This window comes from Actinoplanes sp. NPDC026619 (assembly GCF_040638295.1).
Lineage (GTDB): Bacteria > Actinomycetota > Actinomycetes > Mycobacteriales > Micromonosporaceae > Actinoplanes.
Genome location: NZ_JBEZYA010000024.1, coordinates 55,983 through 109,206, shown reverse-complemented (window position 1 = coordinate 109,206; position 53,224 = coordinate 55,983). Strand labels below are relative to the sequence as shown.

General features: G+C 71.3%; 62 protein-coding genes and 1 tRNA gene (2 of these 63 only partly in view). 32 read left to right on the top strand and 31 right to left on the bottom strand.

The window, feature by feature from the left end:
* Window positions 1-1,401 carry the 3' portion of a glycosyl hydrolase gene (locus AB0E90_RS39220; RefSeq protein WP_360417188.1) on the top strand. 66 nt of this gene lie to the left of the window's left edge, so only the last 1,401 of its 1,467 coding nucleotides appear in the window; its start codon lies beyond the left edge, outside the window; the stop codon is at window positions 1,399-1,401.
* A gap of 32 nt (window positions 1,402-1,433) precedes the next feature.
* Here the strand turns inward: AB0E90_RS39220 and AB0E90_RS39215 are convergent, their stop codons facing one another.
* On the bottom strand, window positions 1,434-1,970 hold the full coding sequence (locus AB0E90_RS39215) for a DUF3558 family protein (RefSeq protein WP_360417186.1): 537 nt from the start codon (window positions 1,968-1,970) through the stop codon (window positions 1,434-1,436).
* A gap of 185 nt (window positions 1,971-2,155) precedes the next feature.
* Between AB0E90_RS39215 and AB0E90_RS39210 the strand changes: the two genes are divergently transcribed.
* The 4 genes from AB0E90_RS39210 to AB0E90_RS39195 all read left to right on the top strand — a co-directional run bounded on the left by AB0E90_RS39210 (window position 2,156) and on the right by AB0E90_RS39195 (window position 4,655).
* Window positions 2,156-2,614 (top strand): SRPBCC family protein, encoded by a 459-nt coding sequence (locus AB0E90_RS39210; protein ID WP_360417184.1) that lies wholly within the window; start codon window positions 2,156-2,158, stop codon window positions 2,612-2,614.
* The gene (locus AB0E90_RS39205) at window positions 2,601-3,227 is read left to right on the top strand and encodes a TetR/AcrR family transcriptional regulator C-terminal domain-containing protein (protein ID WP_360417182.1); all 627 of its coding nucleotides are present in this window, start codon (window positions 2,601-2,603) and stop codon (window positions 3,225-3,227) included. The genes AB0E90_RS39210 and AB0E90_RS39205 overlap by 14 nt, the downstream gene beginning before the upstream one ends.
* 30 nt (window positions 3,228-3,257) lie before the next feature.
* Window positions 3,258-3,551 carry a DUF899 family protein gene (locus AB0E90_RS39200; protein ID WP_360417180.1) on the top strand — a complete coding sequence of 98 codons (294 nt, stop codon included), beginning with the start codon at window positions 3,258-3,260 and terminating at the stop codon, window positions 3,549-3,551.
* A gap of 75 nt (window positions 3,552-3,626) precedes the next feature.
* Window positions 3,627-4,655 (top strand): aldo/keto reductase family protein, encoded by a 1,029-nt coding sequence (locus AB0E90_RS39195; RefSeq protein ID WP_360417178.1) that lies wholly within the window; start codon window positions 3,627-3,629, stop codon window positions 4,653-4,655.
* 71 nt (window positions 4,656-4,726) lie between these two features.
* Here AB0E90_RS39195 and AB0E90_RS39190 read toward each other — a convergent pair whose 3' ends face one another.
* From AB0E90_RS39190 to AB0E90_RS39180, 3 genes are read right to left on the bottom strand one after another with little or no spacing between them, the layout of a single operon-like run.
* On the bottom strand, window positions 4,727-5,524 hold the full coding sequence (locus tag AB0E90_RS39190) for an endonuclease/exonuclease/phosphatase family protein (protein WP_360417176.1): 798 nt from the start codon (window positions 5,522-5,524) through the stop codon (window positions 4,727-4,729).
* A 55-nt stretch (window positions 5,525-5,579) separates the two neighbouring features.
* A complete protein-coding gene (locus AB0E90_RS39185) occupies window positions 5,580-5,756 on the bottom strand; it encodes a hypothetical protein (RefSeq protein WP_360417174.1) in 177 nt (58 codons plus the stop codon).
* Between the two features lie 56 nt (window positions 5,757-5,812).
* Complete coding sequence (locus tag AB0E90_RS39180) at window positions 5,813-6,535, bottom strand: SDR family oxidoreductase (RefSeq protein ID WP_360417173.1); 723 nt, start codon at window positions 6,533-6,535, stop codon at window positions 5,813-5,815.
* An 80-nt stretch (window positions 6,536-6,615) separates the two neighbouring features.
* Between AB0E90_RS39180 and AB0E90_RS39175 the strand changes: the two genes are divergently transcribed.
* Window positions 6,616-7,449 (top strand): LysR family transcriptional regulator, encoded by an 834-nt coding sequence (locus AB0E90_RS39175; RefSeq protein ID WP_360417172.1) that lies wholly within the window; start codon window positions 6,616-6,618, stop codon window positions 7,447-7,449.
* Here the strand turns inward: AB0E90_RS39175 and AB0E90_RS39170 are convergent.
* Window positions 7,446-8,450, bottom strand: a complete 1,005-nt coding sequence (locus AB0E90_RS39170; protein WP_360417170.1) for a LacI family DNA-binding transcriptional regulator — start codon at window positions 8,448-8,450, stop codon at window positions 7,446-7,448. The two genes, AB0E90_RS39175 and AB0E90_RS39170, sit on opposite strands and share 4 nt — an antisense overlap.
* Before the next feature lie 80 nt (window positions 8,451-8,530).
* Here AB0E90_RS39170 and AB0E90_RS39165 point away from each other — a divergent pair, with 80 nt between their 5' ends.
* From AB0E90_RS39165 to AB0E90_RS39155, 3 genes are all read left to right on the top strand, one after another.
* Complete coding sequence (locus AB0E90_RS39165) at window positions 8,531-9,517, top strand: Gfo/Idh/MocA family oxidoreductase (protein ID WP_360417168.1); 987 nt, start codon at window positions 8,531-8,533, stop codon at window positions 9,515-9,517.
* Window positions 9,514-10,101, top strand: a complete 588-nt coding sequence (locus tag AB0E90_RS39160; RefSeq protein WP_360417166.1) for a TIM barrel protein — start codon at window positions 9,514-9,516, stop codon at window positions 10,099-10,101. The genes AB0E90_RS39165 and AB0E90_RS39160 overlap by 4 nt, the downstream gene beginning before the upstream one ends.
* A gap of 66 nt (window positions 10,102-10,167) precedes the next feature.
* A complete protein-coding gene (locus tag AB0E90_RS39155; protein WP_360417164.1) occupies window positions 10,168-11,352 on the top strand; it encodes a zinc-dependent alcohol dehydrogenase in 1,185 nt (394 codons plus the stop codon).
* Window positions 11,353-11,401: 49 nt separating this feature from the next.
* Here the strand turns inward: AB0E90_RS39155 and AB0E90_RS39150 are convergent, their stop codons facing one another.
* Entirely contained in the window at window positions 11,402-12,481 is a 1,080-nt protein-coding gene (locus tag AB0E90_RS39150) for an NAD-dependent epimerase/dehydratase family protein (protein ID WP_360417162.1), read from the bottom strand.
* Between the two features lie 89 nt (window positions 12,482-12,570).
* On the opposite strand from AB0E90_RS39150, the gene AB0E90_RS39145 reads away from it, so the two are divergent.
* The 4 genes from AB0E90_RS39145 to AB0E90_RS39130 are packed head-to-tail and all read left to right on the top strand — an operon-like array spanning window position 12,571 to window position 15,462.
* Window positions 12,571-13,467: an acyl-CoA dehydrogenase gene (locus tag AB0E90_RS39145; protein WP_360417160.1), complete on the top strand. Its 897-nt coding sequence runs from the start codon at window positions 12,571-12,573 to the stop codon at window positions 13,465-13,467.
* Entirely contained in the window at window positions 13,461-14,180 is a 720-nt protein-coding gene (locus tag AB0E90_RS39140) for a PIG-L family deacetylase (RefSeq protein WP_360417158.1), read from the top strand. The genes AB0E90_RS39145 and AB0E90_RS39140 overlap by 7 nt, the downstream gene beginning before the upstream one ends.
* Window positions 14,177-14,776: a methyltransferase domain-containing protein gene (locus tag AB0E90_RS39135; protein WP_360417156.1), complete on the top strand. Its 600-nt coding sequence runs from the start codon at window positions 14,177-14,179 to the stop codon at window positions 14,774-14,776. Before AB0E90_RS39140 ends, AB0E90_RS39135 begins: the two co-directional genes overlap by 4 nt.
* A 5-nt stretch (window positions 14,777-14,781) precedes the next feature.
* Complete coding sequence (locus tag AB0E90_RS39130; protein ID WP_360417154.1) at window positions 14,782-15,462, top strand: glycosyltransferase; 681 nt, start codon at window positions 14,782-14,784, stop codon at window positions 15,460-15,462.
* A gap of 96 nt (window positions 15,463-15,558) precedes the next feature.
* Here the strand turns inward: AB0E90_RS39130 and AB0E90_RS39125 are convergent, their stop codons facing one another.
* The 3 genes from AB0E90_RS39125 to AB0E90_RS39115 all read right to left on the bottom strand — a co-directional run bounded on the left by AB0E90_RS39125 (window position 15,559) and on the right by AB0E90_RS39115 (window position 17,209).
* Complete coding sequence (locus AB0E90_RS39125) at window positions 15,559-15,732, bottom strand: CsbD family protein (RefSeq protein ID WP_360417152.1); 174 nt, start codon at window positions 15,730-15,732, stop codon at window positions 15,559-15,561.
* Window positions 15,733-15,860: 128 nt separating this feature from the next.
* On the bottom strand, window positions 15,861-16,886 hold the full coding sequence (locus AB0E90_RS39120) for a hypothetical protein (RefSeq protein ID WP_360417150.1): 1,026 nt from the start codon (window positions 16,884-16,886) through the stop codon (window positions 15,861-15,863).
* Complete coding sequence (locus tag AB0E90_RS39115) at window positions 16,883-17,209, bottom strand: helix-turn-helix transcriptional regulator (RefSeq protein ID WP_360417148.1); 327 nt, start codon at window positions 17,207-17,209, stop codon at window positions 16,883-16,885. Before AB0E90_RS39115 ends, AB0E90_RS39120 begins: the two co-directional genes overlap by 4 nt.
* Before the next feature lie 96 nt (window positions 17,210-17,305).
* On the opposite strand from AB0E90_RS39115, the gene AB0E90_RS39110 reads away from it, so the two are divergent.
* Window positions 17,306-17,821: a sigma-70 family RNA polymerase sigma factor gene (locus AB0E90_RS39110; RefSeq protein WP_360417146.1), complete on the top strand. Its 516-nt coding sequence runs from the start codon at window positions 17,306-17,308 to the stop codon at window positions 17,819-17,821.
* On the top strand, window positions 17,818-18,789 hold the full coding sequence (locus AB0E90_RS39105) for a CU044_5270 family protein (RefSeq protein ID WP_360417144.1): 972 nt from the start codon (window positions 17,818-17,820) through the stop codon (window positions 18,787-18,789). The genes AB0E90_RS39110 and AB0E90_RS39105 overlap by 4 nt, the downstream gene beginning before the upstream one ends.
* On the opposite strand, the gene AB0E90_RS39100 is transcribed toward AB0E90_RS39105, so the two are convergent.
* Window positions 18,773-19,393, bottom strand: coding sequence for a TetR/AcrR family transcriptional regulator (locus AB0E90_RS39100; protein WP_360417142.1), 621 nt, complete (start codon window positions 19,391-19,393; stop codon window positions 18,773-18,775). The genes AB0E90_RS39105 and AB0E90_RS39100 overlap by 17 nt on opposite strands.
* Before the next feature lie 37 nt (window positions 19,394-19,430).
* On the opposite strand from AB0E90_RS39100, the gene AB0E90_RS39095 reads away from it, so the two are divergent.
* Window positions 19,431-21,371, top strand: a complete 1,941-nt coding sequence (locus tag AB0E90_RS39095) for an acyl-CoA dehydrogenase (protein WP_360417140.1) — start codon at window positions 19,431-19,433, stop codon at window positions 21,369-21,371.
* On the opposite strand, the gene AB0E90_RS39090 is transcribed toward AB0E90_RS39095, so the two are convergent.
* Window positions 21,358-22,377 (bottom strand): M48 family metallopeptidase, encoded by a 1,020-nt coding sequence (locus tag AB0E90_RS39090; protein WP_360417138.1) that lies wholly within the window; start codon window positions 22,375-22,377, stop codon window positions 21,358-21,360. The genes AB0E90_RS39095 and AB0E90_RS39090 overlap by 14 nt on opposite strands.
* Window positions 22,378-22,570: 193 nt before the next feature.
* Here AB0E90_RS39090 and AB0E90_RS39085 point away from each other — a divergent pair, with 193 nt between their 5' ends.
* Window positions 22,571-24,082: a lysyl oxidase family protein gene (locus AB0E90_RS39085; protein WP_360417136.1), complete on the top strand. Its 1,512-nt coding sequence runs from the start codon at window positions 22,571-22,573 to the stop codon at window positions 24,080-24,082.
* 27 nt (window positions 24,083-24,109) lie between these two features.
* Here AB0E90_RS39085 and AB0E90_RS39080 read toward each other — a convergent pair whose 3' ends face one another.
* Window positions 24,110-24,778 carry an endonuclease V gene (locus AB0E90_RS39080; protein WP_360417289.1) on the bottom strand — a complete coding sequence of 223 codons (669 nt, stop codon included), beginning with the start codon at window positions 24,776-24,778 and terminating at the stop codon, window positions 24,110-24,112.
* A 138-nt stretch (window positions 24,779-24,916) separates the two neighbouring features.
* On the opposite strand from AB0E90_RS39080, the gene AB0E90_RS39075 reads away from it, so the two are divergent.
* Window positions 24,917-26,167 (top strand): cytochrome P450, encoded by a 1,251-nt coding sequence (locus AB0E90_RS39075; RefSeq protein ID WP_360417134.1) that lies wholly within the window; start codon window positions 24,917-24,919, stop codon window positions 26,165-26,167.
* Window positions 26,168-26,196: 29 nt separating this feature from the next.
* On the opposite strand, the gene AB0E90_RS39070 is transcribed toward AB0E90_RS39075, so the two are convergent.
* Window positions 26,197-27,255, bottom strand: a complete 1,059-nt coding sequence (locus AB0E90_RS39070) for a glycosyl hydrolase (RefSeq protein ID WP_360417132.1) — start codon at window positions 27,253-27,255, stop codon at window positions 26,197-26,199.
* Window positions 27,256-27,401: 146 nt separating this feature from the next.
* Window positions 27,402-27,725: a hypothetical protein gene (locus AB0E90_RS39065; protein ID WP_360417130.1), complete on the bottom strand. Its 324-nt coding sequence runs from the start codon at window positions 27,723-27,725 to the stop codon at window positions 27,402-27,404.
* Between AB0E90_RS39065 and AB0E90_RS39060 the strand changes: the two genes are divergently transcribed.
* Entirely contained in the window at window positions 27,702-28,211 is a 510-nt protein-coding gene (locus AB0E90_RS39060; protein ID WP_360417128.1) for a hypothetical protein, read from the top strand. The two genes, AB0E90_RS39065 and AB0E90_RS39060, sit on opposite strands and share 24 nt — an antisense overlap.
* Before the next feature lies 1 nt (window position 28,212).
* Here the strand turns inward: AB0E90_RS39060 and AB0E90_RS39055 are convergent, their stop codons facing one another.
* Both AB0E90_RS39055 and AB0E90_RS39050 read right to left on the bottom strand, forming a co-directional pair.
* Window positions 28,213-28,533, bottom strand: coding sequence for an STAS domain-containing protein (locus AB0E90_RS39055; RefSeq protein ID WP_360417126.1), 321 nt, complete (start codon window positions 28,531-28,533; stop codon window positions 28,213-28,215).
* Between the two features lie 9 nt (window positions 28,534-28,542).
* Window positions 28,543-30,222, bottom strand: a complete 1,680-nt coding sequence (locus AB0E90_RS39050; protein WP_360417124.1) for an FAD-dependent oxidoreductase — start codon at window positions 30,220-30,222, stop codon at window positions 28,543-28,545.
* A gap of 62 nt (window positions 30,223-30,284) precedes the next feature.
* On the opposite strand from AB0E90_RS39050, the gene AB0E90_RS39045 reads away from it, so the two are divergent.
* The 3 genes from AB0E90_RS39045 to AB0E90_RS39035 all read left to right on the top strand — a co-directional run bounded on the left by AB0E90_RS39045 (window position 30,285) and on the right by AB0E90_RS39035 (window position 32,701).
* A tRNA-Gly gene (locus tag AB0E90_RS39045) sits at window positions 30,285-30,357 on the top strand.
* Between the two features lie 22 nt (window positions 30,358-30,379).
* Window positions 30,380-31,885: an acetyl-CoA acetyltransferase gene (locus tag AB0E90_RS39040; protein WP_360417122.1), complete on the top strand. Its 1,506-nt coding sequence runs from the start codon at window positions 30,380-30,382 to the stop codon at window positions 31,883-31,885.
* Window positions 31,886-31,915: 30 nt separating this feature from the next.
* Window positions 31,916-32,701, top strand: coding sequence for a hypothetical protein (locus AB0E90_RS39035; protein WP_360417120.1), 786 nt, complete (start codon window positions 31,916-31,918; stop codon window positions 32,699-32,701).
* Window positions 32,702-33,078: 377 nt separating this feature from the next.
* On the opposite strand, the gene AB0E90_RS39030 is transcribed toward AB0E90_RS39035, so the two are convergent.
* The 4 genes from AB0E90_RS39030 to AB0E90_RS39015 are packed head-to-tail and all read right to left on the bottom strand — an operon-like array spanning window position 33,079 to window position 36,587.
* Entirely contained in the window at window positions 33,079-34,251 is a 1,173-nt protein-coding gene (locus tag AB0E90_RS39030) for an ABC transporter permease (RefSeq protein WP_360417118.1), read from the bottom strand.
* Window positions 34,248-35,021, bottom strand: a complete 774-nt coding sequence (locus AB0E90_RS39025) for an ABC transporter ATP-binding protein (RefSeq protein ID WP_360417287.1) — start codon at window positions 35,019-35,021, stop codon at window positions 34,248-34,250. Before AB0E90_RS39025 ends, AB0E90_RS39030 begins: the two co-directional genes overlap by 4 nt.
* A gap of 2 nt (window positions 35,022-35,023) precedes the next feature.
* Window positions 35,024-36,061 (bottom strand): efflux RND transporter periplasmic adaptor subunit, encoded by a 1,038-nt coding sequence (locus AB0E90_RS39020; RefSeq protein WP_360417116.1) that lies wholly within the window; start codon window positions 36,059-36,061, stop codon window positions 35,024-35,026.
* Window positions 36,048-36,587 carry a hypothetical protein gene (locus tag AB0E90_RS39015; RefSeq protein WP_360417114.1) on the bottom strand — a complete coding sequence of 180 codons (540 nt, stop codon included), beginning with the start codon at window positions 36,585-36,587 and terminating at the stop codon, window positions 36,048-36,050. The genes AB0E90_RS39020 and AB0E90_RS39015 overlap by 14 nt, the downstream gene beginning before the upstream one ends.
* Window positions 36,588-36,667: 80 nt before the next feature.
* Between AB0E90_RS39015 and AB0E90_RS39010 the strand changes: the two genes are divergently transcribed.
* Complete coding sequence (locus AB0E90_RS39010) at window positions 36,668-37,354, top strand: response regulator transcription factor (protein ID WP_360417112.1); 687 nt, start codon at window positions 36,668-36,670, stop codon at window positions 37,352-37,354.
* A complete protein-coding gene (locus tag AB0E90_RS39005; protein ID WP_360417110.1) occupies window positions 37,355-39,145 on the top strand; it encodes a HAMP domain-containing sensor histidine kinase in 1,791 nt (596 codons plus the stop codon). It abuts the gene before it with no gap.
* Between the two features lie 11 nt (window positions 39,146-39,156).
* Here the strand turns inward: AB0E90_RS39005 and AB0E90_RS39000 are convergent, their stop codons facing one another.
* The 3 genes from AB0E90_RS39000 to AB0E90_RS38990 all read right to left on the bottom strand — a co-directional run bounded on the left by AB0E90_RS39000 (window position 39,157) and on the right by AB0E90_RS38990 (window position 41,321).
* Window positions 39,157-40,407 carry a sigma-70 family RNA polymerase sigma factor gene (locus AB0E90_RS39000; protein WP_360417107.1) on the bottom strand — a complete coding sequence of 417 codons (1,251 nt, stop codon included), beginning with the start codon at window positions 40,405-40,407 and terminating at the stop codon, window positions 39,157-39,159.
* On the bottom strand, window positions 40,404-40,781 hold the full coding sequence (locus AB0E90_RS38995; RefSeq protein ID WP_360417105.1) for a YciI family protein: 378 nt from the start codon (window positions 40,779-40,781) through the stop codon (window positions 40,404-40,406). The genes AB0E90_RS39000 and AB0E90_RS38995 overlap by 4 nt, the downstream gene beginning before the upstream one ends.
* Window positions 40,782-40,907: 126 nt before the next feature.
* The gene (locus AB0E90_RS38990) at window positions 40,908-41,321 is read right to left on the bottom strand and encodes a heme-binding protein (protein ID WP_360417103.1); all 414 of its coding nucleotides are present in this window, start codon (window positions 41,319-41,321) and stop codon (window positions 40,908-40,910) included.
* Window positions 41,322-41,415: 94 nt separating this feature from the next.
* Here AB0E90_RS38990 and AB0E90_RS38985 point away from each other — a divergent pair, with 94 nt between their 5' ends.
* Genes AB0E90_RS38985 through AB0E90_RS38970 form a run of 4 tightly spaced genes read left to right on the top strand, consistent with a single transcriptional unit; the run spans window position 41,416 to window position 44,125 of the window.
* The gene (locus AB0E90_RS38985; protein ID WP_360417101.1) at window positions 41,416-42,051 is read left to right on the top strand and encodes a TetR/AcrR family transcriptional regulator; all 636 of its coding nucleotides are present in this window, start codon (window positions 41,416-41,418) and stop codon (window positions 42,049-42,051) included.
* Window positions 42,048-42,566 (top strand): hypothetical protein, encoded by a 519-nt coding sequence (locus tag AB0E90_RS38980; RefSeq protein ID WP_360417099.1) that lies wholly within the window; start codon window positions 42,048-42,050, stop codon window positions 42,564-42,566. The genes AB0E90_RS38985 and AB0E90_RS38980 overlap by 4 nt, the downstream gene beginning before the upstream one ends.
* A gap of 45 nt (window positions 42,567-42,611) precedes the next feature.
* Window positions 42,612-43,172, top strand: a complete 561-nt coding sequence (locus AB0E90_RS38975) for an N-acetyltransferase (RefSeq protein ID WP_360417097.1) — start codon at window positions 42,612-42,614, stop codon at window positions 43,170-43,172.
* The gene (locus AB0E90_RS38970; protein ID WP_360417095.1) at window positions 43,169-44,125 is read left to right on the top strand and encodes a TIGR03885 family FMN-dependent LLM class oxidoreductase; all 957 of its coding nucleotides are present in this window, start codon (window positions 43,169-43,171) and stop codon (window positions 44,123-44,125) included. The genes AB0E90_RS38975 and AB0E90_RS38970 overlap by 4 nt, the downstream gene beginning before the upstream one ends.
* Window positions 44,126-44,131: 6 nt before the next feature.
* Here the strand turns inward: AB0E90_RS38970 and AB0E90_RS38965 are convergent, their stop codons facing one another.
* Complete coding sequence (locus AB0E90_RS38965; RefSeq protein ID WP_360417093.1) at window positions 44,132-44,683, bottom strand: GNAT family N-acetyltransferase; 552 nt, start codon at window positions 44,681-44,683, stop codon at window positions 44,132-44,134.
* A 4-nt stretch (window positions 44,684-44,687) separates the two neighbouring features.
* A complete protein-coding gene (locus tag AB0E90_RS38960) occupies window positions 44,688-45,047 on the bottom strand; it encodes a hypothetical protein (RefSeq protein ID WP_360417091.1) in 360 nt (119 codons plus the stop codon).
* A gap of 213 nt (window positions 45,048-45,260) precedes the next feature.
* Between AB0E90_RS38960 and AB0E90_RS38955 the strand changes: the two genes are divergently transcribed.
* Complete coding sequence (locus tag AB0E90_RS38955; protein WP_360417088.1) at window positions 45,261-46,145, top strand: DUF2199 domain-containing protein; 885 nt, start codon at window positions 45,261-45,263, stop codon at window positions 46,143-46,145.
* A 21-nt stretch (window positions 46,146-46,166) separates the two neighbouring features.
* Window positions 46,167-46,559: a VOC family protein gene (locus AB0E90_RS38950; RefSeq protein WP_360417086.1), complete on the top strand. Its 393-nt coding sequence runs from the start codon at window positions 46,167-46,169 to the stop codon at window positions 46,557-46,559.
* Here AB0E90_RS38950 and AB0E90_RS38945 read toward each other — a convergent pair.
* Both AB0E90_RS38945 and AB0E90_RS38940 read right to left on the bottom strand, forming a co-directional pair.
* Entirely contained in the window at window positions 46,540-47,085 is a 546-nt protein-coding gene (locus tag AB0E90_RS38945) for a hypothetical protein (protein ID WP_360417084.1), read from the bottom strand. The genes AB0E90_RS38950 and AB0E90_RS38945 overlap by 20 nt on opposite strands.
* 130 nt (window positions 47,086-47,215) lie before the next feature.
* A complete protein-coding gene (locus tag AB0E90_RS38940; protein WP_360417082.1) occupies window positions 47,216-47,836 on the bottom strand; it encodes a DUF998 domain-containing protein in 621 nt (206 codons plus the stop codon).
* Window positions 47,837-47,898: 62 nt separating this feature from the next.
* Between AB0E90_RS38940 and AB0E90_RS38935 the strand changes: the two genes are divergently transcribed.
* Window positions 47,899-48,735, top strand: coding sequence for an SDR family NAD(P)-dependent oxidoreductase (locus AB0E90_RS38935; protein ID WP_360417080.1), 837 nt, complete (start codon window positions 47,899-47,901; stop codon window positions 48,733-48,735).
* A 71-nt stretch (window positions 48,736-48,806) separates the two neighbouring features.
* On the opposite strand, the gene AB0E90_RS38930 is transcribed toward AB0E90_RS38935, so the two are convergent.
* Genes AB0E90_RS38930 through AB0E90_RS38920 form a run of 3 tightly spaced genes read right to left on the bottom strand, consistent with a single transcriptional unit; the run spans window position 48,807 to window position 51,489 of the window.
* Entirely contained in the window at window positions 48,807-49,562 is a 756-nt protein-coding gene (locus AB0E90_RS38930) for a hypothetical protein (protein WP_360417078.1), read from the bottom strand.
* A 29-nt stretch (window positions 49,563-49,591) separates the two neighbouring features.
* Window positions 49,592-50,239, bottom strand: coding sequence for a response regulator transcription factor (locus AB0E90_RS38925; RefSeq protein ID WP_360417076.1), 648 nt, complete (start codon window positions 50,237-50,239; stop codon window positions 49,592-49,594).
* Window positions 50,227-51,489, bottom strand: coding sequence for a histidine kinase (locus AB0E90_RS38920; protein ID WP_360417074.1), 1,263 nt, complete (start codon window positions 51,487-51,489; stop codon window positions 50,227-50,229). The genes AB0E90_RS38925 and AB0E90_RS38920 overlap by 13 nt, the downstream gene beginning before the upstream one ends.
* Window positions 51,490-51,613: 124 nt before the next feature.
* Here AB0E90_RS38920 and AB0E90_RS38915 point away from each other — a divergent pair, with 124 nt between their 5' ends.
* A complete protein-coding gene (locus tag AB0E90_RS38915) occupies window positions 51,614-52,975 on the top strand; it encodes a hypothetical protein (RefSeq protein ID WP_360417072.1) in 1,362 nt (453 codons plus the stop codon).
* A 103-nt stretch (window positions 52,976-53,078) separates the two neighbouring features.
* On the opposite strand, the gene AB0E90_RS38910 is transcribed toward AB0E90_RS38915, so the two are convergent.
* On the bottom strand, window positions 53,079-53,224 hold the 3' portion of the coding sequence (locus AB0E90_RS38910; protein WP_360417070.1) for a hypothetical protein. 112 nt of this gene lie beyond the right edge of the window; only the last 146 of its 258 coding nucleotides appear in the window; its start codon lies beyond the right edge, outside the window; the stop codon is at window positions 53,079-53,081.

Genomic DNA, 53,224 nt, shown 5'->3' with positions numbered 1-53,224 from the left:
GCCCCCGCCGCCCACGCCGCGACCACCGCTGCCGTGCCCACGCTGGCCGGCCGGATGGCCGCCGTCGGAACCGCGAAGACGATCAACTACTACCCGTCGAATGCGGGCTGGACGAACATGTGGACGAACTTCGACCCGGTCCGGATCGACACCGACCTGGCCAAGGCAGCCACACTCGGTGCGACCACCGTGCGGGTCATCGTCTTCCCGCAGACGTTCGGCTACCCGACGCCGACCGCCGCCTACACCGCAAAACTCAGCCAGTTCATCGGCATCGCCGCGACCCGTGGCCTCACCGTCAAGCTGACGCTGTTCGACTGGTGGGACGGCTATTCCGACGTGAACAACAGCGTCATCTGGGCCCTGAGCCTGCTGTTGCCCTACGTGGACGATCCGCGGGTGATCGCCGTCGAGCTGAAGAACGAGATCTCGCCGAGCGACGCTGCCGCGATGGCCTGGGCCCGCCAGCTGATTCCGGCGATCCGCGCCACCGCGCCGACCATGCCGCTGACCCTCACGGTGGACGGCGTCAGCGGTGTTACGGGCATGGCCAGCCTCAAGGCCCAGCTCGCCACCACTCCGCTGGACTACTACGACTTCCACTTCTACGGCGCGTCCGAGCGGTCACTCGCCGAGATCCGCCGGGTCCAGGCCGCGTTGGCCCCCGACCCGGTGGTCGTCGGCGAGACCGGGCTCAGCACCCTGTCGTTCACCGAGGGCGAGCAGGGCGCCTACCTGGCCCGGGTTTTCCGGGCCGCCCAGGAGGCGGGCGTCGGCTCGGTGGCGCCGTGGACTCTCAACGACTTCGCCGCCGGCGCCATCCCGGCGAACTCCGCGGTCTCCACCCAGCCGGCTCAATACAAGTACGGCCTCTACCGCACCGACGGGACCGCGAAGTTCAGCGCCTCCGTGGTCGGCTCCGCGTGGACGACCGGGGCCACCCCGAACAGCATTCTCAACCTGGGCTTCGAGGCCACCGCGGTCAACTCGCCGTGGCGGCAGTACCTGCCCCAGGCCGGCGCCGCCTCGATCACCACCGACCTGCCCCGCACCGGCACCCAGTCGGCCCGCTTCTCCGGCACCACTCGCAGCGGGAACAACCTGCCGTCATTGCTCACCTCACCGATAACGCCGGTCCAGCCCGGGGCCGCATGGCACGCCGAGGCGTACGCCCGGGGCACCGCCGCCACGGGCATCACCGAGATCGCGCTGAGCTGGTTCGACATCAACGGCACGTGGATCAGCCAGAACACCTCCAACCGCCTGCCGGCCGGCAACACCACCTGGACCCAGCTGGTAGTGGACACCGTCGCCCCAGCCGGCGCCGCCGGCGTCCAACTTCACCTGAAGTCCGGCGACAACACCGGCACGGTGTGGTTCGACGACGTCGCGATTTCTTGAACCGGCGATCCGATAGTCGATGACCTCCGACCTCAGATTTTGGGCATGACGACGGTTGCCACCCCTCTTTCCTTGGCGAGGTTCTCGGCGTCGTCGTCGCCGTAGGAGTAGACGTCGATCTGCACGGTGCCGTCAAGGACGTAGAGGTGGCCGGCAAGCAGGAAAGCGTCGTCGCCCACGCCGTCGACCGGTTCGGCGTCCGGCCCGATCTGACTGGTGAAACCGGACCTGGTGGTGCGGCTGAGGAAGAGGGCGAGCTGCCCGCCGTCCTGCTGCCACTGGCAATAACGGGTCGACTCGCCGGGTTTGGCGCCGTCCTCGTCGACCTGGGTGATCCGGCGGCCGGTCAGTTCGACGACCTCGTGCCGGCTGAGCAGCGTGCACGGGTCGGGCAGGCGGCCTCGGTACTTCGCCGAAGCCACGCCACTGGTCGCTTCGGCGGACGCGGCCGACCGGCCGGCCGCAGCGGCCGGCGTGCCGGCCGTTATGGAGGTGAGTGGGCCGAAGCCGGAGAGGGAAGTCGCGGCGACGGCCGCGACCAGGAACGGGACGGAACGGCGAGGGTTCATGATGATCAGGTTCGCGGGTCGCCGAACCAGGCCAACATCATCGCACCGCAGATGACTCTCCGGGATGAGCAAGTTCAGCCATTAGGAGTCCGCAGGTGGCCGACCGTGGCAACGGCACGCGGGTCCCACCGTTGACATGGACCGCCGCGTGCTTGTAATTTCCACACCGTGGAAACGGGGGCCGTATGCGCATCAACGTGACTTTCCAGGTGGCCCGATGCCCCGACGATGTGTGGGCGTTCTCGGTTGACCCGATGGCGCAGAAGAAGTGGGACCGCAGCGTCGCCGACGTCGAGATCACCTCGCCGCCACCATTCGGCCTGGGCAGTTCCTTCAGCACCATCGGCCCCGCCCGCAGGGGACGCGGGGGCATCGTCACGTCCTATCAGGTCACCGAGTTCGAGCCCACCACGCACGCGACTGTCGCGGTCATCGACTCGCCGACGCTACGGCGGGCGGTGTGGGACTTCACGTTCACCCCGGACGGGCACGGCACACACGTCGAGTGGAACATCGAACTCGTCCCTCGGCCCCGGTACTTCCCGCTCGGACTGGTGCTTCGGCTCAACCGAGCCCAACTGGTACGCGATACGCGCTGGTTTCGACAGGCGTTGGACGAGGAGTGCTCCGGTGCCGACGGATAGCCTCTCGCGTCAGACGATCATCGTCGCCGCCCTGGCGATCATCGACAGCGACGGCGTGGATGGCCTGTCCATGCGCAGGCTCGGCAAACACCTTGGCGTCGACCCGAAAGCGGTCTACTACTACATCCCGAACAAGGCAGCGTTGTTCGACCTCGTCATTGAGGCACTGTACGACGAGATGGCATTGGACCAATTCGAGTTCACCGGCTCGTGGCGGGCCGACCTGGCCGCCTTCGCGACCCGACTCCGGGATGTCCTGCGCCGGCACCCTCGTACGCTGCTGGTCTTCGCCACCCGCCCGGGTGCCGCCACGGCGTACGCCGCAGGCGCCGAGGAAGCTCTGAAACAGCTTCGGGAGGCGGGGTTCACCCCACGGCAGGCACTGACAATGATCTCCTGCGTTCGCAGCCTCACCGTTGGCCTACTGATCGCCGAACTGGTCGAGCCCGTGGGCGCGACCTCGGACGGCACCATCGACCTCAGGACGGACTACCCGGAGCTGACATCCGCCATCTCCGGCGGCTTCGACGCCGACGAACAATTCCGAGTCGGCCTCTCCGCACTTCTCGATGGCTTCGCGGCACCCGACCGAAGCGCCATTCGCTGCCAATAGGACAACTCCTCGTCTACCAGCACATGTGGCATGACAGCGCGCCGCACCAGGGGGCAGTGCGAGGGCTGCACGGTGTCCGCCTGGCACATGCGGGACGCTACCTACCTCAACGCGCGCGGGGTTTCATTCGCCGTGCTCACCCCTGGCCGGTGGGACGAGGTGGCTCCGTCCGTCGAGTTCATGGGCTACACACAGCCGTGGTATTCGGTGCGCGACGCGGCGGAGCCGATCGGCGACGACATGGGCTATTTCAGTTTCTTCCTGCGCGACGGCGAGCGCGTTTTCCTCACCTACCGCACCACTGACCCCGGACAGGTCCACTGACGAGACCGTCGTGCTCGCATCCTCCAGCGTCGCCAGGGCGGTGGCCGCCCAGCAGCAAGGCTAAGGTCGCTGTCCATGGATCATCGACGCCTGGGACGCAGCGGCCTCCACATCAGTGAGATCACTTATGGGAACTGGCTGACGCATGGGGAACTCGTGGGCCGCGAATCGGCGCTGGCCTGCATTCGCGCCGCGTTGGACGCCGGTATCTCGACGTTCGACACGGCCGACGTCTACGCTCACGGCGCCGCTGAGGAAGTCCTCGGTGAAGCACTGCGGCCGGTACGCCGTTCATCGGTGGAGATCGCGACAAAGGTGTGCCTGCCGACCGGCGAGGGCCCGAACGATCGGGGTCTGTCGCGCAAGCACATCCTGGAGTCGTGCCACGCCTCGCTGCGCCGGCTCGGCACCGACTACGTCGATCTCTACCAGGCCCACCGCTTCGACGAACGCACTCCGCTGGACGAAACGCTGGTCGCCTTCGACGATCTCGTTCGCCAGGGCAAGGTTCTCTACTTGGGCGTCTCCGAATGGACCGCGCCGCAGATCCGGGCCGCTCTTGACCTCGCAGAGGAAATGGGACTGCGCAGCCGTATCGTCGCCAACCAACCGCAGTACAACATGCTCTGGCGGGTCATCGAACCGGAGGTGCTGCCGCTGTGCCGCAGCGCAGGTGTGGGGCAGCTGGTGTTCCAACCGCTCGCTCAGGGCGTGCTGACCGGAAAGTACCTGCCCGGCCGGCCGCCGCCGGAAGGAACGCGCGCTTCGAGCGCCGGTCGCGCGCCGCGATTCATTCGTCGGGTTCTCGGCGACGAACTCCTCGAACGTATTCAGCAGTTACGCCCGCTCGCCGACGAAGCGGGGTTGTCCATGGCACAGCTCGCCATTGCCTGGACACTGCACCAGGACGGCGTCAACTCCGCGATCATCGGCGCGACTCGTCCGGAACAGGTCACCGAGAACGCAGCGGCGGCCGGCGTTCGTCTCTCCGGTGACCTGATCGTCAAGATCGACGCCGTACTCGGCGACCTGGTAGACCGAGACCCCACCAAGACCGCCCGGATGATGGCCGTGAAGGCGGCTTGGAGTCGCGAGGAGGCATAGCCTCGGAACTCACTGCCAGGAGCAAGTGACCGCCAACTCCGCCGCCATGATGGACGCCGCTCATGGGCAGCCTAAATGTCGAGAATTAACGCGCGGTGGTCCGAGACTTCTGGCTTGGTGAGGATTTCGAATCGTTTGACGGCGGCAACATCGGAAATGAGCATGTAGCCGGCATGCCTTACCGTTTTGCGGTAGTGGGATGTCCGGGTGTCTGCGGTGCCGACCAAATCGGTGAGACCGATATCGGCGAATACGCCGAACGTCTCGCTGTCCGGCAGCACGTTGAAGTCGCCGCACACCACGACCAGGTCACGAGGGCCGCGGACCCGGCACACGAGATCCGCGAGGCGTTCGGCCTGGCCGCGCCGCGCCGGATTATCGGCCTTGCCAAGCGGGTCGCGCAGCCCATGCACCTGCACGACCCACACCGCCCGATCGGCGGCGCGGTCCGCCGCCCGCACAGCCAGGGCGATACGAGGACGGTCGCCGGCCGGCCACTCGACATGGTCGGTGAATTGCCCGTGCACGAAGGCGGAGTCGACACCGACGATCGGTAGATCCGCACCGACCAGGGTCGCCAGGCCGAAGTCCTGTCGGTACCTGCGGCCCACGTCGTCGTGCACCGGGCCGGAATCGCTGGTCACGAAGATCGCTTGATGCTGCGGCAGCGCGCTGCGGACGTCATCAAAGAGGGCCGCCCGCTGGGGCAGACTCTTTTCGCCGTCGGTAAAACGCGTCCAGCCGGCCAGGCCAGGAGTGCGAGTCACTTCTTGCAAGCAGACAATGTGCGCCCCGCAACCGGGCAGCCAACCGAGAAGGTCGTCGGCCAACGCTCCACCCCAGGCATTGACACTCGCAATCCGCACCATGGCCCTCCATTTCCTCTTCCGTGCGCCCGGTCAGGTCCAGCACCGCCGTCAGACCTTATTCGCCAGCGCCCAGAAGCGTGACGGCGGCGTGGATTGCACCGGCCACGGCCAGCAGGATGCCGACAATGCGGAGAAATCGTCGCATGTTCTGACGGACGCCGTTCTCGGCGCGGTTGCCGACGTTCAACGCGAGTACCAATCCGCCTGCGAACACGAAGACAGCCAGGGCCAAGCTCCGTCTGAGATTCGAGAACGGACCAGTTGCGCACGACATCGGCGGGACGCGGCCTACCAGGGGACGATGCCGTCGGCGTCGAACATGCCGCCGGTTGGGCCGTCGTCCGGGAGGGTGGCGAGCTTGATGGCAATCTGGGCGCCGTCTGTGGGCGTGCTGGTGCCCTGGAAGCCGTTGAGGTCGGTGGCGACGTACCCGGGGCAGCTGATGTTGATTTTGATGTTAGTGTCGTTCAGTTCCTTGGCGTATTGCACGGTGAGCGCGTTGAGGAAGGTCTTCGACGGGGTGTAGGCGCCGCTGGCCGGGCCGAAGTCCTGCTGGACCGTCAGTGTGAGTGAGCCCAGGTGGCTGGACTGGTTGACGATCCGCGGGTGCGCGGAGCGGCGCAGCAGCGGCAGCATCGCGTTGGTGACCCGCACGACGCCGAGCACGTTGGTGTCGATCACCGACTGCAGGATCGCCGGGGTGACCGCCGTGGGGGAGTCGGGCCAGATACCGGCGATCACGCCGGCGTTGTTGACCAGCACGTCCAGGCGCCCGGCGCGACCTTCGATCAGGGCCGCGGCGGCTGTCACGCTCGCGTCGTCGGTCACGTCCAGCGGCACCCCGAACGCGTCGACGCCCGCCGCGCGCAGTTTTGCCACGGCATCCTCGCGGCGCTGATCGTTGCGGGCGCCGACGCCGACGATGTGGCCGAGTGCGCCGAGGCCGGCCGCGATCTCGAATCCGATTCCCTTGTTCGCGCCGGTGACCAGCGCGTATGTCGTGTCGCTCATGACAGCGATGGTGGCCGCGTGCCGGTCCGGGACCAACAGCCTGTGCGGCGGCAACGATAGGCTGCGGCTATCGTTGCCGGGTGGAGACGCGGGAGTTGCGGTACTTCGTGGCGGTCGCCGAGACGTTGCACTTCGGGCGGGCCGCCGAGCGCCTCGGCATCACCCAGCCGTCGCTGTCGCGGGCGATCGGCCAGCTCGAGGAGCAGCTCGGGGTCGTGCTTCTGGTCCGCACCAGCCGCAAGGTCGAGCTGACCGGGGCCGGGTCGGTGCTGCTCGACGAGGCCCGTGCGGTTCTCGGCGCGCTGGCCGCGGCCGGGCGGCGCACCCGGCAGACCGGGGCGAACCGGCCCGCGCTCGTGCTGGCGACCAAGACCGGCACGTCCGACGAACTACTGACGAAACTGCTTGAGGCGTACGCCGCTGAGCCCGGCGCCGTCCCGGTCGACCTGCTCCTCTGCGATTCGCACACCGAGCAGGCGCTGCACGACGGCCGGGCCGACGTGGCGCTGCTGCACCAGCCGTTCGACTCGGTGGCCGGGCTCGACACCGAGATCCTCAGCGTCCAGGGCCAGGTCGCGGTCCTTCCGTCGGCGCATCCGTGCGCCACCCGGCCGCACCTGCGGATGGCCGAGGTCGCCGCGCTGCCCGACCTGCCGCCGGCTCGCTGGCCCGGGCCGGACGGCACCTACCCGGCCGGGCCCGGCGCCGAGGTCCGCAACCAGACGCAGCTCCTGCAACTGGTCGCGCTCGGCCGCACCTCGGTGATCCTGCCCGAGTCCTGCCGCACCCACCTGCGCGAGGGCCTGGTGGCGGTGCCGGTCCTGGACGCGCCGGCCGTGACCGCGGTCATCGCCTGGCCGCCGCACAGCCGCTCCCGGGCCGTCGCCGACCTGGTCCGGCTGGCCGCCTCTTAGCTCAGCGGTGCCGGTGGCACGGTGGTGCCGCGGATGACCAGCCGGGGTGGGACCACCCGCTCGCGGCGGCCGGCCGGGGCGTGCTCGGCCCGTTCGATCGCCTTCTCCACCGCGAGCCGGGACATCGTCGCGGTGTCCTGGGCGATCGTGGTCAGGTCGATGTGGGCCAGGCGGGCCAGCCGGTCATCGTCGTAACCGACCACGCTGACCTCGGCAGGCACCTCCACCCCGGCACGCGTCAGCACATCGAGGACACCGGTTGCGCAGCGGTCGTTGAAGACCGTGACCGCGCTGGGCAGGCCGGTCAGCAGTTGCCGGGCCGCTTCGGCGCCGTCCTGCTCGGTCAGGCCGCCCGGCAGGATCCGGGCGAGGTCGTCGAGCCTGTGCCGGTGCATCGCCTCCCGGTAACCGCGGCGGCGGTCGGCCGCGCCCGCCGCGCGTCCGCCGTCGATGTGGATGATCCGCCGGTGGCCGAGGCCGGTCAGATGGTCGACCGCCATGTGCAGCCCGTCGGCGTCGGCGTTGCGGACCACGTCGATCGCCGGGTCGCGCACGCCGCGGGCCACGACGACGACCGGTAGCCGCTCGGCGAGCCGGCTCAGCTGCGCCACCGGTGACTGCGGGCCGACCAGGATCAGGGCCTCGCATCGGTCCTGGAGCAGGCCGGCGATCGCCTCCGGTTCGTCGCGATCGGGGGTCACCGCGCTCAGGGCCAGCTCGTAGCCGGACTCGCGGGCCGCCGTGTACAGATCGGTGACCAGGTCGGCGTGGAACTGGGCCTGGATGTCGAACAACACGCCCAGCAGGCGGGTGCGGCCGCTGCGCAGCAACCGGGCCCGGCTGTCGGGGTGGTAGCCCAGCTCCTCGGCCGCCTCGAGCACCCGCCGGCGGGTCTCGGCGCTGGCCCCGGGCTCGGCCCGCATCACCAGCGACACGAGCGACTTGGAGACCCCGGCCCGGGTGGCCACGTCGGACAGTGTCGGCCTGCGATCCTCGCGCACGGCGTCAGCGTAATCGCACATCTTGGAACGTTCCAGACCCTCGTCTTGACGGCACGCCGGCGCGGCCGGACCCTCGGTCTATGGAACGTTCCAGAATCGCACTCGTCGGATCGGGCCGGATGGGCCAGTTCCACGGTGAAACCATCCGCCTGCGTCTGCCGGACGCCCGGCTCCATGCGGTCGCCGACCCGGTGCCCGGCGCTGCGGAACGGCTCGGCGCCGAGCGTGCCTACACCGACGCGGCCGGAGTGTGGGCCGACCCCGACGTCGACGCGGTGGTGATCGCCGCGCCGGCCCGCTTCCACGCCGACCTGGTCGTGGCGGCGGCCCGGGCCGGCAAGCACGTCTTCTGCGAGAAGCCGATGGCGCTCACCCTCGCCGACGCCGACCGGGCCATCGACGCCTGCCGCGCCGCCGGGGTGATCCTGCAGGTCGGCTTCAACCGGCGGTTCGCCCCCGACTGGGCGGCCGCCCGCGCGCTTCTCGACGCCGGCCGGCTCGGCACCCCGCGGCTGCTGCGCTCGGTGACCCGGGACCCGGGCGGCTTCGACCCGGCCCGCGTCGCGCCCGGCACGATCTTCCTCGAGACCCTGATCCACGACTTCGACACGCTGCGGTTCCTCAACCCGGGCGCGGAGCCGGTCGAGGTCTTCGCGGTGGCCGACGCCCTGGTCGAGCCGGCCTGGCGGGACCGCGGCCTGCTCGACACCGCGGTGGTCACGGTCCGCTTCGACAACGGGGCGATCGGGACGGCCGAGGCATGCTTCGAGGCCAGCTACGGCTATGACGTGCGCGGCGAGGTGCTCGGATCGGGCGGGATGGCCACGGTGGGCGACGGACGCCGTACCGGAATGGCGTTCTCCGATGCCGGTGGCCGGAACATCGAGACGGCGCGCGGCGACCAGGAGTTGTTCGCCGGGGCGTACACCGCCGAGCTCGCCGCGTTCGTCGAGGCCGTCCGCACCGGCGGCCCGGCCCCGGTGACCGGCGAGGACGCCCGGGCCGCGCTGCGCATCGCGCTGTCCGCCGCGGAATCCGTGCGCACCGGCGAAGCGGTCCGGAAATGAGACTCGCCGCCAGCGCCGAGATGCTCTTCCTCGACCTGCCCTTCGCCGAGCGGGTGACCGCGATCGCCGCCCTCGGCTTCGAGGTGGAGATCTGGAACTGGCAGACCAAGGACCTCGGCGAGCTGGTCCGGACCGGCGCCACGTTCTCGCTGACCGCCGCCCGCACCCTGGAGCGCCTGGCCAGGCTGGGGGAGCGGGCGGGCCGGGTGTTCACCCTGGAGAACCTGAACACCGCCGTCGACCACCCCGGCACGCCGTTCGCGCGGGCCGCGGACACCCTGGCCCTGGTCGAGGCGGTCGGCAGCCCGCACCTGCGGCTCAATCTCGATCTCTACCACGCGCAGATCGGTGAGGGGAACCTGGTCGAGCTGGTCGAGCGGGCGCTGCCGCACGTCGGCGAGATCCAGGTGGCCGACGTGCCCGGCCGTGGTGAACCGGGGACCGGTGAGATCCACTATCCGGCGGTCGCCGCGGCGCTGCGCAAACACGGCTATGACGGCGTGGTCGCCCTCGAGGCCTGGGCCTCGGGCGAGTCGCCGCTGGCGCTGTCGCGGTTCCGCGGCGCTTTCGAATCAATGGACTAGCCTCCTAGGACGCCGTACAGGTTGAGGGGCGGCATAGGCCGCCGCTCAGCGGGCATCCGGATGGCCATGAAGGCTTTGACATGGCAGGGCACCGGCAAGGTCTCGGTGGAGACGGTGCCGGACCCGAAGATCCAGGAACCAACCGACGCGATCGTGCGGATCACCTCCACCGCCATCTGCGGGTCGGACCTGCACCTCTACGACGTCCTCGGGATGTTCATCGACCAGGGCGACATCCTCGGGCACGAGCCGATGGGCATCGTCGAGGAGGTCGGGGCCGAGGTCCGCCACATCAGGCCGGGCGACCGGGTGGTGATCCCGTTCAACATCTCCTGCGGCCACTGCTGGATGTGCACGCGCGGCTTCTTCGCCCAGTGCGAGACCACCCAGGTGCGCGACCAGGGCAAGGGCGCGTCGCTGTTCGGCTACACCAAGCTCTACGGCCAGGTCCCCGGCGGCCAGGCCGAATACCTGCGGGTGCCGCAGGCCCAGTTCGGGCCGATCAAGGTGCCGGACGGCCACCCCGACGAGCGCTACCTGTTCCTGTCCGACGTGCTCACCACGTCGTGGCAGGCCGCGCAGTACGCCGACATCCGGCCCGGCGACACCGTGTTCGTCACCGGGCTGGGCCCGATCGGCCAGATGAGCGCCCGCATCGCCCGCCATCTCGGCGCCGGGCGGGTCATCGCCAGCGACAACGTGCCGGAACGCCTGGCCATGGCCGAGCGGCACGGCATCGAGGTCCTCGACACCTCCAAGATCGACGACATTCCGGCGGCGGTGCTGGAGTTGACCGGCGGGCGTGGGGCCGACGGCGTCATCGAGGCGGTCGGCATGGAGGCGCACGGCTCACCGCTGCAGGCGGCCGCGGTCAAGGGCACCGGCCTGCTGCCGGACGCCCTCGCCCGCAAGGCGATCGACACCTTCGGCATCGACCGCACTGCCGCGCTCACCGACGCGTTCGGCGCGGTGCGGCGGGCCGGCACGGTGTCGATCATCGGGGTGTACGGCGGTCAGGCCGACCCGTTCCCGATGATGGACCTCTTCGACAAGGGCGTGACCCTGCGCATGGGCCAGGCGCACGTGAAGCGCTGGGCCGACGAGATCCTGCCGCTGCTGACCGGCGACGAGGACCCGCTCGGCGTCGACGACCTGGTCACCCACCGGCTGCCGCTGGCCGATGCGCCGCACGCCTACGAGATGTTCAAGAACAAGGAGGACGGCTGTATCAAGGTCGTCCTGAAGCCCTGAAGAATCTTGCCGAAGCCGGGCGGGAGGTGCTCCCGCCCGGCAATCAGCGTCAGTAGGGGTCGCCGGTTCCGGGTAGCCGGCCCTTCGCGAGGCCGCCGGGGCGGCCGGGCAGGTCCGGGTCGCCGGACAGCGGCGGGCTCGACGACCGGTGGGCGTGTGTGGCGATGCCGGCGACGATCTCCCGCAGCGCCGCCACCGCGTCGCGCCGGGGCTTCCAGCCGAGCTCGCGGGCGGCCCGCGCGCTCGACATCAGTGGCGCGTTCAGGGCGAGGTGGATCCAGCCCGAATCGATCGGCTGCAGGCGCAGCCACCAGCTCAGCGCGGCCGCGCCGGCCAGTGCGGGCGCCGGGACCGGGACCGGCAGGCCGCGGAAGACCTGCGCGGCGAGGTGTGGGTCGAGCACCGGGTCGGCCGCGATGTTGAAGGCGCCGCGGATGTCGGTGCGCAGCAGCCGGGCGTACGCGTCGGCCACGTCGTCGGCGTGCACGGCCTGCATGCGCAGCTTGCGGTTCGACGGGATCACCGGGATCCGCTCGTGGCGCAGCAGCCGCGCCGGCAACAGCGGGCCCGCGAAATACCGGGCGATCTCGGTCCCGGCCTCGCGCTGGAAGATCAGGCCGGGCCGGACCCGCACCACCCGCAGCGCCGGGTGATCCGACTCGATCTCGTCGAGCATCCGCTCGACCAGGGCCTTGTGCCGGCTGTACGACGATGGCAGCACCCCACGCCGCGGATAGCTCTCGCTGACGAATTCGGTCTTCGGCCCGGGGGAGTAGACCCCGACCGACGAGGCCTGCACCAGCGTCGCGACCCCGGTGGCCAGCACCGCCCGCGCGACCTCCCGCCCACCCAGCACGTTCGTGCGGAACAACGCCCGGGCGTCGTGGCTCGGCTGGATCTGCCAGGACAGGTTGATCACCGCGTCAGCGCCGCGGAATATCTCGGCCAGCCGCGCCGCGGCGCCCTCCTCGGCCACGTCCACCGAGTGCCAGTCGACACCCGCGTAGACGCCGGCCGGTTCCGGCAGCCGCCGGGCCACTCCCGCGATCTCCAGGTCGGTCTCGGCCCGCAGCCGGCGTAACAGGGCAGTTCCGGCATTTCCGGTCGCTCCGACGATCACCACACGCATGACCTTGGGCATACCCGCGCCTCCGCCGCCGAACCGCAATCCCCGCGACGATTGACCGTCCGTGTGCGGGGTACTTGCCGCGCGTGCCCATGATCGATCTCCCCCTTCCCGGCCACGGCGCCACCGCCGAACGCCTGCGTGGCCTGACTGCCCTCGGCCGCGCCGACCTGGTCGGCGCCCGTCTCGCGGAGGGCCATCTGGACGCGGTCGCGATCCGGGCCGAGCTTGCCGACACCGATCAAAACCGGACGGACGAGCGCTGGGGCGTCTGGGCGGCGGCGCCTTCTTCGGTACGGGCGGAGCACGGTCCCGCCGGCTGGACCCTCACCGGCGACCGTCCCTGGTGCTCGGGCGCGGCCTGGTGTACCGACGCCCTGGTCACCGCCGAGGCCGACGACGGCATCCGGCTGTTCGCGGTGCGCAACGCGCCGCCGCACGCGACCCCGCTCGACGACACCTGGCCGGCGGTGGGGATGGCCGGCAGCGACAGCCGAACGATCCGCTTCACCGACGCCCCGGCCCGGCCGGTTGGCGGCCCCGGCGCGTACGTCGATCGCCCCGGCTTCTGGCACGGCGGTGTCGGCGTGGCGGCCTGCTGGTTCGGTGGCGCCCTGGGGGTCGCCGACGCGCTGCTGTCCGCGGCCCGTCGCAAGGACGTAGGCCCGCATGCCCTTGCTCATCTGGGCGCGGTCGACGTCGCGCTCGGCGCGGCCGGATCGGTGCTGGCCGACGCCGCGCTCCGGATCGACGCCGACCCGGGGGCCGACGCGCACGTGCTGGCCCTGCGCGTCCGGGCCACGGTCGAGTCGGCCGCCACCGAGGTTCTCGACCGGGTCGGCCGCGCGCTGGGCGCCGGCCCGCTGTGCCGCGACGCCGACCACGCCCGCCGGGTCGCCGACCTGACCGTCTACCTGCGCCAGTCCCACGCCGAGAGCGACCTCGAACAGCTCGGCGGCCTGGTCGCGGCGGGCGACCAGCAATGGTGAGGCCGATCGCGGGCGACGGGACCGGGGAGGGGGCCTGGCGGGCCTGGCCGGCGATGGAGCACTGGCCGGCGCTGGTCCTCGAGCCGCCCGGCCCGCCGCTGGTGGTTGCGCCGCATCCGGACGACGAGATTCTCGGGGTGGCCGGGCTGATGGCGGTGCTCGGCGCTGCCGACGTCGCCGCGGTGACGGACGGCGAGGCGTCGCACCCGGGGTCGTTCGTGCACACGCGGGAGGAGCTGGCCGCGATGCGGCGGGCCGAGACCGCCGAGGCGTTGCGCCGGCTCCGGATCGACGGAACCGTCTACCGGCTCGGGCATCCGGACGGCGGCATCGACGAGGACGTGCTGGCCGGGGAACTGGCGAAGCTGCTCACGCCGGGGCGGTGGTGCTTCACGACCTGGCGCGGTGACGGGCACCCGGATCACGAGACGGCCGGGCGGGCGGCGGCGCGGGCCTGTGCCGAGACCGGGGCGCGGCTGTTCGAGTACCCGATCTGGGCGTGGCACTGGGCGTACCCGGATGATCCGGACGTGCCCTGGCAGCGCGCCCGCCGCGTCGATCTTCCGCCGGCCGCGCAGGCGGCCAAGGCGGCCGCGATCGCGGCATTTCCCAGCCAGATCGAGCCGCTCGGGCCGGCCGAGGCGGACGCCGCGATCCTGCCGCCGCACGTGCTCGCCCGGTTCGCCCGCCCGTTCGAGGTGATCTTCGAATGACCACGCCGATCAGTTACTTCGAGCAGATGTACGCCGCCGACCCGGACCCGTGGAGCTTCGAGACCCGCTGGTACGACGCCCGCAAGCACGCGCTCACCGTCGACGCGCTGCCGAACCGCCGCTACCGCTCCGGGTTCGAGCCCGGCTGCTCGACCGGCATGCTGACCGCCCGGCTGGCCGATCGCTGCGAGACGTTGCTGGCCGTCGACGCCGTTCCGGCCGCGGTCGAGGCGGCCGCGGCGCGGGTCGCCGACCGTCCGAACGTGACGGTGCGGGCCGCGCGGATGCCGCTGGACTGGCCGGAGGAGACGTTCGACCTGATCGTGCTCTCCGAGCTGGGCTACTACTTCGCCGACGCCGACCTGGACACCCTGCTCGGCCGGCTGGACGCGTCGCTGGCCGCGGGCGGCGACCTGGTGGCCGTGCACTGGCGGTGGCCGGTCGAGGAGCACGCCCGCTCCGGCGACGAGGTGCACGCGGCGCTCGCGAAGGTGCCCGGCCTGCACCGGCTGGCCCGGCACGAGGAGGCCGACTTCCTGCTCGAAGTGTTCACCCGCGACCCGCGGTCGGTCGGGCAGCGCTCGGGCCTGGCCTGACGCCGATGCGGCAGATCGCGGTAGTGGTGCCGGCACACGACGAGAGTCTCCTGCTGCCGGGCTGCCTGGCCGCGTTGCGGGCCGCCGCGGCCGGGGCCGCCCCGCTCCCGGTGCGGCTGATCGTGGTGGCCGACGCCTGCACCGACGACACCACCCTGGTGGCGGCGGCCGGCGGCGCCGAGGTCGTGACCATCACCGAACGGAACGTCGGCCGGGCGCGGGCCGCCGGGGTGGCGTACGCGATGAGTGCCGTAACCGGCCCGGTCTGGCTGGCCACCACCGATGCCGACAGCCGGGTGCGGCCCGGCTGGCTGCGCTGGCAGCTGGCCCATGCCCGCCGCGGCGCCGCCCTGGTGGCCGGGACCGTCGAGGTGGACGACTGGTCGGCGTGGCCGGGACCGATGCCGTCGCGCTACGAGCGCCGTTACCGGGAGCTGGTCGCCGGCGTCCGCCATGGTCACATCCATGGCGCCAACCTGGGGTTCACCGCCGGGGCCTACGTCGCGGCGGGCGGCTTCCCCGCGCTGCGCTGCGACGAGGACCGGGAGCTGGTGGCCCGGGTCCGCGCCTCGGGCGGCCGGGTCGTCACCGATGCGACCTGCCCGGTGCGCACCAGCGGCCGCCCGGATGGCCGCGCCCCGAACGGCTTCGCCGCGCACCTGCTGTCCCTGGCCGCGGAGAACTGAGCCGCGGAAAGCTGATCGGGAAAGCGGAGAACTGATCGGGAAATGCTGAACGGCCCGGCGAACCGCCGGGCCGTTCCATGGTGATGAAGTCAGCGATCAGGACTTGAAAGCGTCCTTGACGTTCTCGACGGCCTGCTTCAGCTTCGAGCCGCTCTGGTCGGCCTTGCCCTCAGCCTCGAGCTGCTCGTCGTCGGTGGCCCGGCCGACGCCCTCTTTGACCTTGCCGCCAACTTCTTCGGCCTTGTTGTCAACTTTGTCGTCGAATGCCATGACTGCCTCCACGTCGTCGTTTCGGTACGACATGGAGATACCCCTACTTGCCCGGCGGCAATCATTGCTCGGCAAGGTTCGTGAGCAGATGATGGTGGACCGGACAAAAATTCGGTCGTCGGTTCGGTCTATCCGGCGGCGGTGACCCGGCCTGGCGGCTCGGCCGGCCCGCGGCGGCCGAGTACTGCCCAGGCCGCGACGGCGAACGCGCCGCCGGCGACGGTGAGCAGCGCCAGCATCCGGGGCGTGCTGTACGACCAGTACGGACTGGCGTTGAGCGCGCTGTGCACGGTGTTGACGATCGGGCCGGACGCGTGCAGCACCCGCATCACGTTGATGTAGAAGGCGAAGGCGGGCGCGGCCAGACAGACGATGGCCAGCGCGGACAGGGCGGTGGCGGCTCGCCGGCGGCCGGCCGGGCGGCCCCGCAGGCGGTAGGCGCCGGCCGCGGCGATCAGCCAGCCCAGGATCAGCCCTATCGCGGCCCCGGCGAACATCAGCGGGCGCAGCGCGCCGGTGTCGGCCGGCCACAGCGCTGTCGACACGGTCCCGTGCTCGGCCGTGACGTAGCCGGCGACGTGCATGAGCAGCCCGTCGCGGGTGGCGTCGAAGCCGCTGCCGTGCAGCTCGACCCGGTCGACGCCGTCGCGGTAGGCGGCGCCGGCGAGGTCCTGGATCGCGCCGACGTGCCACCCGCCGGCGGCGAGGCGGCCCTGCGCGGCCGCCGGGTCCCAGGCCGGCACGTTGAGCACACCCGAGGCGGTGTCGGTGAACCACGGCGACGACGAGCGGGTCATCCCGAAGTCGTCGCCACCGCCGGCCGCCTGACGGGTCAGCGCGGTGACGGTGGCGTCGCCGGGCAGGTCGGGGTAGGTCTGGCCGGCCACCCACGAGCCGGCCGCCGCGCCGAACGCCCCGCCGATCAGCGTGATCAGCGCGGCCGCGACCCACACCAGCGGCCGCCGGGCGGGCAGCCGGAAACGTTGCCGCAGGCCGCTGAGGAACAGGTGCCAGGCGTCCGCGGCGCCCGGCCGGGTCTGCCCGTCGCCGGCCATCTCCATCAGCGTCGTCACGATCTCGCGGCCGTGCCGCCGCCGGTAGCGGCCCGGGTAGGCCAGCAGCAGCACCCGGTATCGGCGTTCCAGGGCGGTCATGCGGCACCGCCCAGCAGCGGGCGACGTCGCAACTGCTTCTCGGCCGCCGACGCGTTGCGCCGCAACCGGTCGACCTCGGCCGACAGCGCCCCCGCGCCGCTGTCGGTGAGCTTGTAGTAGCGCCGCAGCCGGCCGTCGACGGCCTCCTCGCGGTCGACCTCGATGAGCGCCTGCTCGGCGAGCCGGTCCAGCGCGCCGTAGAGGGTGCCGGCCCGCAGTTTGACGTCGCCGCCGGAGAGCTCGGCGACCGACTGGATGACCCCGTAACCGTGCAGTGGCTCGGCGGCCAGCGCGGTGAGGATGAGGAACGTGGGTTCTTGCATGGCCAGCACGGTACAGGAGCCGGTATATATCGGCAACCGTACTATCGAGGGGCCCGTGAACGCGGCGGGGCTCGAGTGGCAAGAGACAGTATGACGGTGGATCGCATCGCGGCGGCGTTCGACGAACACGCGCCCGGCCTGTGGCGGTACCTCGCCCGGCAGGCCGGCGCGGCCGTCGCCGAGGACCTGGTCGCCGAGACGTTCCTGGCCGCCTGGCAGCAGCGATCGGACTACGCGGCCGAGCGGGGCAGCCTGCGGGCCTGGCTCTACGGCATCGCCACCAACCTGCTGCGCCGCCACCATCGCACCCAGGCCCAGCAGTCGCGGATGACCGAGCGCCTGTCCGGGCGGCGGCCCGACGCGGAGGACGGCCACGACCACCGCATCGCCGAGCGGCTGGATGCCCGTACCCATCTCAAGCAGCTCGAGGCGGCGATCGCCGCGCTTCCCGCCGCCGACCGCGAGGTGCTGCTCCTGAGCAGCCTCGCCGGGCTCGACCACCGGGAGATCGCCGCCGCGCTCGGCATTCCCGAAGGGACCGTCCGGTCCCGGATGCATCGCGTGCGGCGCACGCTGCGCGCCACCCTCCCGGCGGCGAAAGGCGAGCAATGACCGACTTGGACGAAGCGCTGCAGGAGCTTTATCCGCAGGCTGAGCTGGACGAACTCTCGCTGCGGCGGGCTCGGGCCCGAGTGCTTTCGCAAACCCGCCGCCGCCGTACGCCGAAAGCAGTCGCCGCCGCAGCCGCGGTGCTCCTGGTCCTGATCGCCGCCGCGGCGGTCGTCCGGGGCCGCGCCGACCCGCCCGGCGCGATGGTCGAGGTGGCCCAGACGCTCAACCTGGCCGCCGACGCCCAGACGCAGAATCCCGACGCCCCGGTGCCGGCCGGCCAGTACCGCTACATCGCCACCCACATGCTGAGCATGAGTTATGGCGCCAACTGGGCCTTTCGCCTCGGCATGCGCTACGAGACGTGGGTGCCGGCCGACCCGGCAGGTGTTTGGGTTCAGCGCCGGACCGACACGGGGGAGCGCACCTACCTGGTCGGCACCCCCGGCCCGGACGGGCCGCCGTCGTTCCCGGTCGAGGTGTCGCGCGGGCCGTGCGGCGACTTCTATCCGCAGGCGGGGGTGGCATCCTGCGACCGCTCCGGCAACTGGCAGGAGCCCACCGACCGGTTCATCGCCGAGCTGTCCCGCGATCCGCGCAAGCTGTATGACCGGCTGCGCAAGGACACCGGCGGCCACGGGAAGGACCCCGACCAGGAGGTTCTGGTCTACGCCGCCGACGCGTTGCGGGGCGGGCTGCTCCCGGCCGACCTGCGGGCCGCGCTCTACCGTGCGCTGGCCCGGCTGCCCGCGCTGACCGTCACCGAGCGCACCACCACTCTGGACGGGCGCACCGGAACCGCGCTGGGCATCGTCGCCGCCGGCGAGCGCCGGGAGATCGTCATCGACCCGGTGACCGGCGCGTTCATCGGCGAGCGCACCGTCCTGACCGAGACCCGCGACGGCGTCCCGGCCGGCACGGTCGTGGCATCCAGCTCGGTCACCTACCGGGTGGTCAGGACTGCGGGCTGAGCGAGGCGGCCGGGTCGACCGGGTGGCCGATCCGGCGCAGCATGTCCTGCAGCACCAGCAGCACCTGGTCGGCCAGCCATGCGCCGAGCGCGCCGGCGCCGGTCTCGTCGGGGTGGTCGAGCCACCAGACGATGCCGGCGTCGACCATGCCGACGACGCCGGCGATGACGTATGCCGGTGGGCGGGTGTCGTGGCCGGCCGCCCGCAGGTACGCCGCCAGGGCGTCGACCAGTTCGTCGACCGCGGCGGGGGAGCCGAGCCGGGCGCGGAACCGGTAGAGGTTCGGGTGCTCGACGGCCCACTGCAGCACCCGGTCGATCAGGCCGTGGATGACCGACGACGGGGTGCCGCTGGCGGTCAGCGACGGCCGGATCCAGGCGCTGAGCATCCGGGCCGCGTGACGCGCGACCGCTTCGTCGAGGTCGTCCTTGCCGGTGAAATGCCGGTAGACGTGCGGGCGGGGGACGCCGGCCTGGTCGGCGATCGCGCCGAGGCCGGCGCCGGTGCCGTGCTCCTCGATCGCCCGGGCCGCGGCCTCGACGATGCGCCGCCGCCGGTCGTCGGTGGCGCCGGCCCGCCGCGCGGCGATCGTGTCCCGTTTCACAGCCTGGAGGTTACGGCACTGGGTACAGTCTGTACCCATGACGGGTCTTCAGGATGCGCTCGACGGTCGCTGGGCGGACATTCGGCGCGAAGCGCGCAAGCAGCTGGCCGGCTCGCACTTCGTCGCGGTCCCGGGCGAGACGATCGGCGAGGCCCGGGCGCGGATCACCCGGCTGATCACCGAGCTGCCGATCGAGCCGGGCGTCGCGGCGGGCTTCCCGAAGGCGTACGGCGGTGGCGCCGACCCCGGCGGATCGGTGGTCGCGGCCGAGATGCTCGCTCAGCTCGACCTGTCGCTGATGGTCAAGGCCGGCGTGCAGTGGGGGCTGTTCGGCGGGGCCGTCGTCGCGCTCGGCAACGACCGGCATCACGCGGCCTACCTGCCCGGCATCATGTCGGCCGAGATCATGGGCTGCTTCGCGATGACCGAGACCGGCCACGGCTCGGACGTGCAACAGTTGCGCACGTTGTGCGCGTACGACCCGGCGACCGAGACGTTCGACCTGCACACGCCGCACGAGGCGGCCCGCAAGGACTACATCGGCAACGCCGCGAAGGACGGCCGGATGGCGGTCGTCTTCGCCCAGCTGATCACCGGCGGCAAGAGCTACGGCGTGCACGCCTGGCTGGTGCCGATCCGCGACGAGCAGGGCAACCCGCTGCCCGGTGTGACGATCGGCGACGACGGTCACAAGGCCGGCCTGCTCGGCGTGGACAACGGCCGGATCTCCTTCGACCACGTCACGGTGCCGCGGGACATGCTGCTCGACCGATATGGACAGGTCAGCGCGGACGGCACCTATACGAGCTCGATCGAGAACGACACCCGCCGCTTCTTCACCATGCTCGGCACCCTGGTGCGCGGCCGGGTCGTGGTCGGCGGCTCGGCGTCGGCGGCGACCAAGAGCGCGCTGACCATCGCGGTCCGCTACGGCGAGAGCCGCCGCCAGTTCGCCGCGCCGGGGGAACAGCGCGAGATCGTCCTCAACGACTACCTCGCCCACCAGCGGATCCTGCTGGTCGCGCTGGCCAAGACCTACGCCCTGACCTTCGCCCAGGAGGAGCTGGTCACGGCGTTGCACGAGGTGCAGACCGGCAGCGGGCCGGTCGACGAGCACCGGCAGCGGGAGCTGGAGTCGCGGGCGGCGGGGCTCAAGGCGATCCAGACCTGGCACGCCACCCACACCATCCAGGCCTGCCGGGAGGCGTGCGGCGGGGCCGGCTACCTCGCCGAGAACCGGCTGCCCGGGCTCAAGGCCGACACCGACGTGTTCACCACGTTCGAGGGCGACAACACCGTACTGCTGCAATTGGTCGCCAAAGGCCTGCTCACCGGTTACCGGGACGCGTTCGGATCGCTCGACGGGTGGGGGCGGGCGCAGTTCGTGGCCGAGCAGGTGCGCGAGATGGTGCTCGAGCGCACCGCGGCCCGGTCACTCATCCAGCGCCTCGTCGACGCCGTGCCGGGCCGCGACGAGGAGGTCGCGCTGACCGACCGCGGCTGGCACCTGCGGATGTTCGAGGACCGGGAGAAGCACCTGCTCGACGGCGTGATCCGTCGGCTGCGCCGGGGCGCGGCCCAGAAGAAGGACCGCCAGTTCGACATCTTCAACGACGTACAAGATCATGTTTTGGAAGTTTCGAAAGCGCACGTCGACCGGGTGGTGCTCGAGGCGTTCGTGGCCGGCATCGCGAAATCCGGCGAGCCGCTGCTGGCCAAGATGTGCGATCTGTACGCGCTGAGCACCATCGAGGCGCACAAGGGCTGGTATCTGGAGCACGGGCGGATCACCCCGCCGCGGGCGAAGGCTGTCACCGGCATGGTCAATGACCTGCTCAAACAGCTTCGCCCGCGGATGGGTGAGCTCGTCGACGCGTTCGCCGTCCCGGACGAGTGGCTCGCCGCCGCGATCCTGCGCGAGGAGCCGGGCCGTCAGGACGACATGGCGGCGCACGACGACGTGGTCAGCGGCCGCTGACCCAATCGCGGGCCGAGCCGGCCAGGTTCGCCGCCCCGCCGCCGACCCGCCGGACCAGCTTGACCAGGGGATCCGGCGAGTCGCGGAACGAGTCCCGGTAGTGCGCGGCGGCCGCCTTCACGTCCTCGGTGACCGACGCGTCCCGGTCGTCGTCGCGGCGCGGGTAATCGCCGGACAGGATCCGGGCGTACTCCCCGGAATCCACCCAGCGGCGCAGCTCGGCCGCCCGGGCGACCGGGAACGGCTCGCTGTTGAACGCGGTCATGCCCAGCTTGTGGATGCTGTCGCGCAGGTCGCCGCCGCCCTCATATTCCGCTGCCTGCTCGAGGAACGCGGCCGTGTCGATCTGCGACAGGTCGCCGCCGCCGGCCGTCTTCATGAACAGCCGCACGGAGGCGGCCGGGTCCTGCGCGGCGAGCAGCCCGGCCCGGTCGGCGGACAGCTCGGCCTTGCGCCACCACTCGTACATCGCCACGATGATCGCCCGGATCGCCAGGGCGCCCACCGGGATCCAGCTGACGTTCGCGACCCAGCGGGTCAGGATCGTCATGATCGTCTGGTAGACGGCGTGGCCGCTGCGCACGTGGCCGAGCTCCCGGCCCAGCAGGGTGCGCAGCTCCTCGTCGTCGAGCTTCTCCACCGCCGCCGTGCTGATCACCACGAACGGCTTGTCCATGCCGATCGCCTTGGACTGGATGATCGGCGCCTGCTCGACGAACAGCTCGGGCAGATCTTCGACGTCCAAGGATCTAGCTGCCTCGGTGTAGCGCTGGTAGACCCGCGGGTACTGCCGATGGTCGACCCGGATCGCCCCGGCGAGGTACGACAGGCGGAACCCCCGCTCGTTCCACATGCCGAAGAACGCCTTGACCAGGTCGTCGAAGCCGCGCAGTTCGCGCAGCGCGGTGAGCGCGCCCCGGTCGGCGGGATGCTCCCAGGCCCGTGAGCTGATGCCGGTCAGAACGACTCGCTGCCGTTCCGGCCGATTCTCGTCGTCAACTGTCATGGCCGACAGCCTCCCCGATTTCGTACTCCGCGGGGATCCGCCCTGGGCTGGATTCGAGGCTCGGGTCTATAACTTTCGGCCGATGACCGTGACCATCCCCGATTCGTGCCAACGCCGGGCGTCTTCACAGAAACCACACAGGTGTCCCTTTTGGATGGTGCCCCGACAGCGCTTCCAACAGAGGGGTACATCTATGCGGAAACTTCTGACCTACGGCGCGGCCGCCGGCGTGCTGGTGCTCACCGGCGCCGGGGTGGGGATCGCCCAGGCCGCCTCCGATCCGCCGCCGCTGCAGTTCGTCGCGGCGACCAACCAGGTCACCGCCGAGCGGTACGTGTGGGGCGACGAGGTCTACCTCAGCTTCGATCTCGGCCTGCACGTGATCGCCGGCAAGAACCCGTTCGAGATCTGGGCCAAGCGCACCGGCTACGACAAGCCGATCGCTGCTTCACGTGTCGTGGTGCAGAACGGCAAGTCGAAGAAGGTCGCGCTGCCGGCCGGCATGGTCACCGACTTCTCCGGCCTCAAGGACTTCACCACCATCACGATCAAGGACGCGGCCGGTACGGTCGTGACCACCTACAAGACGTCGTTCTGCGGCAACACGTGGGGCTCGGCGCGGACCCGGCCGGACGCGCCCGCGACCACGCCGTACCCGACCCAGTGCGGCGACTACAACCCGTTCACGCTCGGCGCGGTGTGGGGCGTGCAGGCGGGCTGGGACGCGACCGTCACCGACGTGCCGCCGGTCGAGAACTTCGACCTGCCCAACGGCGACTACTCCGCCACGGCCACCGTCAACCCGGTCTACCAGCAGCTGTTCGGTATCCCGGCCAACCAGTCGACCGTCTCGGTCGGGGTGACCGTGGTCGACGGCGACACCGGCGAGAAGGCGCTCAAGTCGGCCAAGGCCGCTTCCACCAACGAAGCGGACAACCCGAACGCGGGCGTGCAGGTCTCGGAGTTCCAGCCGTCGCTGCGCGCGCCGGCCAAACGACCGGCCACCCTGGCGGCCAAGCCGGCCGGCGGCCCGCGGCCTGACCTGCGCTCGCTGCCGGCCTGGGGGATCGACGTCTCTCAGGAGGACGGCAAGTCGTACGTCAACTTCGGCGCCACGGTGTGGAACGGGGGTACGTCGCCGCTGGTCGTGGACGGGTTCCGGCGGACCGGCACCGAGCTGATGGACGCGTACCAGTACTTCTTCGACGCCAAGGGCAACCAGGTCGGCTCGGTGCAGGCCGGCACGATGGAGTGGGACAACCGGGAGGGCCACAAGCACTGGCACTTCACCGACTTCGCCCAGTACAACCTGCTCGGCGCCGACTCCAAGCAGGTGGAGCGCAGCGGCAAGGAGGCGTTCTGCCTGGCCAACACGGACGCGGTCGACTACACCATCACGAACGCGAAGTGGCGGCCGGACAACACCGACCTCTCCACGTCGTGCGGCGCCAACACCACGATCGCCGTCCGTGAGGTGCTCGACATCGGCAACGGCGACACCTACACCCAGTACCGTCCCGGCCAGTCGTTCGACATCACCGACCTGGCGAACGGCACCTACTACATCCAGGTCCTGGCGAACCCGGCGAACAAGCTGGCCGAACTGGACACCACCAACAACTCGGCGCTGCGCCAGATCGTCCTGGGCGGCACCCCGGAGGCCCGGACCGTGACGGTCCCGCCGCTCAACGGCATCCCCGGCTGACCTCGCGCAGAACCCTGCCGGCCCGGGTCAGCCCCGGGCCGGCAGGCCCTCGCGTAACGCCTGGCGGGAGAGGATGTCGGCCTGGCGGGTGGGCTCGGGGATGCGGTAGCGGGAGCTGAGGGCGACCGTCAGGTCGGAGGCGTCGGGCAGGCTGATGCGGTGGCCGGCGGAGACGTAGACCGGTTTCACGCCGTCCTGCGTGCGGACCGCCCGGCCCAGCAGCTCGCCGCCGGCCTCCAGGGGTGACCAGTCGCCGCGGCGTGGGCCCGGTTCGCCGTGGGTGCTGACGAAGTCGGTCTTGGCCACGCCGAACGACGGCAGGTCCAGCAGCACGCCCAGGTGGCAGGCGAGGCCGAAGCGGCGCGGGTGGGCGATGCCGTAGCCGTCGCACATCAGCGCCGCCGGCTCCGCCGACAAGCCGGCGAGGGCCTCGAGCAGCAGGGGCAGCTCGCGGAAGGCGAGCAGGCCCGGGACGTACGGGAAGGTGATCGTGCCCGCCGAGAGCGAGACCTCCCGCACCGCGAGGTCGCTCGTGCCGATCGTCACCGCGGCGGCGACGGCGTAGTCGCTGCCGATCGCGTAGGAGATGTCGACGCCGGTGACGATGGCCGGCAACGGCGCGCGTTCCACCGGAAGGAGGACGTGTTCTCGCAACCGGTCCTGGATACGCTCAGCGTTCGCGGCGTCGATCGGCATCTCGAATTTCACGTCGACATGTTAGTGACGACTTTCATGTCGGCAGTGCGGTGAAAACCGTGGGGTCCGTGTGATCATGCTCCGAACATCGGCGAGGGGCGGAGGAACGCGGTGGGCGTGACAGCAATGGTGTCCGCGGTGCGATCACAGGTGCTGGGGCTGGTCGCACGCAGGTTCACCGGCGGTAACGGCCCGTACGCGGGTCTTTCCATGCTGCCCGACAAGATCCTTTGGCCACTGCACCGCGACGGGCTCGACCCCATCCCACAGATGGACGACTGGCGCTCGGGAAAGCCGGTCGCCCGGCTGCCGCTGCCGTTCGGGATGCGCGCCTGGCTGGTCACCGGCTACGAGCCGGTGCGCGCGGTGCTGGGCAGCGTCGACGCTTACAGCAACGACTTCGGCCGGTTCGCCGGGAAGATCGGCATCGGCGTCACCCAGGACCCGGGCGGTCTCGGCTTCGCCGATCCGCCCGACCACACCCGGCTGCGCAAGATGCTCACCCCCGAGTTCACCATGCGGCGTCTCGCCCGGCTGCAGCCGCGCATCGAGGCGATCGTGGCCGGCCGGCTGGACGCGCTGGCGGCCATTGACGGTACGGCGGACCTGTGGCACGAATTCGCGCTGCCGATCCCGGCGCTGACGATCTGTGAACTGCTCGGGGTCCCGTACGAGGACCGGGAGTATTTCCAGGAGCTCAGCACCACCCGCTTCGACCTCGGGGCGGGCGGCAACGCGGCGCTCGGCGCGATCGGCGCGTCGCTGGACTACATCGGCGGCCTGATCGAGCAGCAGCGCCGGGAGCCGGGCGACGGGCTGCTCGGCGCGCTGATCAAGGCGCACGGCGACGACATCGAGGACCGGGAGCTGGCCGGCGTCGCCGACGGGGTGCTCACCGGCGGGCTGGAGACCAGCGCCAGCATGATCGCGCTGGGCGCCCTGGTGCTGATGACCAACCCGGTGATGGCCGACAAGATGCGCGCCGGGGAGGACGTCGACGCGATGGTCGAGGAGCTGCTGCGCTACCTGACCGTGGTGCAGGTGGCGTTCCCGCGGGTGGCGGTGCGCGACGTGCGCGTCGGGGACTGCGACATCCGTGAGGGTGACGTGGTGATGTGCTCGCTCAGCGGGGCCGACCGGGACACGATGTTCGGCCCCGACCCGCACAAGATCGACGCGTCCCGGCCGGCAAACCGGTCGCACGTGGCGTTCGGTTACGGCATCCACCGGTGCATCGGGGCGGAGCTGGCCCGGATGGAGCTGCGCACGGCGTACCCGGCGCTGGTTCGTCGTTTTCCGGCGCTCGCGCTCGCCGTTCCCCCCGCCGAGCTGCAGTTCCGCCGCTCCTCGGTGGTTTTCGGTCTTGATTGCCTGCCGGTACGACTCTGAGGGGGCCGCCAAGGCGACCCCCTCATCGATCAGCCGATCTTCACGTTGAACAGCGGGTTCGCGGCCAGCTTCTTGAACGTCGCCAGGCTGCGGGCCGAGCTGTTGATGCTGATGTCGCGGTCGCCGAACTGGTCCTTCTTCGTGTCGAAGTACACGATCGCCTTGATCGCGGGGCGCTTCGCCAGCTCCGGCAGCACGCTGTTGAACTGCGCCGACTTGTCGAACACCCGGTTGATGCGGTGGTAGGCGCCCCACTCGGCCATCATGATCGGCTTGCTCTTGTGGTTCTTGACCGCCCAGTCGTAGAAGCCGGCGCCACCCGGCGCGCGCCGGTTCACCAGGTCACCGAACAGGCCGTGGTGGTAGTAGCCGGGCTCGGCGCTGACGTACGAGTCCAGGCCGATCCAGTCGGTGACGTCGTCGCCCGGGTAGAGGTCCTTCCACCAGGACTGCGCCATCCACTTCTCGTTGCCCATGTAGGCCACGACGCTGACCATGTTGTCGACGCCCTCGGCGCGCAGACGCTGGATGACGTGCCGGAACGAGGCCCGGAAGTCCTTCGCGGTCATGCCCGAGCCGGCGGCCGGGCGAACGTCGTCCTCCGGCTCGTGGTTGAGGATCAGGAAGAACTTCTTGTCCGCGTAGGTCGACTTGACCCGGGCGGCGAACGCGTCGATGCGGTGGTCCAGCTTGCCGGCGGCCACGTTGCGCCAGTTCGAGCCGTACTCGACGCGCCAGTTCATCAGCAGCACCCGCGGGTGCGCCGGGTCGCTGGACATCGCGATCTCGCCCGGGGTCGGGAACTTCTCGTCACCCTTGTGGTACGTGTGGAAGATGGTGGAGGTGCGGCCGCTGAGCTTCTCCCAGTTGCGCAGCTCCATGTCACGGGGCTTGCCGGTGAAGCCGCCGGCGGCGGCGCCCCACAGCACGTTGCAGCTCGGCACCAGCTTGGCGTCGGTCACGCAAGCGGTCTTGGCGGCGGCGGTCGTCGGGGCGGCGTCGGCGGCGTGCGCCCCCGCGCTCCCGGCGAACGCGGCACCCAGACCGGCGATCACAGCGGCCAGCGAGTACACGGACTTGCGCAACATTCAATCTCCCCCGCGTTGTCCGGCGCTTGTCGGCCGGGCATGGAGAAGAGATTCCGGCACCCGAGGTGCACGGCAAGTGCCCGAGCGGGTGCGGAAAAGTTGCGCCCGCCGGACCCCGCTTCGGTCGATCGGGATGATCGGTCCGGTCAGGCCGGGGTTGAGAATTCCCGCACCCCGAGAACCTGGCGCAGGGCCGCCTCGGCCCGGCCGGGGGAGACCACGGCGCGCCCGGCGGGGCCGGTGATCGTGACGGTCGCCCGCCACCGTTCGATCCAGGCGCCCAGGGTGCGGGCCAGCACCGGCCAGATCGCCACCGGGCCCTCGGCCAGCACCACGTACTCGCCGGCCGCGTCGACCTCGATGCTGGCGTCGCGGCCGAGCAGGTCACGCAGGTCGGCGTCGTCGAACAGCCAGTCCCACAGGGCAACCCGCTCGGTATTGGTGCCGTGAACGACGATCCGCGCTTCCACACCCGCAAGTACGGACGGGTCGCGGCCACCGTTCACTCCGGCATCTACGATCAGGCGGTGTTTCCCGACGAACGCTGGAACGAGCGCGACCGCTACCTCAACGAGCGTGAGCAGAAGCTCGACGCCCGGGAGCGGTTGCTGGACGCCCGGGAACAGCGGCTCGCCGCGGTCGAGGCCGAGACGACGGCGCGGCGGCGGGCGGTCGAGGAGCGCGAGGTCGCGGCCGAGCAGCGCGGCCGCCGGGCCGACGAGCGGGACGCGATCGCCGATTCCCGGGAGATGAATGCCGGCGCCCGGGAGCGGCTGCTCGACGAGCGCGACGCCGGGGACCACGAACCGTCCGACCCGCTCAACCAGATTCAGGGAGCGTTCGCCCGCGAGGTGGCCCGGCTGGACCGCAGCGACGCGTTCCTGGAGCGCTCCCGCGACGCGGTGCAGCGCGCACAGGCCCGGCTGGACGCGTTGCGCGCCGAACGACAGGCCTGACCTACAGGCCGAACACGTCGCCCAGGCCGGTCACCGCGATGGCCTTGCGGACCGGCGGGGACGGCTCGGCCAGGGTGAACGTCACCCCGTGCGCGGCCGCGCTGTTGCGCACGCTGACCAGCGCACCCAACCCGTACGAGTCGATGAACTCCAGCCCGCTGACGTCGACACGCAGATAGTTGCACCCGGCGATCGCCGACGCGGCGGCCAGATCGTCGCGCACCTCGTCGGCCCGGTCGAGATCGAGCTCACCGGTCAGCGTGGCGACCACGAGGCCGTCGGGATCGACCGGTTCATACCGGATCGTGGGGTCGTTCGACATCTGACGATCCTACCCACCGGTGCGGCCGCCGACACCTGCGGCGATCGCCCGGTGCACCGACCGGACCGCGCTCGCGCCCTCGCCCACCGCCGCCGCGACCCGCTTCATCGAGTCGGTGCGCACGTCGCCGGCCGCGAAGACCCCCGGCACGCTCGTCTCGAACGCCAGCGGCCCCCGGGTCGTGCCGGTCCAGCGCTCACCCAACTGCACGTCGGTGGGAAGGAAGCCGTCCTCGTCCAGGGCGACGCCGGTCAGCCACTCGGTGGCCGGCCGGGCGCCGATGAAACAGAACAGACCGAAACAACCGCACGTGCCGGACGAGGTCAGCGTGATCTCGTCGAGCCGCTGGCCGCCGTGCAGCGCGGTCACCTCGGTCGCCGTCTGCACCGTGATGTTCGGCTCGGCCAGGATCCGCTCGACCAGGTAGCTGGACATCTTCGCGTAGAGGTCGGCACCCCGCACCACCAGCCGCACGTGCCCCGCCCGCCGGGCCAGGTAGATCGCGGCCTGACCGGCCGAGTTGGCGCCACCCACCACGGTCACCGGCAGGCCGGCGACGGCCTGCGCCTCCAACTCGGTGGCCGCGTAGTAGATGCCGTTGCCGACGAAATCCGGCCAGCGGTCCAGCGGCAGGTTGCGGTAGGCGGCGCCGGTCGCCACCAGCACCGTACGGCTGGGGATCTCGGTGCCGTCGATCAGCGTGATCAGATGCCCGTCCGGCCCCGACTCCAGCGACGCCACCCCGCACGGGCTGGCCAGATGCGCGCCGAACTTCAGCGCCTGCACCGCCGCCCGGCCGGTCAGCGCCGCTCCGCTGAGACCGAACGGGAAACCCATGTAGTTCTCGATCCGCGAGCTGGCGGCCGCCTGCCCACCGGTGGCGACCGCGTCGAGCAGCACCGTCTCCAGGCCTTCGGACGCCCCGTACACCGCCGCGGCCAAACCCGCCGGCCCGGCGCCGACGATCGTGAGGTCGGCCACCCCTTTCGGCGTACGGCGATAAGTGAGACCCAGATGCTGGCTGAGGATGCCCGGATTGACCCGCCGCATCGTCTCCCGCGGGGTGACCACCGCCGGCAGATCGGCGGCCGTCAGGCCGGCGTCGCTCATCGCCGCGCGTCCCTCGTCGGTGGTGTCCGCCAGCCACAGATGTGGCTGCTCCTGCCGGGCGAGGAAGGTCTGCAACGCCATCCCGGGCCCGGACGACGCGTTGCCGATCACCGACAGGTTGCGCCCCGACCGCCGCTGCATCAGGAGCCGCCGGGCCAGGAACCCGCGCAGCAGCAGGTCGCTGAGCTCGGTGTCCTGCGCCATCAGCAGCCGGAACCCGGCCGCCTCGATGCGGTGGATCACGCCGTCCTTCGCCACCCGTGCCGCCAGGATGCGGGTCTGACCGGTGAGCAGGTTCATCTCGCCGACGAACTGCCCCGCCCCGGCCGACAGGAACAATTCCTCGGGCGCGGTCGCCGTCGGCGTCCGGACGATCTCGACGGTCGCGCTCTCGACCAGGATCAGGTCGCAGTCCTCGTCGCCGAAGTCGAACAGGATCTCACCGGCCGCCACCTCGTGCCGGCTGCCGTAGGACGCCGCGCGGGCGAACTGCGCCTCGTCCAGCTCGTGGAAGGCGCTCGCGAGAAGCTCGTTCTCGTGCTCGCCGAGTTCGGGAAACGCTGAGGGGAAGTGCGACACCCCGAGATGGTTGCAGAGCCCTCCGAGACTCGCCAACGCCCATCCGGTATGGTTCTCCCAACGCGGACGTAGCGCAGCTGGTAGCGCATCACCTTGCCAAGGTGAGGGTCGCGGGTTCGAATCCCGTCGTCCGCTCTCTGTTTTCCCGGGAGACCTGGTGGTCGACTCTCGCACTCCGGTCATTGTCGGGGTCGGCCAATCCATTGATCGCCTCGATTCGCCGGGCTATCAGCGACTTTCCGCAGTTCAGCTCGCTGTCTCGGCCGCTCGGGCCGCGCTGGCCGGTGTCCCCGCCGACGTCATCGACGTGGTGGCGGGCGTGCGCCAGTTCGAGATCTCGGTGCCCGGCGCAGACACCCCACTGGGCATATCGGACAACTTCCCCCGCTCGGTCGCGTCCCGGCTCGGCGCCAAACCACGGCGGGCTGTGCTCGAGGTCACCGGCGGCCAGTCACCCCAGCACCTGGTCAACGAATTCGCCGCGGCGATCGCCACCGGCGAGGCCGGCGTCGTCCTTCTGGCCGGCGGCGAGGCGATCTCGACAATTGAGCGGTACGCCGAAGCCGACGACCGGCCCGACTTCACCGAACACGTCGACGGCGACCTGGAGGACCGCGGTTACGGCCTCGACGGCATGTTCTCGCTGACCCTGATGGCGCACGGCCTCGCCGACATGCCCGCGCAGTACGCCCTGCTGGAGAACGCCCGGCGCGCCCGCCTGGGCCTTTCCCGGTCCGCTTACGCCGCCGCGATGGGCTCGTTGTTCGCGCCGTTCACCCGGGTGGCCGCGGCGAATCCGTTCGCCGCCGCGCCGGTGGCCCGGGACGCTGCTCAGCTCGCCACGGCCAGCGACGCGAACCGGCCGATCGCCGACCCCTACACCCGCTACCTGGTGGCCCGGGACAAGGTCAACCAGGGCGCGGCCGTGGTGATGATGCCGGTCTCCGAGGCGCAGCGGCTCGGCATCCCCCCGTCCCGCTGGATCTTCCTGGCCGGCCACGCCGACCTGCGCGAACGCGACCTCCTCCAGCGGCCCGACCTGAGCTCGTCACCGGCTGCGGGCGCCGCCGCCCGGCACGCCCTGTCGGTGGCCGGCATCGGCGTCGATCAGTTGGCCACGATCGACCTCTACAGCTGCTTCCCGATCGCGGTCTTCACCGTGGCCGAGTCGCTGGGCCTGGCCGTCGACGACCCGCGCGGCCTCACCGTGACGGGCGGCCTCCCGTTCTTCGGCGGCCCCGGAAACAACTATTCGATGCACGCCATCGCCTCCACCGTCGGGCGCCTCCGCTCGGCTGGCGGGTTCGGGTTCGTGGGCGCCAACGGCGGCTCGATGACGAAATACTCGGCCGGCGTCTACAGCTCGTCCCCGGTCGAGTGGACCCCCGACGAGAGCCCCCGCCTGCAGTCCTCGCTGGACGCGGCCGCGCTGGTCACCGAGGCCGAGGAGGCCGACGGCGAGGCCACGATCGAGACCTACACCGTGAAGCACGGCCGCGAGGGCCGCCGCCGCGGAATCGTGGTCGGCCGCCTCGCCGACGACGGCCGTCGTTTCGTGGCCAACGGTCTGGCCGACTTCCTGGCCGACCCCGCAACCGAGCCGATCGGCACCCGCATCCGCGTCCGTCCGACCGGCCTGCGCAACGAAGTAGCCTTCGGCTGAAGCTTGCGATCGCTCGGTAATCTCCGCCGCATGACTCTGCCGACGACCGTGTCCGAGCTGACCACCGCCTTTCTGCGCGAGGTCGACGCACGGTTGCCGGGCCGGCTCGTGGGGTTCTTCCTGCACGGGTCGATCTGCTGGGGGGAGTTCTTTGCCGGCAGCGACATCGACTTCGTCGGGCTGTGGGACGAACTGCCGTCGGGCGATGACCTGGAGCTGCTCCGGGCGGCGCACGAGGCGACCAAGGCGCGCTTCCCCGCGCCCGAGTTCGACGGCTTCCACTGCACCGCGGCCGACCTCGCGGCCTCACCCGCCGGCCGTCGCCCGGTCTACTTCCGGAGCGAGTTCGACCCGGCCGGCAAGCTCGACATCAACCAGGTGACCTGGCACGAGTTGGCCGAGCGCGGCGTCACGATCCGCGGTGAGCTGCCGGCGGTTTACACCAACCTGACCGAGCTGCTCGACTTCACCCGGAACAACCTGGACACCTACTGGCGCGGTGTCGACGAGCAGGTCGAGCAGGCCGGTCTGGAGGCGCTCGGCAGGCACGACGATTCCGTGTCGTTCGTCGGGCTCGGACCGGCGCGGCTGCACCACCTGCTGGTCACGAAGGAACTGACGTCCAAGAGCGGGGCCGGGCGATACGTCCGCGACCGCCTCGATCCCCGGTGGAACCTGATCGCCCGGGAGTCGCTGCGGCTGCGCGAGGAGCCCGGATCCGCGAGCCTCTACAACGATCCGGTGCAACGCGGCCGGGACACCGCCGAGCTGCTGCGCTGGCTCATCGACGACGGCCTGTCCATCCAGGCGGAGTAGTGACTCCTCGGCGCGCGGGCCTGCCGGCATGCGCGTTCCCCGCCCCCGATTTTTCGGGAAATCGGGGTCTCGTCGGCATCCGGAGACCCCTATTTCAAGGGAAATAGTGTTGCGTCCGGTCCGAGGCGGGGCCGGGGTGGTTCCGGGTTCGGCGGCGTGCGCGTTGCCCGCCCCGATTTTCGGGAAATTAGGGCCTCCTCGGCGTCTGAAGGGCCCTATCGCAAGGGAAACGGCGGCACTTTCGAGCCGGGCCGCGCCGGGTCAGCCTGCACCCCCACCACCACGATCAACCCGAGATCACGGACAGCGGGGTATCCGGTCGGCGTCGAGACGCCGACTTCCGTGAACTCGGGTTGATCATGGAGGGTGGCGCGGGGCTACGTCGTGGCCAGGGCCTCCGTCGGGGTCAGGCGGGCGGCTCGGATCGCTGGGTAGACCCCGGCCAGGACGCCCGCGGCCAGGGCGCCGGCCACGCCCGCGGCCAGAGGGCCGGCCGGGATCACCAGCGGCCACTGCTGCCAGGTCACGTAGGCGGCGGTGGCCAGGATGCCGGCGGCCGCCCCGACCGCGCCGCCCAGGGCTGACAGCAGCACCGATTCGGTGAGGAACTGCGCGCGGATGTGGCTGCGGTGTGCGCCCAGGGCTCGCCGGAGGCCGATCTCCCGGCGTCGCTCCAGCACCGAGATGACCATCGTGTTGGCCACGCCGATCGCTCCGACCAGCAGCGACACCGCGGCCAGGCCGAGGAACAGCGTGCCGAAGGTGCGGTCGCCCTCCCGCTTGGCCGCCAGCGCGTCGGACGGGCGGCTCACCTGCACGAGGCCGGGCAGCTCCGGGTAGACGGTGGCCGGCAGGACCGCGCGGACGTCGTCGATGGCCGCCTCCTGCGACCGCACGTAGAGGACCGTGGGATGGCCGTCGAAACCCAGCGTCGTGCGGGCGGCGTCCCAGCCGACCAGCACCGCGTGATCCAGCTCCGGGGCCAGCGGTGCGGGAGCCATGATGCCGCCGATGCTGAACCAGCGGTTGCCGATCGACAGCCGTGCCCCCGGTGGCGGCCGGCGGTCGTACCCGAGGGTCGCGGCCGCCGTGTAACCCAGAATCGCCACCGGAAAGCGCGCGGTGACGGCGGTGAGGAACGACCCGCTCGCCATTGTTGCCCCGGCCGCCGGGAGCAGGTCGGGGCGGGTGGCGAGGACGGTCAGGCCGGAGCCGTCGTCGGGGTTGATGAGGTCGGAGCGGCGCACCACGGCGTGCGTGTTGGCGACCGCGCTGACCCCGGTGACCGGGCCGATCCGGCCGACCATCGCGACCGACTCGGACGGCAGCACGGTCTGGTTGTCGCCGGCGCTGACCGGCTGCACGCGCAGCAGGTTGGTGCCGAGCGCGGAGAGCCGGTCGGCCAGGGCCTGCCGGCCGGCCGCGGGGATGGCGGTCACCACGATCATGGTGGCGACGCCGATCGCGATGCCGAGGGCGGACAGCGCGGCCCGCGCCTGCCGGCCGCGCACCCCGAGCAGGCCGAGGCGCAGCACGTCTCCGGGGCTCACGGCACGATCCGCTCGCCGAGCGGGACGGCGCGTTCGCCAAGCTGGGCGGCGCGTTCGCCAATCGGGTCGTGCGGGTCCTGCGGGGCGAGCGGGGCGAGCGGGACCGGCGGGGCGAGCGGGACGATTCGTCCGTCGCGCAGGGTGATGCGGCGGGGGAGACGCTCGGCGATCTCGCGGTCGTGGGTGATGACCGCGATGGTGGTGCCGTCGGTGCGGTTCAGGTCTTCCAGCAGGTCGAGGACGGCCGCGCCGGTGGCGGTGTCGAGGGCGCCGGTCGGCTCGTCCGCGAGGACCAGCGCGGGCCGGTGCACGAGGGCACGGGCGATCGCGACGCGCTGTTTCTCGCCGCCGGACAGCTGCTGAGGGCGGTGGTCCACGCGGTGGCCGAGACCCACCCGTTCGAGCGCGGCCAGCGCCAGCCCGCGGCGGCGGCGCCGGGGCACGCCGGTGTAGAGCAGGGCGGTGGCCACGTTGTCGGCGGCGGTCAGCGCGTCGAGCAGGTGGAACTGCTGGAAGACGAAGCCGATCCGGGTGCCGCGCAGCGTGGCGAGGCGCTTGTCGCGCAGCGTGCCGGTGTCCACGCCGTCGACACGGACGGTGCCGCCGGTCGGGCGGTCGAGCGTGCCCATGATGTTGAGCAGCGTCGACTTGCCGGAGCCGGAGCGGCCGACGATGCCGAGCAGGTCACCCTCGGCGACGGTGAGGGTGACGTCGTCGAGGGCGGTGACGCCACCGGGATACGCCTTCGTGACGTTCTCCAAGGCGAGCACCGTCACGGCGTGGTCACCACTTCGAGGCCCTCGGTGACATCCGCCCCGGACACCTCGACCAGACCGTCGGCGAACATGCCGGTCTTCGCGGGCACCAGGGATCCGTCGCGTTTCTGCACGGCGTACCCGCCCTCGCGCAGCGCGACCAGCGCACCCACCGGAACCGTCAGCACCTGCTTGCGGACCTGGCCGGTGAAGCGCACCTGGACCGCCGCCGCGTCGAGCTTCGCCACGTCGGCGGCGCGGGTCAGCCGGATCGTCACGGTGAGTTTCGGCGCCTCCCCGGGTTGACCCTCGGCGACGACCGTCCCCACCGAACCGACCGTGCCCGGCGTCTCGGTCCCGGAGGGCAGATCCACGTTCACCGCCACGCCGGCCCGCACCGATCCGGCGTCGGTGGCCTCCATCGGCACGGTCACGACCTTCCCGGCGCCGGTGACCGTGAACAGATCGCCGGCCGCCGGGTCGCCGGGATGCGCGGCGATCGCGGAGACCCGCCCGGGGCCGTCGAGGACGACGGTCCGTGCGGGGGTGACGACCACGCCCGGTGACGGAAAATCAAGATCGCGCTGCCATCGGCGTACGGCGTCGAGCAGCCCCGCATCGAGCACGTCGTTGTCCCGTACGCGATGGGACGCATACCCCAGAATGATCAGATTGTCCCGCAGCTCGGCCACGTCCCGGCCGGTCAGGCCGGTTTTATCGAGCGCCCGGAACAGGGGAGTGGCGCCGAACAGGACGAGCACCGGCTGGTCGTCCACCCGGTAGAGCGGCTTCCCGCGACGCACCGTGCTGCCCACCGCCGGCAGTTGCGTGACGACGCCCGGCCCACTGCCGCGGACCGTCACCCCGGCGCCGTAACCGAGTGTGCCCGGCATAATGCGGCTATCGGCCAGATCGGTCCGGGTGACTTGCGCGATGGTCAGCGACGGCGCGGTGGCCGGGGTCGCCGCCACTCGGGACGGGGCGAACCGGGCGACCGCGAAGCCCGCGCCGGCGGCGAGGAGCACCCCGGCGGCGACGAACTTAGCTGCCCGCACCGAACGCCTCCCGGATGCAGTCCTGCTCGATCTTGTCGCCGTTGGGCGGCGTACCGCCGTGGTCGACGTCGAAGGTCCACTCGCCCGGCTTGGTCACGTGCACCTTGAATCCGTGTTTGCGCAGGCAGCGCACGTGGTCGTTCCACTGCGCGGCGAAGTTCGGGTTGGCGTCCTCGTCGAGCTCCTTCGGCTGCAGCGGCAGCTTGTTCGCGCAGGCGAGATAGGCCGACTTCGGCTCGCCGCTGTCGTCGATCCGGCGGCCCCCGTTCGGCCCCGGAATGGTGACCAGAACCTTCACACCGTGCCCGACCAGGCAGTCGTCGTACGCGGTGTAGAGCCGGGTCCGCTCCTCGTCGCTGGTGTCGAGCCGCAGCTGCGGCCGGGTCTCCCCGGCGGCGGCCGCCGCGGAGGCGGACGGCGCCGGGCTGCTGATGGTGGCGACCTGCGGGCCGGCCTCCGATGAGGAGGGGCCGGCACACCCGGCCACGGCCACGACGCCGAGAAGGGCGACAACAATTTTTCGCATGCCGGGGACGCTGCCCGGCACTTTTATGGAACCTGTCAGGATTTCGTGAGCCGCCGATGGTCCCGCCTACACTCGCCGCCATGTGCGCACATGTGCTGGTCGCCGAGGACGACATCAAGCAGGCCGAACTGGTGCGCCGCTACCTCGAGCACGACGGCCACCGGGTGACGGTCGTCGGTGACGGCCGGGCCGCGCTGGAGCAGTGCCGGCGCAACCAGCCCGACCTGCTGGTGCTCGACGTGCTGATGCCCCGGATGGACGGTCTCGACGTCTGCCGGGTGCTGCGCCAGGAATCCGACCTGCCGGTGCTGATGCTCACCGCGCGGGCCGGCGAGGACGACCTGCTCCTCGGCCTCGACCTCGGCGCGGACGACTATCTGACCAAGCCCTACAGCCCCCGCGAGCTGGTCGCCCGGGTGCGCACGCTGCTGCGGCGCACGGGAGCGGCGCGTTCCGCGCCGCCCGATCGGTCACTCACGGCGGGAAACCTGAGCATTGATCCGGTACGTCATGAGGTCCGTCTCGCCGACCGCATGATCGACTGCACGCCCGGTGAGTTCGAACTGCTCTCCGCCCTGACCGCCGAGCCCGGCCGCGTGTTCACCCGCGCCCAGCTGTTGCGGCGCCTGCACGGGTTCGACCGGTTCGTGACGGTGCGGACCGTCGACGTACACGTCATGAATCTCCGCAAGAAGATCGAGACCGATCCGCGCAACCCCGCGCTGATCTTGACGGTCTACGGCGTCGGTTACAAGGTCGCGGCCTAGATGCGCTCCCTGCTCGTACGCCTGCTGGCCGCCCTGGCCGTGGTTTCGATCTGCTCGGTCGCCGCCACCGCGTGGCTGGTCGTGCGCACCACCACCCGGGCACTACGCCAGGAACAGGCGCAGGCCCTGACCGACGACGCCCGGGTCTACGACACGCTGCTCGGGTTCGCCGCCACCCACCCGTCCTGGTCCGGGGGCGCGCCGGTGGTGCGGACGCTGGCCGCATCGACCGGCCACCGGGTGGCCCTGACCACCCGCGACGGCACGGTGATCGCCGACTCGGGCAGCGGCGCCCTGCCGGCGCACGCGTCGGCCACCGTGGACCCGTTGCAGGATCTCTCCGCCCAGATCGACAGCCGCGCGGTCGGCCCCTTCCGGCTCCCGGCCGCCGAACGCACCGCCCTGCACGCCCTGGCGTCGGAGGTCTTGGACTGCCTGCGCACGACGCCCGCGGGCGACGACTACCCGGGGGACCGGGAGATCCGCGACGCCCGCATCGTGATCGACCCGAGCGGCCGCCCCCGCGTGGAGACCCCCGGCTCGGACCTGCCCACCGGCACGACCTGCCTCCGCCCGCGCGGCGCCCTGGCCGAGCCGACCGCGACCGAACGCCGGGCGATCGCCCAGCTGGACACCCTGGTCAACAACTGCCTGCGCCCCCGTAACGCGCCCACCGTGCGGATGTCGCCGGACTTCAGCTGGCGCTGGGCCGACCCGGGCAACGTGCGGGCCGGTCTCGGCCTCGAGACCGCGGTGGTCGGCTGCGTGACCCAGGCCCGCCGCACCCAGCTGGCCGCCTACACCGCGCCGGCCGCGCTGCTCTACCTGACCACCCCCGGCGCCGCCCCGGCCACCGGTTTCGACCTGTCACCCGCCAACCGGGCCCGGATCGTCGGCGTGAGCGCCCTGGTCCTGCTGTTCACGGTGCTGGTCGGCGCGCTGGTCGGCCGCCGCCTGGTCCGGCCGCTGCGCGCCCTGACCATCGCCGCGTCACGCATGCGCGACGGCGACGTCTCGACCCGGGTCACGGTGCGCGGCAACGACGAGATCGCCCGGCTGGGCGCCGCTTTCAACGACATGGCGGCCCGCCGCCAGCAGTCCGAGCTGCTGCGGCGCGACATGGTCGGCGACATCGCCCACGAGATGCGTACGCCGGTGACGAACATCCGCGGCTGGCTGGAGGCGACCGAGGACGGCGTGGCGGTGCTCGACGACGCCCTGGTCAACTCGCTGCTGGAGGAGGCGGTGCTGCTCCAGCACGTGATCAACGACCTGCAGGACCTGTCCGCGGCGGACGCCGGCGAGCTGCGCCTGCATCTCGCCGAGGTGGACCTGCCCGAGCTGCTCGCCCAGATCGCCGCGACATTCCGTACGCCGTCGGTGTCCGTCCTGGTGGACGCCCCACCCGGCCTGACGCTGACCGCCGACCCGATCCGCCTGCGCCAGGCGATCGGCAACCTGACCGGCAACGCCGTCCGTCATTCCCCACCCGGCGGCGCCGTGACCCTGCTGGCCCGCGCCGCCGGCGACGGGGTGACCGTCGCGGTCGCCGACGAGGGCGCCGGCATCGCCGCCGCCGACCTGCCGCTGGTGTTCGAGCGCTTCTGGCGGGCCGAGAAGTCCCGCAACCGCCAGACCGGCGGAAGTGGCCTGGGCCTGGCGATCACCCGAAAGCTGGCCGAGGCCCACGGCGGCACGGTCCAGGTCACCAGCCCACCCGGCCAGGGCGCAACGTTCACCCTGCACCTGCCGTGCGCGGGCCAACCTCGCCGGCAGCCCGGCGGCGGCTGAGCCAGGCGCGTTCAGCCGGTCTCGCCGACAGCTCGGCGGCGGCGGGTGAGGTAGGTGCGCTCCGCCGGGTTGCCGGCCAGGGCGATGGCCCGGTCGTAGGCCGCCTGCGACTCGGGGCCGTGCCCGAGTCGCCGCAGCAGGTCGGCGCGGGCGGCGTGGTAGGCGTGGTAGCCGTCCAGGAGCTCGGCGAGCCGGTCGATCTCGGCGAGCCCGGCCCCGGGGCCGTCGACCTCGGCGATCGCCACCGCGCGGTTGAGCCGCACGATCGGCGACGGGTCGAGGAGCGCCAACTGGCCGTAGAGGGCGACGATCGCGGACCAGTTGGTGTCCCGGGTGGACGGGGCCGCCATGTGGACCGCGTTGATCGCGGCCTGCAGCTGGTAGCGCCCGGGCCGGCCACCACCGGCGGCCACCACCCTGATCCGCTCCTGGAGCAGGGCGGTGCCCTCGGCGGCGAGGGTGCGGTCCCAGGCGCCGCGATCCTGCTCGCCGAGGGTCACCAGCTCGCCGATGCGGGACACCCGGGCCGGCCGCCGGGAGTCGGTCAGGAGCATCAGGGCGAGCAGGCCGGCCACCTCGCCGTCGTCCGGCAGGAGGGCGCGGAGCAAGCGCCCGAGGTGGATCGCCTGGTCGGTGAGGTCGGCGCGGACCGGATCGGAGCCCTCACCGGCGAGGTAGCCCTCGTTGAAGATGAGGTAGACGACCGCGAGCACGCCGGCGAGGCGCCGGCGGATGTCGTCGGCCGAGGGCACCCGGTAGGGAATGCGGGCCGCCTGGATCTTCACCTTGGCGCGAGTGATCCGGCGCGCCATGGTGGTCTCCGGCACCAGGAAGGCGCGGGCGATCTCACCGACCGTGAGACCGCCGAGCAGGCGCAGGGTGAGCGCGACGCGGGCCTCCATCGCGAGCGCGGGATGGCAGCAGGTGAAGACCAGCCGGAGCCGGTCGTCCTCGACCGGGCCGGTCGGCTCGAGAGGGGTGTCGTCGTGCATGGTCAGGGCCGCCTGGTGCCTGGCGTCGCGCTGTGACTCGCGACGGAGCCAATCGATCGCCTTGCGGGTCGCGGTGGTGGCGAGCCACCCGCCCGGACTGGGCGGCACGCCCGCACGCGGCCATTTCTCCGCGGCCGCCGCGAACGCCTCGGCCGCCGCTTCCTCGGCGACGTCGAGGTCGCCGAAACGGCGCGCGAGGTCGGCCACCACCCGCGCCCACTGTTCCCGGTGCGCGCGGATGATCGCCTGCTCGACGGCGGAGCCGGTCAAGCCCCGGAGCCGACGCGCCGAGCCTGCCCGGGACCGCGGAACCGGTGCACCTCCTGCGGCCAGTCGAGCACGGTCGCGAGCCGGCCGGCCCAGTATCGCGCCGCCTCGTCGTCGGCCACCTCCACGACGCAGAAACCGCCCAGGTGCTCCTTGGTCTCGACGAACGGCCCGTCGGTGAAGACGGTCTTGCCGTCGACCAGCTCGACGCTGCACACCGCGGTGGACCGGTCGAGGCCGCCGTTGGTGAAGACCAGGACGTCCTCCGCCAGCATCTCCTCGAGCACGACCCGGGCGGCCGCGCCCTTCTCGACCAGTTCCTCCGCCGTATGTTCGCGCACCCATTCATCGTTGAAGGTGATCAGGTACTCCGTCATGGTCGTCTCCTCCTGGTGCGTCCGCGGCCCGACCGGCCGCCACACACTAATTCCACGAACGGCCACACCCCGATACGACACCATCCCGGAAATTTGTTCTTGAAGACAGCCCAGCCGCCTGACCGGCTACGCGGGTGGCGTCATCCTCGCGAGCCCGGCTTCGGCGCACTCGTCGTCCTGCTGCGGCGCTCCGCCGCTGACCGCGATGGCGCCGACCACCGTGCCGGACCGCTGGATCAGCATCGAGCCCGCTCCGACCAGAACCGGCCGGTTCAAGGCCCGCTCGATCTGGCCGAAGAAGGCCGGCCACGCCTCCTGCATCCGGCGCAGTTCTGCGCCGTCGCGGCGGAACAGTGCCGCACCGGCCGCCTTGTGCTCGGCGATCCCGCTGGACAGTGGCGGCGCGCCGTCCATCCGGCCGAGAGCTTGCAGGTGACCGCCCTCGTCGACGATGGCGACCGTGACCTGGGCGCCCAGTTCCGCGGCCCGGCGGTGGGCGCCGGCGATCAGTTTCTGCGCGTCGTCGTGCGTGACCGGCATAAGTCTCCTTAGGTGTTCAGCTGTCCATGCATGGACGACTGTATTTGCATGGCCGGTTGCGGCGCAATGGCCGAGCGCTGGAAGAATTCGATTCATGGACAGTGCCCCGCAACCTCGATCGGCCGGCGCGCGGCGCCCGAACGCCCGGGGCCACGGGGAACTGCTGCGTGCGGAGATCATTTCCTCCGCCGTACACATGCTGGATGAATTTGGTGATGACGAGGGGCTGTCCCTACGGGCGGTCGCGCGTGCCCTGTCGGTCTCGCCGTCCTCGATCTACCTGTACTTCCCGGATCGTGACGCGCTCGTGCTGGCCGTCATGCAGCACTGCCACGACGACATGCTGGCGGCTGCCGACGAGGCCGAGGCCGGACACGAGGATCCCGCGTCGCGGTTGCTCGCGCGGATGCTCGGGCAGGCCGCCTGGGCCGGCGAGCATCCCGGGCTCTACAAAGTCATGCACGAGAGCAAGGTGAGCCGGCAGCCCGGCATGCCGTTCAAGGAGGCGATGGTGAGCCGAACCACCGCCGCCGTTCAGGAGTGCATGGACGCCGGGGCCGCCCCGGCCGGTGACGCCGCCGCCGTGGCGCTCGATCTGCGTGCCGCCGTGATCGGCATGCTGTCACTGCGCATCAATGAGCCTGGCCTGCCGTGGCCGCCCCTGGCCGAGCAGACGACCCGGCTGCTCAACAAGCTCGTCGGATTCGCGCCGCCGATCGGCGGCGCGTGACGGTGCTTGCGGTGGCGTCGTCCGTGCGGGACAGTCACCGGATGGGCGACGGTTCCGCTGAGGGTGGCAGGGCGCAGACACTCGCCTGGCAAGGTGTCGCGAACTGGCTCGTCCGAGGGCTGCTGCGGGCGCCGCTGTTGTCGCGCGGCATCGGGAAACGCCTGATCACGCTGTACGTGGTGGGCCGCAAATCCGGAAAGCACTACACCGTTCCGGTCGCGTACACCATGCATGAGGGTTGTCTGTTGATCGGGACGCCGTTCGGCTGGGGCCGTAACCTGCGCACCGGCGTCCCGCTGGATGTCCGCTTCAAGGGCCGGCGACGCGTGGCCGACGTGGTTGTCCACACCGACGAGGCCGACGTGGTCGAGGACTACGCCGTCATCGCGCGCGACAACCGCAACTTCGCCGGCTTCAACAAGATCGGCTTCGACGAGCGCGGCAACCCCGATCCGGCCGACCTGCGATCGGCATGGGCCGCGGGCGCCCGGGCGTTCCGTCTGACCCTGCGCTGAGCGAGTCTCAGGTCAGCCACAGCCCATCCGTTCGAGGATCGAGGAATGACCTACCTCATCCGCCGGATGACTGCCGGCGAGTGGCGGCAGCTTCGTGCGATCAGGCTCGAGGCGGTGCAGGACACCCCCACGGCATTCAGCATTTCGTACGCCGAACTGGCCGCTCGCCCCGACGTGTTCTGGCAGGAGCGGGCAGCGGCCTCCGGCGACGGCGCGACCTTCATCGCCTGCGACCAGAACAGTGACTGGGTGGGGTCGGTGAGCGTCGAGCCCCTGGTGGAGGTGCCCGACCACGCGCACATCCACGCCGTCTACGTCCGTGCCGGACATCGCGGGCCGGCCGGCCTCGGCGCCCGTCTCGTCGAGGCGGCGGTCCATTTCGCCGAGCAGCACATCGACGTCGCGCGGCTGACGCTCGGCGTCCACGAGAGCAACGCCCGGGCGCTGGCGTTCTACCGGCGAGTCGGATTCCGGCTGACCGACCAGGTCATCCCGTACCGCCCGAACCCGGTGGAGAGGTGCTACATCATGGAATACCCCAGCTTCGGGCGTCGTGTCGGTGGCTTGGTTGCGCCCGTGGAGTCCGGGGTAACGCCCCAGGCATGACGGAGTACGGAATCCATGCCTCGCACGAGCAGATCCCGCCCGCCGACCTCCTCACCGCCATGATCGCGGCCGAGCGGCACGGCTTCGAAGCCGCGATGTGCTCCGACCACTTCGCGCCGTGGAGCAGCCGGCAGGGCGAGTCCGCCTTCGCCTGGTCGTGGCTGGGTGCGGCGCTGCAGGCCACGAACCTCTCGTTCGGCGTGGTCAACGCACCGGGCCAGCGCTACCACCCGGCGATCATCGCGCAGGCCATCGGGACTCTCGGCGCGATGTTCCCGGGGCGGTTCTGGGCGGCGCTGGGAAGCGGCGAATACAGCAACGAGCACATCACCGGGGGACCGTGGCCGCGCAAAGAGGTCCGGGAGGCGCGGCTGCTCGAGTCGGTGCAGGTCATCCGCGCTCTGCTGGCCGGCGAGGAGGTCACCCGGGACGGCCTGATCACGGTGGACCAGGCCCGGTTGTGGACCCGGCCGGACGAGGCGCCGCCGCTGATCGGGGCCGCGGTGAGCACGAAGACCGCCGCCTGGTGCGCGGGGTGGGCCGATGGGCTGGTCACCGTCAACGCGCCGACCGAGCATCTGCGCGCGATGATCGCGTCCTACCGGGACGCGGGTGGCCGCGGGCCGGTCTGCCTGCAGGTCCATCTGAGCTGGGCGCCGACCGAGGCCGAGGCCGCGGCGATCGCGCACGACCAGTGGCGTAGCAACGTCTTCCGGCCGCCGGTCTGCTGGGACCTCGAGACGGTGGAGCAATTCGACGTGATCAGCGAAAACGTGACCGTCGAACAGGTGCGCCAGGTGGTCAACGTCTCGGCCGACCTCGAGGCGCACACCGAATGGCTGCGCGGGTACGCGTCGCTCGGCTTCGACCGCATCTACCTGCACCACGTCGGGCAGGATCTGATCCCGTTCATCGAGGCATTCGGCGCCAAAGTGTTGCCGGCTCTGCGTTAGCGGGTCCTACAGACGCCGCCGAACGTGCAGATGCCCTTCCCACGGCCATGGTGGCTGAGGCGGGAGTACCTGGAGCAGGGAGAAATGAGCCTTCGCTGCGACCCGGCAGGACGCCTGGTTGTCGACCTGGTGGATCAGTTCCAGATGGGTCAGCCGAGCCGGCGCGTACTGCTCGAATGCCCAGCGGCACAACTCGTCGACCGCGCGGGTAGCAATGTTGCGGCCACGGGCGTGTGACGCCGTCCAGTAGCCGACCTCGCCCACCGGCTGCCCGTGAAGCTTGAGTACGACGTGAGCAACCGGTTCGCCGGCCCGGGCGTCACGCGGATCGACCTCTTGAACCGCGTAACTGATCCGGTCTCCGGTATCCCGGCCGTCACGTTGAGTTGTGATCCATTCCCGGATGTCTTCAGTGTTGCCGGTGGGAAAACTGGTCCACCGGCGTAACGCGTCGTCGGAACCCATCCGGGTCAGCACCGCCACGTCGCCGTACCGCCAGGGCCGCAGAACGAGGGGTGGTGCCGACGGCGTTGCCTCCACGGTGAGAACGGCGACCATGACGTCAGGCCGTCAGGACTGGGCGTACCTCGACCCAGCCGTCGATGACGGGGATCATGCGCCCGATCCAGACCGCATGGTCCAGATCCGACGCCTCCACGAGAAAGTAGCCGGCCAGGGTCCGCTCACGGCCGGCCAGAGAGCCGCGCACCGGGACGTTATCGCGGATCGACACGGCATTTGACGGAGGTCCCATCGCGTTGCCCGCCACGATCCGGGCGCCGGTCTCGGCGACCGCCCGCGGCAGACGCAAGTGAGCCTCGAGGACGGTGGGTGGGGCCGCCAACACGCTCTCGGGTGCCTCGCGCTCGCAGATGAGAATCATGAATTGCGGGAGAGGCGACTGCATCGTCGACGAACCCACGACCACCCCCACTGATTTGCGCCGGCGCGTCCGGCAAGGCTATCCGTCGACCGGCAGGGCGGCTCGCCGGCCCGCGTGCTTACTCATTTGGCTGCCACGCGTGCGCGGCAGTAGCCCACATACGGACCTGGGTGGCGCTGCGGGCCGAGAGCGAGTCAGGCCCGGTGGAATCAGCTCTCGACGCCCAGCAGGCGGTCTCGTAGAGTGCCCGGGATGCTTGATCATTTACCGGGCTGCTCGTGCTGCGGCGCTCCGCTGGACGGCGTCGATCTCGACATCCGGTCGGCGCTGCCGGATGCGCTGCTGGCACTGTCGGCCGAGCAGCGTGCGTCGGTCTGGGGTAACTCCGACTTCCAGCGGCTGGAGGGCGTCGGCGGGTTCCTCCGCTGCCTCATGCCGGTGCGCCTGAGCGGCGGCGGGAGCGTGACGTACTCGGTCTGGCTGAGGCTCGACGACGAGCAATTGCGCCACGCCGTTGCGGTCTGGTCGACACCTGAGTACGCCGCCCTCGAGCTTCACGGCGAGGTGGCCAACGCGATCAAGCCCTGGCCGGAACTTCTCGGAGAGGCCGCCGGAGCGGTGGTCCGCGACGCTGGAACGCTGCCGTATCTGGTCGCTGATGAGGACACCCTGCTATCGCGGGTGCTGACCGACGTCTGGGACCGAGATGACGTTCTCAGCCGAATCGCGCATCCCTTGCCGGCGCCTGTGCGTCAGCAGATCGCCGCAGGTTGGTCAATCGAGAGAACCGCCGGCCTGGGACCGCGAAGGACAACCGATACGACGGTGTTCACCGGGCCCGGCCGGACTGTTCACATCGAGGTTTTCGACACGCCGGCAACCGTGACAGCCGACGCGGCCATCGCCGAGGTGAGCCGCGGACTGCCCGAACGATGTGAGGGCGAGCTGTCGGAACGCGACGGCGATGTGCTGCGACGTGCTTTCTGGCTCACCGCCATCGCCGATGATCGGACACAGCAGGAGCTGTACGGCTACGTCGCGACCGCCGGCACCATTCTCTGCGTCACGTGCATGTATGACGATCCCTCTGACCTGGCCTGGGCCCAGAGCGTTTGGCGTTCAGCCCGGCACGGTTAGACAGTCGCTACGTTTGGCGTCATGGGGATATTCGGCCGCTTTGCCGGCGTGACGATCGACTGTCAGGATCCGCAGCGGCTGGCCGATTTCTGGTCTGCGGTGCTCGGCGGACGAGTGACGGAGTCCCTCCCCGGCTGGCGGCGGGTGACTGTCGACGACGGCACGCCGGTGTTGACGTTCCAGCCGGTGCCGGAACCCAAAGTCGGCAAGGCGCGACTGCATCTGGACATCGCCGTCGCTGACGCCGACGAAGCGGTGGATCGGATCGGGGCCCTGGGCGGCCGGTGGACCGGCGAACGACACGACTACCCCGAAGGCGCCGTTCTCGTCATGGCCGACCCGGAAAACAACGAGTTCTGCGTCGTGCAGTACTACAAAACGTCTGGACGGAAGGTCACACCAGACGTGGCTTGATGGCGAGCCATGCGAGGAGAAGGCGAACCACGGCAGGATCATCGAGGCTTGCCAAGTGCCGTTCGGCGGCGTTGACGAGGTTCCTGGCGCGCCGCGAATCGAGCATCTCCTGGCGCTCCAACGCGTACAGCTTCCGCTGATCCGTCAGGATGACGACTTCGTCCAGCGAGACCGGTATGGCATCCAGGCACGCCCGAACCACGGCGTCCGCGGACGGCAGCAGCGAAGCGGCAATTCCGGCGTCACGCATCTGGGACACGTAGTACGCCACCCGCTCCGCGACCTCGCCCCGGCCAAGCGCCGAACGCCCACCGGCCTGGCCCAACAACCAGATCTTCAGCTGAGCCCACCCTGTTCGCTCCGCCGGCTGACTCTCCCAGCGTTCATCGATCAGGAGCAGCAGGTGCAACCACCAGTTCGGCGCCGTGGGCGCCGGCTCCCGGCGGTCGAGCCATCGTTCACGCGCATCATCGTCCGACCTCAACAGCTGATCGAGCTCCCCGCCAAGGACCGCCTCGCCTCGCACCTCGCCACATTGACGCCACCCGCGACGAGAAACAAGAACGCGACCAAGTCCGGAGGCCGGGACAGGGCGTGCGGCAACGCATCGGCCCCTCGTCGGCGCAGCGACCGGTGCGGGGCAGGCGGGAAATACCTCAGTTCGGGGAGGCCCTCGACCGCCCCGGGCGTCTGTTGCCGTCGAGCGCGGTGAGCAGGGCAGCGCCGATCAGCCAGCTCACGGCGACCGCGAGCAGGATCCGCTCGAGGAGAGCGCCGGTCGTGCCACGCCCGGCAAACAGCATGGTGAGGCCCAGGGCGGCGCCCAGCGGAACGGTCAGCGCGAGGGCGACGACGGTCAGCCGCCGGATCGCCGGGCGAACGGCCGACCGCCAGGTCAACGCCATCGCGACGGCCAGGACGGCCATGCCCAGGATGCTGGCGGCGGTGTGGACGACATCGGCGGGCGTCGTCGGTTCGTACGGCGGCAGGGGGCACTGATCGCTGCACGGCACGACGCCGGACGTGCCGGCGAGCACCGCCGCGACCAGCAACAACAGCCCGGCGCGCCGCAGGGCCCGGCCAAGCAGCGCGACGCCGAGCGCGAGCAGAATCAGACCAAGGCGATAGACCACGGCGTACGGCTGACCGGCCGCTCCCGCCTCGCTGACATAGCCCCGCCACCACGCCCCGGGCCCGGCGACGAGCGCGAACAGCATGGCGGCGGCGCCTCCGGTGACCGTGAGCGCGGCCGCCGCGGCCAGCCGGCTCCGGGTCATCCCGTCATCATGATCGGTGCGGCCACCGGGCGGAGCGGCGGGGCTGATGATCGAATGAGGGTATGCGCCGGACGGTGGTGGTGACGGGCGCGAGCTCGGGGATCGGCTTGGCCGCGGCGGTTGCGCTCGCCGGGGCCGGTGACGACGTGGTGTTGCTGGGCCGGGATCCGCGGCGGCTCGCGGACGCCGTGGCGCGGGTTCGCGAGGCCGGCGGCCGGACCCCGGCGTCGTACCGCGCGGATTTCGCGGTGCTGGACGAGGTCCGGTCGGCGGGCGCGGCGATCGCGGCCGGTCACGAGCGCATCGACGTGCTGGCGAACAACGCGGGGCTGCTGACCTCGGTGCGCCGGCCCACCGCCGACGGCAACGACGCGACCATGCAGATCAATCACCTGGGCGGGTTCCTGCTCACCCATCTGCTGCTCGACCGGTTGCGGGCCGCGGCCACGCCGGAGGCGCCGGCCCGGATCGTGACGACCTCCTCGGTGGCCGAGGCGTGGGGCACGCTCGACGTCGACCGGCCCGGCCGCCGCCAGCTCAGCCGCTGGCTGGCCTACGGCGCGAGCAAGCAGGCCAACATCTTGATGACGGTGGAGGCGGCCCGCCGCTGGACCGGTCTGGGCATCGTGCCGACGTGTTTCTTCCCCGGCCTGGTCCGCAGCGGTTTCGGCCGGCAGAGCCCCGCCTTCAGCCTGGCGAGGTTCGCGCCCGGCCTGTTCCGCTCGAGCGAACAGGGCGCCGACACCCTCGTCTGGCTGGCCACCGACCCGGAGGCGCTGCTCCCGGGCGGCTACTTCGCCGGGCGTGCGCCCTTCACGGCGACCGGCCGCTCGACCGACCCGGCGAGGGCGCAGCGCCTGTGGCAGTCGAGCCTCGCGGCGATCGGCGGGCATCGGTAGCTCGACCGCCTCGGCCCGGGCGCAGCGCCTGTGGCGGTCGAGCCTCGCGGCGATCGGCGGGCATCGGTAGCTCACCAGCCGCCCCGGACGAGGCCGAGCAGGCTGGGGACCGGGTCGGCGACGGAGCTGACGTTGGCGATCAGGAGGATGACCGGAGCCACGGTCAGCACCGACCAGAGGGCGGGCATCAGCGCTCGCTGCCGCCGCTTGGCGAAGCGGCGCCACGACGTCGCGGCCAGACCGGCCAAGAGGACGGTGAGGACGGCGGCCATCACGGCCATGGCCGCGTGGTAGCGGACGAACTGGTCGACCATGACCTGCACCGCCGGCGAGAACCGGCCACCGGCGGCCAGCTGCCGGCCGGCGTCGGTGAGGGCGGCGGTCAGCGGCGGGGTGGCCGGGCGTTCCAGCAGCATCGGGAACAGGGAGCCGAACGGGGCGACCATGCCCTGAATGTTGGCCATCACCGCGACCGTCGCGAGCACGCCGAGCGCGACGACCGCCCCGCCCGCCGCGACCAGGGCCGCGCCGGTGAGCGAGCGCCGCAGCCGGACGCCGAGCACGATCAGTGTGGCCAGCAGCAGCGCGGCGATCAGGCCCTTGACCAGGTGGAAGCGGAACCAGTAATCCACGACGTGCTGCAACGGCGGCGGCAGGGCCGAACTGCCCGCCTGCCAGTAGCCCACGAAACCCTGGTGCACCGCGGCCACCAGCCGGCCCTGGCCGGGGAAGTCGTTGCCGGCCAGCGGGCCGGGCAGGAGAACGAACGCGGTGATCAGCAAACCGACAAGAGCTATAAGAGGGACAAAACGGCGTACGAGGGGCACAGCGTTCTCCTTCGACGGGTTTCCAGGGGTTACTGCTGGCCGCGCAGGTAGGTGAGGACGGCCAGGACCCGCCGGTTGGTGTCGTCGCTGACCGGCAGGTCGAGCTTGGCCAGCACGCTGCCGATGTGCTTGCCCACGCCGGCCTCGGTCAGCGCGAGCGTCCGGGCGATCGCCGCGTTGGAGTGGCCCTCGGCGACCAGCGCGAGCACCTGCTGCTCTCGCGGCGACAACTGCCCGAGCGGGTCGTGGCCGCGCAGCATCAGCTGGCGGACCACCTCGGGGTCGACGACCGTGGCGCCGGCGACCACCCGGCGCAGCAGGTCGGCGAACTCGGCGATGTCGGCGATGCGGTCCTTGAGCAGGTAGCCGATCGCCCGGCCGGCGCCCGAGGCGAGCAGCTCACCGGCATAGCTGTGCTGGACGAACTGGCTGAGCGCCACCACCGGCAGGCCGGGGCGGGCGGCGCGCAGGGCTACCGCCGCGCGCAGCCCCTCGTCGGTGAAGCCGGGCGGCATGCGCACGTCGGTGACGACCAGGTCGGGCTCGGTCTCGTCGACCGCGGCCAGCAGCGCCGGCGCGTCGCCGACCGCGGCGACGATCTCGAAGCCGAACCGGGGCAGCAGGCCGGTCAGGCCCTCGCGCAGCAGCACCGAATCCTCGGCGATCACGACCCGCATGGCAGCTCCACCCGGACGATCGTCGGGCCGCCGACCGGGCTGGACAGCAGCAACCGGCCGCCGGCCGCCGCGGCCCGGTCGGCGAGGCCGGTCAGCCCGGACCCGCCCGCCGGATCGGCTCCGCCCCCGCCGTCGTCGCGCACCTCGGCGGTGAGCAGCCGGCCGTCGCGCCGGACGACGACCCGGCACTCGGTCGCGCCCGCATGCTTGGACACGTTGGCGACGGCCTCGGACACCACGGCGAAGGCGACCGTCTCGACAGCGGGCGGGAACCGGCCCGGAGCGGCCGTCACCCGCATCGGCAGCGGACCGGCCGCTGCGAGCTCCTCGATCGCGTCGCGCAGGCCCAGCTCCCGCAGCGTGCGTGGACTGATGCCGCGGACCAGCTCGCGCAGCTCGACCATCAAGGTCTTGGCCTGCTGGTGGGCGGCGGCCACCGCCTGCGCCGCGGGCGAGTCGCCGCTCAGTTCGTGCCGGTCCAGTTCGTGCCGGGCCAGGCCGAGCTGCATGGTCAGGCTGACCAGCCGCTGCTGGGCGACGTCGTGCAGGTCGCGCTCGATGCGGTGACGCTCGGCCTCGAACGCGTCGGCCAGCCGGGCCCGCGAGCGGGTCACCTCGGCCAGCTCGGCAACGGCCGGGTCGGGCTCGCCGGCCAGCAGCAGCCGGGCCAGCGCGGCATGCGCGCCGCCGAGGACCCCGCCCAGGTAGAGCAGCACCGGGATCAGCACGAGGCCAAGCGCGAGCCGCCCGAGCACGTTGGCCGCCGAATCGGCCGTCACCAGCCGGTGGTGCATCGCGATCGGGGTGCCGGCCACGAGCAGGCCGGCCGCGGCGAGAACGCCCAGCCACACCGGCGCGATCAGCGCCAGCAGCACGGCATAGGCGACCGCCCGCCAGGTGACCACGTCAGTCCAGTGGCCCGCCCGGCGAGACGCCGGCGCCGGCACCGGCGCGGAGTCGGCCAGCCGCAGCCGCCCGCGCTCGAAGCCGGCCATGGCGACCGCCACCCGCGGCCCGCCCAGCGCGAGCAGCCCCAGGCCGAGAAGACCCAACCCGGTCGCCGCCAGCAGAGGCACGGTGCCACCGGCGCGGGCCGCCCGGCCGGCGGCGGTCAGCGCGGCCACCGGAGCGGCCAGCGCGAGCCAGATCAGGGCGACGGCAAATGCCGTGGTCGACGCATAGGCCAGCGCCCGCCAGGGCCACGCCGTCGCCAGGTAGCGAGGGTGCCGCACGGCCCGGAGAAGCGTCATGCCCACAAGCTAGGCGACCGCGGACCGGCCCAACCAGCACGCCAGCAATACTCTTCGGGTAGTGGTAGCCATACCCCCAGGTCAGCCGCGGCGGGGCAGCACGGCTTGTGTCCGGCGTGTAAACATGATCGCTGTCAAGGTGATCGACATGGGGGAATACATGAATTTCGGACCTTCACTACGCCGTACCGGAACCGCGGCTACCGTGGTCGTCGCAGGCCTGGCCGTGGCGGCGCAAGTCGCCGGGCCGGCCGCCGCCGCGGCGCCATCCGCGCGGACCGAGCGGGTCAGCGTCTCGAGCGCCGGCGCGCAGGGGGACGCTCAGGCCATCTCCGGCAAGCTGAGCGCCGACGGCCGTTACGTGGTCTTCGACTCAAACGCGTCCACGCTGGTGCCCGGCGACACGAACGACAACGGCGACGTCTTCCTACGCGACCGGCAGACCAACGTCACGACGCGGCTCAGCCTCTCCGCCACGGGGGAGCAGGGCAACGGCTCCAGCGACTCCCCGCAGATCAGCGCGGACGGGCGGTACGTCACGTTCATCTCGTACTCGTCCAACCTCGTGCCCGGCCCGCGGCCGGAGATCGGCTACGACGTCTACCTGCTCGACCGGCAGACCGGAACGCTCAACCGGATCAGCGAGACCCCGGACGGTACGCCGAGCGACGGCGACAACTACAACCCGTCGATCAGCGCCGACGGGCGGTACGTCGTCTTCCAGACGTACGCGACCAACCTGCTTCCCGGCGTCGTCGGCGGCAACGTCCTGCTCTACGACCGGACAACCGACCAGCTCAGCCCGGTCAGCGTGGCGCCCGACGGCACGGCGACCGAGTCGCGCGGCTACGGTCCGTCCATCAGCGGCAACGGCCGCTACGTCGCCTTCCTGTCGTACTCCGCCGACCTGGCCCCCGGCGACACCAACGGGGTGGGCGACGTCTACGTCCGCGACCTGGTGGCCGGCACGACCGTCCGCGCCAGCGTCGCCGAGGACGGCCACGAGGTCACCGGCGACAGCCGCGGTGGCGAGGTGAGCGACAACGGCCGGGTGACCTTCTGGTCCGAGGACAGCACCCTGGTGCCCGATGACACCAACGGCGCCGACGACGTGTTCGTCCGCGACCTGGTGGCCGGCACGACCCGGCTGGTCAGCACGTCCACCGACGGTGCACCGGGCGACGGCTACAGCGGCGGCCCGGCCATCACCGCGAACGGCCGTTACGTGGTCTTCCACAGCGCCGCCACGAACTTCGCCGCGGGCGACACCAACGGCGTAGAGGACATCTTCCGCAAGGACCTGCAGACCGGCACGACCACGCTGGTCAGCCGCCGCACCAACGGCGCGCAGGGCAACGGCAGCAGCGTCAACCCGAACATCACCCCGAACGGCAAGATTATTTCGTACGGGTCGGGCGCGACCAACCTGACCGCCGGCGACACCAACGGCCAGACCGACCTGTTCGTCACCAAGCTGCTCAGCTGATCCCCGGATGACGCCGGCGAGGACGGCCCGAAACTGTCCTCGCCGGCCCGGTCAGAACGAACCCGGGCTCGAGTCGATAGTGGCGGGTCGCCGGGCTGTGGCTTTATGCCACCCACCACCAGCCGTCGCCCACCTCCCGTTTCGGATGTCCGAGGTCGCCCGAGGCTGTCGTGATGGGCGTCGGCGTGGTGGGCGGCTCGGCGAAGTACGCGAGTCCTGTTCCCGATTCGGCTCGCCAGTCCTGCCATA

Coding starts and splice junctions, on each gene's coding strand:
- AB0E90_RS39215 (WP_360417186.1), bottom strand. CDS start 1,970: ATGAACCCTCGCCGTTCCGTCCCGTTCCTGGTCGCGGCCGTCGCCGCG.
- AB0E90_RS39210 (WP_360417184.1), top strand. CDS start 2,156: ATGCGCATCAACGTGACTTTCCAGGTGGCCCGATGCCCCGACGATGTG.
- AB0E90_RS39200 (WP_360417180.1), top strand. CDS start 3,258: ATGACAGCGCGCCGCACCAGGGGGCAGTGCGAGGGCTGCACGGTGTCC.
- AB0E90_RS39195 (WP_360417178.1), top strand. CDS start 3,627: ATGGATCATCGACGCCTGGGACGCAGCGGCCTCCACATCAGTGAGATC.
- AB0E90_RS39190 (WP_360417176.1), bottom strand. CDS start 5,524: ATGGTGCGGATTGCGAGTGTCAATGCCTGGGGTGGAGCGTTGGCCGAC.
- AB0E90_RS39180 (WP_360417173.1), bottom strand. CDS start 6,535: ATGAGCGACACGACATACGCGCTGGTCACCGGCGCGAACAAGGGAATC.
- AB0E90_RS39165 (WP_360417168.1), top strand. CDS start 8,531: ATGGAACGTTCCAGAATCGCACTCGTCGGATCGGGCCGGATGGGCCAG.
- AB0E90_RS39160 (WP_360417166.1), top strand. CDS start 9,514: ATGAGACTCGCCGCCAGCGCCGAGATGCTCTTCCTCGACCTGCCCTTC.
- AB0E90_RS39155 (WP_360417164.1), top strand. CDS start 10,168: ATGAAGGCTTTGACATGGCAGGGCACCGGCAAGGTCTCGGTGGAGACG.
- AB0E90_RS39150 (WP_360417162.1), bottom strand. CDS start 12,481: ATGCGTGTGGTGATCGTCGGAGCGACCGGAAATGCCGGAACTGCCCTG.
- AB0E90_RS39145 (WP_360417160.1), top strand. CDS start 12,571: ATGATCGATCTCCCCCTTCCCGGCCACGGCGCCACCGCCGAACGCCTG.
- AB0E90_RS39140 (WP_360417158.1), top strand. CDS start 13,461: ATGGTGAGGCCGATCGCGGGCGACGGGACCGGGGAGGGGGCCTGGCGG.
- AB0E90_RS39135 (WP_360417156.1), top strand. CDS start 14,177: ATGACCACGCCGATCAGTTACTTCGAGCAGATGTACGCCGCCGACCCG.
- AB0E90_RS39130 (WP_360417154.1), top strand. CDS start 14,782: ATGCGGCAGATCGCGGTAGTGGTGCCGGCACACGACGAGAGTCTCCTG.
- AB0E90_RS39125 (WP_360417152.1), bottom strand. CDS start 15,732: ATGGCATTCGACGACAAAGTTGACAACAAGGCCGAAGAAGTTGGCGGC.
- AB0E90_RS39120 (WP_360417150.1), bottom strand. CDS start 16,886: ATGACCGCCCTGGAACGCCGATACCGGGTGCTGCTGCTGGCCTACCCG.
- AB0E90_RS39115 (WP_360417148.1), bottom strand. CDS start 17,209: ATGCAAGAACCCACGTTCCTCATCCTCACCGCGCTGGCCGCCGAGCCA.
- AB0E90_RS39105 (WP_360417144.1), top strand. CDS start 17,818: ATGACCGACTTGGACGAAGCGCTGCAGGAGCTTTATCCGCAGGCTGAG.
- AB0E90_RS39095 (WP_360417140.1), top strand. CDS start 19,431: ATGACGGGTCTTCAGGATGCGCTCGACGGTCGCTGGGCGGACATTCGG.
- AB0E90_RS39090 (WP_360417138.1), bottom strand. CDS start 22,377: ATGACAGTTGACGACGAGAATCGGCCGGAACGGCAGCGAGTCGTTCTG.
- AB0E90_RS39085 (WP_360417136.1), top strand. CDS start 22,571: ATGCGGAAACTTCTGACCTACGGCGCGGCCGCCGGCGTGCTGGTGCTC.
- AB0E90_RS39080 (WP_360417289.1), bottom strand. CDS start 24,778: ATGCCGATCGACGCCGCGAACGCTGAGCGTATCCAGGACCGGTTGCGA.
- AB0E90_RS39070 (WP_360417132.1), bottom strand. CDS start 27,255: ATGTTGCGCAAGTCCGTGTACTCGCTGGCCGCTGTGATCGCCGGTCTG.
- AB0E90_RS39055 (WP_360417126.1), bottom strand. CDS start 28,533: ATGTCGAACGACCCCACGATCCGGTATGAACCGGTCGATCCCGACGGC.
- AB0E90_RS39035 (WP_360417120.1), top strand. CDS start 31,916: ATGACTCTGCCGACGACCGTGTCCGAGCTGACCACCGCCTTTCTGCGC.
- AB0E90_RS39015 (WP_360417114.1), bottom strand. CDS start 36,587: ATGCGAAAAATTGTTGTCGCCCTTCTCGGCGTCGTGGCCGTGGCCGGG.
- AB0E90_RS39010 (WP_360417112.1), top strand. CDS start 36,668: ATGTGCGCACATGTGCTGGTCGCCGAGGACGACATCAAGCAGGCCGAA.
- AB0E90_RS39005 (WP_360417110.1), top strand. CDS start 37,355: ATGCGCTCCCTGCTCGTACGCCTGCTGGCCGCCCTGGCCGTGGTTTCG.
- AB0E90_RS38995 (WP_360417105.1), bottom strand. CDS start 40,781: ATGACGGAGTACCTGATCACCTTCAACGATGAATGGGTGCGCGAACAT.
- AB0E90_RS38990 (WP_360417103.1), bottom strand. CDS start 41,321: ATGCCGGTCACGCACGACGACGCGCAGAAACTGATCGCCGGCGCCCAC.
- AB0E90_RS38985 (WP_360417101.1), top strand. CDS start 41,416: ATGGACAGTGCCCCGCAACCTCGATCGGCCGGCGCGCGGCGCCCGAAC.
- AB0E90_RS38975 (WP_360417097.1), top strand. CDS start 42,612: ATGACCTACCTCATCCGCCGGATGACTGCCGGCGAGTGGCGGCAGCTT.
- AB0E90_RS38970 (WP_360417095.1), top strand. CDS start 43,169: ATGACGGAGTACGGAATCCATGCCTCGCACGAGCAGATCCCGCCCGCC.
- AB0E90_RS38965 (WP_360417093.1), bottom strand. CDS start 44,683: ATGGTCGCCGTTCTCACCGTGGAGGCAACGCCGTCGGCACCACCCCTC.
- AB0E90_RS38955 (WP_360417088.1), top strand. CDS start 45,261: ATGCTTGATCATTTACCGGGCTGCTCGTGCTGCGGCGCTCCGCTGGAC.
- AB0E90_RS38950 (WP_360417086.1), top strand. CDS start 46,167: ATGGGGATATTCGGCCGCTTTGCCGGCGTGACGATCGACTGTCAGGAT.
- AB0E90_RS38940 (WP_360417082.1), bottom strand. CDS start 47,836: ATGACCCGGAGCCGGCTGGCCGCGGCGGCCGCGCTCACGGTCACCGGA.
- AB0E90_RS38935 (WP_360417080.1), top strand. CDS start 47,899: ATGCGCCGGACGGTGGTGGTGACGGGCGCGAGCTCGGGGATCGGCTTG.
- AB0E90_RS38925 (WP_360417076.1), bottom strand. CDS start 50,239: ATGCGGGTCGTGATCGCCGAGGATTCGGTGCTGCTGCGCGAGGGCCTG.
- AB0E90_RS38920 (WP_360417074.1), bottom strand. CDS start 51,489: ATGACGCTTCTCCGGGCCGTGCGGCACCCTCGCTACCTGGCGACGGCG.
- AB0E90_RS38915 (WP_360417072.1), top strand. CDS start 51,614: ATGATCGCTGTCAAGGTGATCGACATGGGGGAATACATGAATTTCGGA.